Here is a 57,287-nt window from a genome sequence, read left to right on the forward strand (position 1 = left end):
GATCGCCGCAGCCTGCGCCGGAAACTCAGTTTCTGGCGCTTTGTGGTGGCGGGGCTGCTTCTTGTGGCAGCGCTCGCGATCTTTGTCTGGTCGGGCGCTGCGGACGATGTCGGCCGCACTCGTCAGCACGTGGCTCGCGTCACCATTAGTGGTCTGATCCAGGACGACCGGGAGCTTCTCGATCGCCTCCAGAAGATCGCCGACAACGACAGCGTCAAAGCACTGGTCGTCACCATTTCGTCCCCGGGCGGCACCACCTATGGCGGCGAAGTGATCTACAAGGCGATCCGCAAGGTTGCCGCCAAGAAGCCCGTTGTCTCCGATGTGCGCACGCTCGCCGCTTCTGCGGGTTACATGATTGCGCTCGCAGGCGACACGATCGTCGCGGGCGAAAGCTCGATCACCGGCTCCATCGGTGTCATCTTCCAGTATCCGCAGATCAAGGACCTGATGGACAAGCTCGGCGTGTCGCTGGAATCGATCAAGTCGCGGCCGCTGAAGGCGGAGCCGTCGCCCTTCCATCCGGCGAGCGACGAGGCGAAGGCGATGATCCAGTCGATGATCGATGACAGCTATGCCTGGTTTGTCGACCTGGTTGCCGAGCGCCGCAAGCTTCAGCGCCCCGAGGCGCTGCTGCTCGCCGACGGCCGCATTTTCACCGGCCGCCAGGCGCTGAAGGCGAAGCTCGTCGACACGCTTGGCGGCGAGGACGAAATTCGCGCCTTTCTGACGGAGAAAAAGGTATCGAAGGACCTGCCGATCGTCGATTGGGAAGCACCGCGCAAGACCCTGCCTTTTGGCCTCGGCGCGCTGGTCGGCAACTGGATCAAGATGTTGGGATATGACGCTTTTCCGGCAATGAGCGGCCTCGAAAAAATTGCGGGCGACAAGTTGTTTCTTGACGGTCTTGTTTCCGTTTGGCAGGTTGATGGCCAATGAGGAAGGCGACATATACCCAGCCTGAGCCGTGAGGAGTTGGCGGCGTTTTTGCAAGCGTCGTCGATATTCTTGCAGCAATCACAATGCAGACCGAAAAAGCAAAACAAACAAGAATTTGAGGGGGCGACAGTGATCAAGTCAGAACTGGTGCAGATTGTTGCAGCTCGCAATCCGCATCTCTATCACCGCGATGTCGAAAACATCGTCAATGCGGTTCTCGATGAGATCACGGACGCGCTCGCGTCAGGCAACCGGGTCGAACTGCGCGGCTTCGGTGCCTTCTCCGTCAAGAACCGGCCGTCGCGTTCCGGGCGCAACCCGCGCACCGGCGATTCCGTCTTCGTCGAGGAAAAGTGGGTGCCGTTCTTCAAAACCGGCAAGGAATTGCGCGAGCGCCTTAATCCCGGCATGAATGGTGACGACGAAGACTGATCGTCTTTCTCGGTCTCAGCGGCCTGGCGCAATGGACGCCCGTCGTCCCGCGTGGCCAACGGAAACCACGCGGCCGCTCGCAAGCTGGAGCGCTTGAATGTTCAAGAAACTGATCAATATCGTTGTTCTCATTCCGGTTGGCGTGATCCTGATCGTTCTCAGCGTCGCCAATCGCCAGAGCGTGACGCTGGCACTGAACCCTTTCCGTCCGGAAGACAGCGTGCTTTCGGTCAGCGCGCCCTTCTTCGTCTTCCTGTTCCTTGCCGTCATCGTCGGCATGATCCTCGGTGCGGCAGCGACCTGGTTCAGCCAGGGCAAGTACCGTCGCCGTGCGCGCACCGAGGCGAACGAAGCGGTGAAGTGGCATCGCGAAGCCGAGAAGCATCGCAGCCAGGCTGAAAAGCTCGCCACTCAGGCAACGTTGGCTGCCCCTCAGAACTGAACGCTTGACTTGACGCTGCGGAGTGGCGAGCCGTTCAGCTCGCCGCTTCCGCGGTACCGCTGACGGCGGCGCCGAAGTCGGTGAAGAACTGCTGGGCCAGCTTCTTTGCGGTCGAATCGATGAGGCGCGAGCCGAGCTGGGCGAGCTTGCCGCCGATCTCTGCCTTGACGTCGTAACGCAGCACCGTGTCTGCGCCATCCTCCGTCAAGGTGACGTCGGCGCCCCCCTTGGCAAAGCCGGCGATCCCGCCCTTTCCTTCGCCCGAGATCGTGTAGCCCTCTGGTGGATTGAGATTGGAGAGCATGACGTTGCCGGTGAAGGAGGCAGAGACCGGGCCGATCTTGATCTTCACAACCGCTGCAAGCTCGGTCGGCGACGTCATCTCCAGCGACTGACAGCCGGGGATGCACCGTTTCAGGATTTCCGGATCGTTGAGGCCGCGCCACACCGCGTCGCGCCCAGCCGAAATCCGCTCTTCGCCGGTCATGTCCATGCGCTTTCCTCCCATTGCAGTTCCGCGCATCGGCATCGACGCGCCAAGGTCGCTGTAACACACTAGGCCTGCTGCAGAATTTTGTCCCCAAGCCGGTTCCGGCCCAAGGAAATTCGCGGCGGGTTCTCCCGCGCCGATCTTCGCAAAACGGAAACGACTTTGCCAAGTGCATCAGCGATGCTATTTGCACCTTCAATAGATGCCGCGGCTGAAGGCTGCGGCGACAAACCTCATGGCGTCCGCCGGCTCGCGCTCGACACTGCGAAGGGCAGGCGGCACATGCACTAACAAGTCCAGGGATCTCAGCGTGAAGGAAAAGGACCGGCGGTCGAAGAATGCCTCCGTGACGACGGCCAAGGGCCGCGGCGCCGAGGCGCGTGGCGGCGGTCGCCACGAGCAGAAGCGTCCGGCACCGCCGAAGGGCGGCGGCTTCAAGGAACGGCCGGCTCGCCCGGCGGAAGCGCAGGCCGCCGAGACACGCGACAGGCCCGCCAAGCAGGCACCCGTGCAGGAAACACCTGTACGGGCGATCGCCCGGCGAACCGGCGAAAAGCCGGCCGAGCGCGTGCCGCTCATTCTCGAGACCGTGGGCGCTTCCGGCTACCATCTGATCGACAGCGGCGCCGGCGAGAAGCTCGAACAATACGGTCCCTATCGCATCGTGCGTCCCGAGGCGCAGGCGCTCTGGCCGCGCAGCCTGGCGGACGGCGTCTGGGAAAAAGCCGACGCGATTTTCACCGGCGACACCGACGAGGACGGCATGGGCCGCTGGCGCTTTCCGGGCGCCGTGCTCGGCGAAACCTGGCCGATGCAGCTTCTCGGAACCGATTTCCACGGCCGCTTCACCTCGTTCCGCCATGTCGGCGTCTTCCCCGAACAGCTCGCGCACTGGAGCTGGGTCAAGGACCAGGTGCAAGCTGCAGGGCGGCCGCTCAAGGTTCTGAACCTCTTCGGCTATACCGGGGTCGCCTCGCTGATCGCCGCCAGGGCCGGCGCCGAGGTCACCCATGTCGACGCTTCGAAGAAGGCGATCGGCTGGGCACGCGAGAACCAGCAGCTGGCGCGGGCCGACAAGCTGCCGATCCGCTGGATCTGCGACGACGCAATGAAGTTCATCCAGCGCGAAGAGCGCCGCGGCAGCCGCTACGACATCATTCTGACCGACCCGCCGAAGTTCGGCCGTGGTCCGAATGGCGAGGTCTGGCAGCTTTTTGATCACCTGGCGGCGATGCTCGACATCTGCCGCGAGATCCTCTCGCCGGAGGCGCGCGGCCTGGTGCTGACCGCCTATTCCATCCGGGCGAGCTTCTATTCGATCCATGAACTGATGCGCGAGACGATGCGCGGCCGCGGCGGCCGGGTGGAATCGGGCGAGCTCATCATCCGCGAGGGCGGGCTTGACGGACGCGAGCCGGGCAGGGCGCTTTCGACCTCTCTCTTCAGCCGCTGGGTACCGCAATGACGAACGACAGAAGCGAACACGGCGCCGGTCGTGTGGGTCAGGTAAAGGAGGTCACGAGCCTCACCAACCCGATCATCAAGGATATCCGCGCGCTGGCACAGAAGAAGCATCGCGACGAGACGCGGTCCTTCATGGCCGAAGGCCTGAAGCTGGTGATCGACGCGCTCGATCTCGGCTGGAAGATCAAGACGCTGATCTATGCCAAGGCGGCCAAGGGCAAGCCGCATGTGGAGCAGGTGGCGGCGAAGACCTTCGCCAAGGGTGGTCTGGTGCTCGAGGTCAGCGAGAAGGTGCTGACGACGATCACCCGGCGCGACAATCCTCAGATGGTCGTCGGTATCTTCGAGCAGCGCTACCAGGCGCTAAAGGATCTGAAGCCGCAACTGGGAGAAACCTATGTGGCGCTGGACCGGGTGCGCGATCCCGGCAACCTCGGCACGATCATCCGCACGGCCGATGCCGCCGGTGCCTCCGGCATCATTCTCGTCGGCGAGACCACCGACCCGTTTTCGCTTGAAACCGTGCGCGCCACCATGGGCTCGGTCTTCGCGATGCCGGTGGCACGCGCCAGCGTGGACGACTTCATCCGCTGGCAGAAATCCGCCGGCGTGAAGGTGGTTGCCACCCATCTCGCCGGCGCCGTCGATTACCGCACCATCGATTACAAGTCGAAGCCCGTGGTGATCCTTATGGGCAACGAACAGGCGGGTCTGCCGGAGGAGCTTGCCCGTGAGGCAGGTGCGCTCGCACGCATCCCGCAGGCCGGACGCGCCGATTCACTCAACCTTGCGATCGCTACCGGCATCATGCTGTTCGAGGCGCGCCGTCATCTGCTGACGCTGGACGCCCGCGCATGAGCGAGAGGCAGGTTCTGTTTTCGCGGCCGCTGCCGATCGCGGTCTTCATCCTTCTCGCGCTCATCGCCGATCAGTTGATCAAGTATCTGGTCGAGATCTACCTGCCCTTCAATCAGGCGGTCCACGTCGTGCCGATGCTGGCGCTTTACCGTACCTACAACTATGGCGTCGCCTTCTCGATGCTGTCGGGCATGGAAGGCTGGTTCATCGTCGGCATGCGGCTTGCCGTCGTCGCTTTCGTGCTCTGGCTCTGGAAGCGCACGCCGAAGGACCGGTTCTTTGCGCATTTCGGCTACGCGCTGATCATCGCCGGCGCACTCGGCAACCTCGTCGACCGGCTGATCTTCGGCTACGTGATCGACTACATCCTTTTCTATACCGAAACATGGTCCTTCGCCGTCTTCAATCTGGCCGATACCTTCATCACCATCGGCGCCGGAGCCATCATCCTTGACGAACTGCTGCACGCGAAAAAGGCCGATCGTTAAGATTTTACCGGTGCATTGAAGCCATTCGGAACGCTTGTCGTGTTAGCCGGATTGCATGAGCGAACCGTCACGATTGCTGGAGCGGATCGAATCCGGCTTCCGGACAGGAAGCCGGACGGGTGACGCGCCGCCGGTGGCTCCGCTCCCTGTCGAGGTATCGCCTCCGGCTCACGAGCAGGAAGCACCCGTCAAGGGCAAGCGCCATGCGGTCAATCAGGCGTCGCTGGCATTGCTCGGCCTTGTCGCCTCCGGTCTCATTCTCGTCATCGGCATGAGCGCCGGCTTTTACCTGTTTTCCGCAGCGATTGCGGCGGCAGGCTCTGTCGGCGTGTTCCTGCTCGTCGTCGAAGCCATACGGTCGTTCGATGGCAGGCAGGCAGGCGACGAAGCGGACCGGGATCGCGATTGGCATCGCTCCGAGACGTCGGCGTTGCTCTCGACCATTCACGATGCGCTGGGTGACCTCGCGATCATGCGCGGCATGGACGGAAAGATCGTTCATGCCAACGCGGTCTTCCATCAGGTCTGCGGCCACTCCGATGTCCACGGCCTCGATTGCGCGGCGCTTGGCCTGAGCTTCGAGCCAAAGGCTGCGCCCAATCACTATCTGGTCCGGATTGCCGCATCGGACGGCGTGCGCCTTTACGACTGGCACGACGTGATCGCCCGCGATCCGGCAAGTGGCAGGCTCATGCGCCACAGCATCGCGCGCGACGTCACCGAGGAGGCCGCGGCGGCGCGTGAGCGCGAAGCGGCGCGCCGGCGGGCAGAGGAGGCGAGCAAGGCGAAGTCGAGGCTTCTCGCCACAGTCAGCCATGAGATCCGTACGCCGCTTTCCGGCATCCTCGGCGTGAGCCACCTGCTCGGCCAGACCCGGCTGTCGAGCGAGCAGAAGAACTACCTCGCCGGCATGCAGCAGTCCGGCCATGCGCTGGTCCAGCTCGTCGAGGACCTGATCGATTTCTCGTCGCTGTCGGCCGGTCGCTTCCAGTTTCGCCCGACCCGACAGGATCCGCGTGGCGTCATCGAGAGCGTGGTGGAAATGCTCTCCAACCGGGCGCATGAGAAAGGCATCGAGATCGGTGCCACGGTCGCCGTCGATGTGCCCGCTGAGATGGCCTTCGATGCGGCGCGCCTGCGCCAGGTGCTCTTCAACGTGATCGGCAATGCGGTGAAGTTCACCGAGGTCGGCGGCGTCTTTGTCGGCGCCGATACGGTCGACGAATGCGTGCGGATCCGGATCGACGACACCGGTCCGGGCATGTCGCCTGACGACCTGAAGCGCATTTTCGAGGAGTTCGAGCAGGCCGGAAACGACGAACAGCGGGCGAAGGGCACCGGCCTTGGCCTCGCCATCTCCCGCAGGATCATGCAGGCCTGCGGTGGCAGCCTTACGGCCGCAAGCGCGCCGGGACGCGGCAGCCGTTTCGAAATTCGTCTGCCATTTGCCGAGATCGAGGCGGTCGCACCGGAGCGCCGGTCGTGCCTTGCGGGCTCGCATGTCCTGGTGATGGCGCCCGATGGTCCGGCCTCGGCGGCGCTCGCCGCGACGATCGCGACACTCGGCGGGCGGTGCCATCGTGCCACCACGCTTGCCGCGGCCCAGCATGTCCTTGCGGACGTGCTCGCCGGCGGCGCGCCGCTGACGGACGTGATCGTCGACCACCGCCATGCCCAGCAATACAAGCAGCTTCTTTCCCTGCAGCCGTCCGTTGCACGGCTGGAGGTGCGGCGCACCTATCTGATCAATCCGGAGGAGCGCAACAGCCACCCCGTCAACCAGATGGACGGCTACGAGGCATGGCTGATCCGGCCGCTGCGCGAAAAGTCCCTGGTCGAGGTGCTGCTCGGTCGCCTGAAGGGTATCGAGAAACGCGACGCGATCAACGACAACCGGCCCGTTCTGCGAGAGGAGCCTGCGACCACGCCTGTTTACAACAGGGCGAATGGGATCCTGCTGGCCGAAGACGATCCGGTCAACGCGCTGATCGTTCGCACCGTGCTCCAGCGCTCGGGGTATTCGGTCCGCCTTGTCAGCGACTTCGGCGCCGTTGCTGAGGCCCTGCATGCGCCCGGCCAGCGCTCGCTTCCGGAGCTGCTGGTGACCGATCTCAACATGCCGGGTGGCGACGGCCTTTCGCTGCTGCAGCACCTGCGCGCCGATGAGGCCGCGCGATCCGCGCCCCGGCTGCCCGTCATCGTCCTGACGTCGGATGTTCGTGCCGACATGCGCGAAAGGCTGATGGGCGCCGGCGCCGACTTCGTGTTGTCGAAGCCCGCCGATCCGCAGCTGCTGACATCGGAGATCGCCCGCCTGCTGCGCGAACGGTAACTTCGGCAGTGGTAACCGTAACCATCGGGGCGTGGGGGTTGTATGCCGCTTTCATGTCACTATGTTGTTGCAGAAACGTGGTCTAAGCCCGGCAGATAGAATTGATTCGGGATGACGCGGATGGCCATCGAGCTACTGGATTCAGCGAACGTGGTTGACACTTCTCAGGCTTGCATCGGCAAGAAGGCTGCCGCCCCGACGACTGACGTTCTTGGCAGGATCGCCAATCTCGAGACGCGCCTGGCACGGACGGCATCGGAGATCGATGCCGCCCAGGCCGTACGCTACAAGGTTTTCGTCGAAGAGATGAATGCGCAGGTTGGCGCCGAAGCCGACCGCCGCAAGCGCGACATCGACAGCTGGGACGCGATCTGCGATCACCTTCTGGTTCTCGATACCTCGATCGAGGGCGATGCCGAGGATCAGATCGTCGGCACCTATCGCTTGCTCCGCCAGGACGTGGCCGAGCGCTCGGGCGGTTTCTACTCGGCTTCCGAATTTGCCATCGACCAGCTTCTCGCTCGCCATCCGACCAAGCGCTTCATGGAACTCGGCCGTTCCTGCGTGTTGCCGGACTACCGTACCAAGCGGACGGTGGAACTGCTTTGGCAGGGAAACTGGGCCTACGCACTCAAATACGGCATGGACGCCATGTTCGGCTGCGGTTCGTTCCCCGGCGTGGTGCCGGCCGAGCATGCGCTGGCGCTTTCCTTCCTGCATCACAACATCCGCGCCCGTGACGAATGGGCCGTGAGCGCACGTCCGGAACTGCATCGGACCATGGATTTGATGCCGGCCGAGGCGATCAATGCGAAAAAGGCGCTCGGCGCCCTGCCGCCGCTGATCAAGGGCTATATGCGTCTGGGCGCAATGGTCGGCGACGGCGCGGTGGTCGATCATGCATTCCGCACGACGGATGTTTTGATCGTGCTGCCGATCAGCAATATCTCCGGCCGTTATCTCAATTATTACGGCGCAGACGCAGGGCGGTTCGCGACCTCCGTCTCCTGACGGGCGCGTGACTGGATTAACCAAGTCTTAATGACGAGTTTGACTTTCGAGACTGAAAGAGAGACTTGTATTGTCAAGTTATTCTCTAATTTCATCACGAGAGAATAGAGAAAATAACGGAGGAATGGCCGATCATTTCCGGAGGTTGGCCGGCATGGAATTCCAAATCCTCCGTCTTTCATTACCTAAAACGTAGTTCGGTTGCCTGATTATGAGCCCGCTTCTTCTCTCCAGGGGATGCGGGCTCTTCTTTTTATAACTTGTAGCGATTTGTTACTATTTCGGCAGACCTGGCGACTTTGAGTGCCAGGCCTGCGCCAAAATAGTACATCCGTCGGTGTCACATGCCGGCGTTGTAGGCGGCAATCGCCGCCATGTTGACGATGTCGGAATCCTTGGCCGACATCGAGACGATCTGGATCGACTTGTCGAAGCCGACGAGCAGGGGACCAATCACCGTCGAGCCGCCGAGTTCCTGCAGCATCTTGGTCGAGATCGACGCCGAGTGGAACGCCGGCATGACGAGCACGTTGGCGGTGCCGGAGAGGCGGCAGAACGGATATTGCTCCATGACGCGGGCGTTGAGCGCCACGTCCGCCGCCATTTCCCCGTCATATTCGAAGTCGACGCGGCGCTTGTCGAGGATGTTGACCGCTTCGCGCACCCGCTCGGAGCGTTCGCCCGAGGGGTGGCCGAAGGTGGAATAGGCGAGCATCGCCACGCGCGGCACGTAACCGAGCCGTTTGGCGAGGCCGGCTGCCTCCTCGGCGATATCGGCAAGCTCCTCCGAAGAGGGCATGTCGTGCACTGCCGTGTCGGCGACGAGCACGGTGCGGCCGCGGCAGAGCGCGATCGAGACGCCGATGACACGATGGCCCGGCTTCGGATCGATGCAGCGGCGCACGTCCTCGAGGGCGGTCGAATAGTTGCGGGTGAGGCCCGTCACCATCCCGTCGGCGTCACCGAGTGCCACCATGCAGGCGGCGAAGTGGTTGCGGTCGTTGTTGATCAGGCGCTGGGCGTCGCGGAAGAGGAAGCCCTTCCGCTGCAGGCGGGCATAGAGATAGTCCGTATAGGCGCCGACGCGCTTGGAAAGGCGTGCATTGACGATCTGGATGCCGGGGCGGTCTAGGTCGATGCCCTCGCGCTCCGCCGTCTCGCGCATGCGCTCCTCGCGGCCGAGCAGGATGGCGGTGCCGAGCTGCTGGTTGGCATAGGCGATCGCCGAGCGCATGACCTGCACCTCTTCGCCTTCGGCAAAGACAATGCGCTTCGGCTGGCGCCGGACGCGTTCGTAGATACGCTGCAGCGTCGAGGCGATCGGGTCGCGGCGGGCGGAAAGCTGACGGCCATAGGCTTCGAGATCGGTGATCGGCTTCTGCGCGACGCCGCTTTCCATCGCAGCCTTGGCGACCGCCATCGGGATCGACGAGATCAGCCGCGGATCGAAGGGGACCGGGATGATGTATTGCGCGCCGAAGCGTGGACGGTTGCCCTGGTAGGCGGCCGCAACATCATCAGGCACATCTTCCTTGGCAAGGCTTGCCAGCGCTTCAGCCGCCGCGATCTTCATCGCGTCGTTGATCGTCGAGGCGCGCACGTCGAGCGCGCCGCGGAAGATATAGGGGAAACCAAGCACGTTGTTGACCTGGTTCGGATAGTCCGAACGGCCGGTCGCGACGATCGCGTCGTCACGGATGCGGGCGACTTCCTCCGGCGTGATTTCCGGATCCGGGTTGGCCATGGCGAAGATGATCGGCCGCGGTGCCATCGAGCGGACCATGTCTTCCGAAAGCGCACCCTTGGCCGAAAGGCCGAAGACCACGTCTGCGCCCTCGAGCGCTTCTGCGAGGGTGCGGCGGTCGGTCTTGACCGCGTGCGCCGACTTCCACTGGTTCATGCCTTCGGTGCGACCCTCGAAGATCACGCCCTTGGTGTCGCAAAGGATGATGTTTTCCGAATTGAAGCCCATCGACTTGATGAGCTCGATGCAGGCGATGGCAGCAGCACCCGCGCCGTTGCAGACGAGCTTCGTCGTCTTGAAGTCGCGGCCGGTCAAAGCCAGCGCATTGATCAGGCCGGCAGCGGCAATGATCGCGGTGCCGTGCTGGTCGTCGTGGAACACCGGGATGTCCATGACCTCGCGCAGCTTCTGCTCGATGATGAAACAGTCCGGGGCCTTGATGTCCTCGAGGTTGATGCCACCGAAGGACGGCCCCAGGAAGCGCACGCAGTTGATGAACTCGTCGACGTTCTCGGTATCGACTTCGAGGTCGATGGAATCGACGTCGGCGAAGCGCTTGAACAGCACCGCCTTGCCTTCCATGACCGGCTTGGAGGCAAGCGCCCCGAGGTTGCCGAGGCCGAGGATGGCGGTGCCGTTCGAGATGACGGCGACCATGTTGCCGCGCGTCGTGTAGTCATAGGCGGTGCTGGGGTCCTCGGCGATCGCCTTCACCGGCACCGCGACACCCGGCGAATAGGCAAGCGACAGGTCGCGCTGGGTCGCCATGGCCTTGGTGGGGGAAATCTCCAGCTTTCCGGGACGACCCTGCGAGTGAAAATCGAGCGCTTCTTGCGCGGTGACGCTCGTCATTGTGCGATCGGTCTTGTCGGTGGCCGGCATGTTTCCTCTATCCTCCTGTGGGCGAGCCTTGCGGCGCGCCTCTTTATGGTTGTCGTCTACAATTGCTTGGGGATAGTGTGCCATCTCTTTTTTCGGAACAATCATGAATTTCGTGACAGACCAATCGAACCGCGCCGGGGAGGTGTTGTCCGCAGCCGAACTGGCGAGCGAGGAAAGCCGTTCCACGGCCACGCCGATGATGGAACAGTTCATCGAGATCAAGGCGAACAACCCGGATTCGCTGCTGTTCTACCGCATGGGCGACTTCTACGAGCTGTTCTTCCAGGACGCGGTCGAAGCGTCGCGCGCGCTCGGCATCACGCTGACGAAGCGCGGCCAGCACATGGGACAGGAAATCCCGATGTGCGGCGTACCGGTGCATGCCGCCGACGATTATCTGCAGAAGCTGATCGGCCTCGGCTTCCGCGTCGCCGTCTGCGAGCAGGTCGAAGACCCGGCGGAGGCCAAGAAGCGCGGCGGCAAGTCGGTGGTGCGCCGCGACGTCGTGCGCCTGGTGACACCGGGCACGATCACCGAAGAGAAGCTGCTGTCGCCGTCGGAGACCAACTACCTGATGGCGCTGGCGCGCATCAAGAGCGGGTCCGAACCCGCTTACGCGCTTGCCTGGATCGATATCTCCACCGGCATCTTCCGGCTGGCCGAGACCGCCGAAAGCCGGCTGCTCGCCGATATCCTGCGCATCGAGCCGCGCGAACTGATCCTTGCCGATACGGTGTTTCACGATCCGGAATTGAGGCCCGTCTTCGACGTGCTCGGCCGCGTGGCCGTGCCGCAGCCGGCGGTGCTGTTCGACAGCGCGACGGCCGAGGGCCGCATTAGCCGCTATTTCGGCGTCAAGACGCTCGACGGCTTCGGCACATTCTCGCGCGCCGAATTGGCCGCCGCTTCGGCTGCGATCTCCTATGTCGAGAAGACCCAGCTTGCCGAACGTCCGGCGCTCGGCACCCCCGAGCGCGAAAGTGCCGCCTCGACGCTGTTCATCGATCCGGCGACCCGCGCCAACCTTGAACTGGTCAAGACACTCTCCGGCGCGCGCGAGGGCACGCTGCTGAAGGCGCTCGACCGCACGGTGACGAGCGGCGGCGCCCGGCTTCTCGCCGAGCGGCTGATGTCGCCGCTGACCGATCCGGACCGTATCAACCAGCGCCTCGACTCGATCGAGATCCTTGCGGATCAGCCTTCCTTCGCAGGCGACCTGCGCGACGCGCTGCGCCGTGCGCCGGATATGCCGCGCGCCCTGTCGCGACTGGCGCTCGGCCGCGGCGGTCCCCGTGATCTCGGCGCCATCCAGGCCGGCTTGCATGCGTCCGCGTCGATATCGCGCCGGATGGCGGCCGGCACGCTATCGGATGAGCTGAAGGAAGCACGCGCCGCGATCGACGCACTGCCCGCCGGTCTGCTCGGCCTGCTCGATGCCACCCTTGGCGAGGAATTGCCGCTGCTGAAGCGTGACGGCGGTTTCGTATGTGAAGGCGCCAATGCCGAGCTCGACGAAGTCCGGGCGCTACGCGACCAGTCGCGCCGGGTGATCGCCGGGTTGCAGCTGCAATATTCCGAAGAGACCGGCATCAAGTCGCTGAAGATCAAGCACAACAACGTGCTTGGCTATTTCATCGAGGTGACGGCCGGCAATGCCGGGTCGATGACCGATACGGATGCCGGCCGCGCCCGTTTCATCCATCGCCAGACCATGGCCAATGCCATGCGCTTCACCACGACGGAACTGGCCGAACTCGAAAGCAAGATTGCCAACGCCGCCGACCGGGCGCTGTCGATCGAGATCGAAGCCTTTGACGCCATGACGGCCGAGGTCGTTGCGGCTGCGGAGACCCTCAAGGCGGCGGCATTGGCGCTTGCGACCGTCGATGTATCGGTCGGCCTCGCCGTGCTCGCCGAGGAGCAGGCCTATGCCCGCCCCACTGTTGACCGCTCGCGCATGTTCGCGATCGACGGCGGCCGCCATCCGGTGGTCGAGCAGGCGCTGAAGCGCCAGGCAAGCAATGCCTTCGTCGCCAATGGCTGCGATCTCTCGCCGCCCGAGGGCGAGGAGGGCGGCGCGATCTGGCTGCTCACCGGTCCCAACATGGGCGGTAAGTCGACCTTCCTGCGCCAGAATGCGCTGATCGCGATCATGGCGCAGATGGGGACTTTCGTTCCCGCCGCAAGCGCCCATATCGGCATCGTCGACCGGCTCTTCTCCCGTGTCGGCGCCTCCGACGATCTGGCGCGCGGCCGCTCGACCTTCATGGTGGAGATGGTCGAGACGGCGGCGATCCTCAACCAGGCGACCGACCGCTCGCTGGTGATCCTCGACGAGATCGGTCGTGGCACCGCCACATTCGACGGCCTGTCGATCGCCTGGGCGGCGGTCGAGCATCTGCATGAGGCCAATCGCTGCCGCGGCCTCTTTGCCACCCACTTTCATGAGCTGACGGTGCTTTCGGAAAAGCTCGGTCGCCTGTCGAACGCGACCATGCGCGTCAAGGAATGGCACGGCGACGTGATCTTCCTGCATGAGGTGGGGCCTGGTGCCGCCGACCGGTCCTACGGCATCCAGGTCGCTCGCCTTGCCGGCCTGCCGGCCTCGGTGGTGGCGCGTGCCAAGGATGTGCTTGCCAAGCTCGAGGATGCCGACCGCAAGAACCCGGCCAGCCAGTTGATCGATGATCTGCCGTTGTTCCAGGTGGCGATCCGCCGCGAAGAGGTGAAGGCCGCAGGTCCGTCCAAGGTCGAAGAGGCGTTGAAGACGCTGAACCCAGACGACATGACGCCGCGCGAAGCGCTCGACGCGCTCTATGCGCTGAAGAAGGAACTGAGCGCCGTCAAGGCGGGATGAGGAAAAGTGTGTGCGGTTTTCCGCCCGCATCCCGCCAACCGCTGGCTAAGGCGGCGCGCGCCTTTTTCCTGTGCAGCCTTCCGTAAAAAGGGTATACAGCGCCGCGCGCCTTTGCCGGCGCGGCGATTGAAATGCTGTGTGGTCTTTGTTCGGCCTCGGTCGTAAGGATCATGCAGGAGCGCTCGATCGCGAGCGAACCACGCAACCAGTCGGACAGGACGCCCCTCGGCACTACATGGGCAGACACGAAACTTTCTTTCCCGAAATCCTCGATGTCGCAGCGCTCCGGGCAAAATGCGACTTCATCGCCTCGGCCCATGCCGAGCAGCGCGAGCCGATGCGCCAGGCGCTGCTGGCCGCCTTCAAGCAGGCAAACGTCGCCGGCCGGGCCAAGGCGCGCGAACTGTTTTATGCCGACGGAGCCGGCATTCTCTGCGCCGAGCGTATTTCCTGGCTGCAGGATCAGCTGATCACCGTACTGCATGATTTCGTGCTGAACGAGATCTTCGACGCAGCCAATGCGCCGCCGGCCTCGCGCATCGCGGTGGCGGCGGTCGGCGGTTATGGCCGCGGCACGCTGGCGCCGGGCTCGGATATCGACCTTCTGTTCCTGCTGCCGGTCAAGAAGGCCGTCTGGGCGGAACCGGCGATCGAGTTCATGCTCTATATCCTCTGGGATCTGGGCTTCAAGGTCGGCCACGCCACCCGCACCATCGACGAATGCATCCGCCTGTCGCGCGCCGACATGACCATCCGCACCGCCATTCTCGAGACGCGTTACATCTGCGGCTCCGAGACGCTGAGCGCCGAACTTGAAACCCGTTTCGACCACGAGATCGTGCGCAATACCGGCCCGGATTTTATCGCCGCCAAGCTTGCCGAGCGTGACGAGCGCCACCGCAAGGCGGGCGATACGCGCTATCTCGTCGAGCCGAACGTCAAGGAAGGCAAGGGCGGTCTTCGCGACCTGCACACGCTGTTCTGGATCGCCAAATATTTCTACCGCCTCAAGGACACCGCCGACCTCGTGAAGGTCGGGGTATTGTCGCGGCAGGAGTACCAGCTTTTCCAGAAAGCCGAGGACTTCCTCTGGGCGGTGCGCTGCCATATGCACTTCCTCACCGGCAAGGCGGAAGAGCGGCTCTCCTTCGACATCCAACGGGAGATCGCCGAAGCGCTGGGCTACCACGACCATCCGGGCCTTTCCGCCGTCGAGCGCTTCATGAAGCACTTCTTCCTGGTGGCGAAGGACGTCGGCGACCTGACCCGCATTTTCTGCGCCGCACTCGAAGACCAGCAGGCCAAGGATGCCCCCGGCATCTCCGGCATCATCGGCCGCTTCACTCATCGTAGCCGCAAGATCGCCGGCACGCTGGATTTCGTCGACGACGGCGGTCGCATTGCGCTCGCAAGCCCCGATGTCTTCAAGCGCGATCCGGTCAACCTGCTGCGCTTCTTCCACATCGCCGACATCAACGGCCTCGAGTTCCATCCGGCGGCCCTGCGCCAGGTGACGCGATCGCTGAGTTTGATCAAGCCGGCCCTTCGGGAAAACGAGGAGGCGAACCGCCTCTTCCTGTCGATCCTCACTTCGCGCCGCAAGCCGGAACTCATCCTCAGGCGCATGAACGAAGCGGGCGTGCTCGGCCGCTTCATTCCGGATTTCGGCAAGATCGTCTCGATGATGCAGTTCAACATGTATCATCACTATACGGTCGACGAGCACCTGCTGCGCACCGTCGACGTGCTCTCGCGCATCGAGGGCGGCATCGAGGAGGAGGCGCATCCGCTCGTCGCCAAGCTGATGCCGGGGATCGAGGAGCGCGAGGCGCTTTACGTCGCCGTGCTGCTGCACGACATCGCCAAGGGCAGGCCCGAGAATCACTCGACCGCCGGCGCAAAGGTGGCGCGCAAGCTCTGCCCGCGTTTCGGGCTGTCGCCAAAGCAGACCGAACTCGTGGCCTGGTTGATCGAGGAGCATCTGTTGATGTCGATGGTCGCCCAGACGCGCGACCTCAACGACCGCAAGACGATCGTCGACTTCGCCGAGCGGGTGCAGTCGCTCGACCGGCTGAAGATGCTGCTGGTCCTGACGGTCTGCGATATCCGCGCCGTCGGTCCCGGCGTCTGGAACGGCTGGAAGGGGCAGCTGTTGCGCACGCTCTATTACGAGACCGAACTGTTGCTGTCGGGCGGCTTCTCGGAACTGTCGCGCAAGGAGCGCGCCGCGCATGCCGCGATCATGCTTGGCGAGGCGTTGACGGACTGGACGGAGAAGGAACGCGACGATTATGTGCGCCTGCATTATCAGCCCTATCTGCTGACGGTGGCGCTCGAAGATCAGGTGCGCCATGCACGCTTCATCCGTGAAGCGGACGCCGCCGACAAGGCGCTGGCGACGATGGTGCGTACGCACCAGTTCCATGCGATCACCGAAATCACCGTGCTTTCGCCCGACCATCCGCGTCTCCTGACCGTGATCGCCGGCGCCTGCGCTGCCGCCGGTGCCAACATCGTCGATGCCCAGATCTTCACGACGTCTGACGGCCGGGCACTGGATACGATCCTGGTGAACCGCGAGTTTGCCGTCGACGGGGATGAGATGCGGCGAGCGGGCAGTATCGGCAAGCTGATCGAGGACGTGCTTGCCGGCCGCAAACGCCTGCCGGAAGTGATTGCCAGCAGGACGAAGGTGAAAAAACGCACCAAGGCGTTTACCGTGACGCCCGAGGTGACGATCAGCAACACATTGTCGAACAAGTTTACGGTGATCGAGGTCGAGGGCCTCGACCGTCCCGGCCTCTTGTCCGAGATCACTGCGGTGCTTTCCGATCTCTCGCTCGATATCGCCTCGGCGCACATCACCACCTTCGGTGAGAAGGTGATCGACACCTTTTACGTCACCGACCTCGTCGGTCAGAAGGTGACGAGCGAGAACCGTCAGATGAACATTGCCGCCCGCCTCAAGGCCGTCATGGCCGGTGAGGGTGACGAAGCCCGCGACCGCATGCCCTCCGGCATCATCGCTCCGCCACCGGGCGTTTCCTCCGCTCAAAGAACGACAAAAGCCGAAACATGAGTCTGGTCAAGAAATTTGCAACCGTCGGCGGCGCGACGCTTGGAAGCCGCCTGTTCGGCTTCATCCGCGAAACCTTCATGGCCGCTGCCCTCGGCACCGGCCCGGTCGCCGATGCCTTCAACACGGCCTTCCGCCTGCCGAACACCTTCCGCCGGCTGTTTGCCGAGGGGGCCTTCAACTCCGCTTTCGTGCCGCTCTTTGCCAAGGAGATCGAGGCGAACGGCATGGAGGGCGCGCGGCGCTTTTCCGAGGAAGTCTTCGGCGTCCTCTTCACCGTGCTTCTGTTCCTGACGATCGCGATGGAACTGACGATGCCCTTCATCGTCAGCAACCTGATCGCCCCCGGTTTTGCCGACGATCCGGAAAAGCTCGGCAATACCATCGTCTTTGCTGGCATCATGTTCCCCTATCTCGCCTGCATGTCGCTGGCGGCGATGATGGGCGGCATGCTGAACTCGCTGCATCGCTTCTTTGCGGCAGCGATTGCGCCGGTGTTCCTCAATGTCATCCTGATCGCGGTGCTGGCCTACGCCTGGTATGAGGGCCAAGATCCGGTGGCCGTCGGCTATGCGCTGTCCTGGGGGGTCATGGCGGCCGGTCTGGTGCAGCTTGCGATCGTCTGGATCGCCGTGCGCGACGCCGGCATCAAGATCGGCCTCCGCCGGCCGAAGATGACCGCCAGTGTCAGGCGCCTGCTGGTGCTAGCCCTGCCGGCGGCGATCACCGGCGGTATCACCCAGATCAACCTCCTGATCAATACCAATATCGCTTCGGCGAGCGAAGGCGCGGTCTCGTCGCTGGTCTATGCGGACCGCATCTACCAGCTTCCGCTCGGCGTCGTCGGCATCGCGGTGGCAACCGTGCTGCTGCCGGAACTTGCCCGGGCGCTGCGTTCCGGCAATGTCAACGAAGCGTCAAACCTGCAGAACCGCTCGGTCGAGTTCACGCTGTTCCTGACGCTGCCGGCGGCAGCAGCACTTCTGGTCATGTCCGAGCCGATCGTTCGGCTGCTCTTCGAGCGCGGCAAGTTCTCGCCGGAATCGACCGTCATCGTCGGTCACATCCTGGCGATTTACGGTCTCGGCCTGCCGGCTTTCGTCTTGATCAAGGCCTTCATTCCCGGTTTCTTCGCGCGCGAGGATACGCGCACGCCGATGATCTTCGCTGCCATCTCCGTCGTTGTGAACGTCTCGCTGGCGCTCACTCTGTTTCCGCGGCTCGGCGCAAGCGGCATCGCCACGGCCGAGATCGTTGCCGGCTGGGTCAACGCTGTCCTGCTTTTCGCAACACTTGTCTGGCGCGGCCATTGGGGCAGGGACATCCCGTTGCTGACCCGCATTCCGCGCCTCGCCATCGCGGCGGCCGGTATGGCCGCGGCGCTGTATTTCGCGATCGACTGGTTCGCCTTCGAGCTCTCTTCCGCCGCGCCGCTCGTGACGCGGGCAGTAACCCTGCTCGGTCTGGTCTCGGTGGCGATGGTGATCTACTTCGCGCTCGCCTTCGGTCTCGGCGGCGCCAGCCTCGGCATGATCCGCCGCAGCATCAAGCGCAAGGCCAAAGGACCGGCAGAACCCGCTGCAGCACCGGAGGCGAGCGACTGATGCGCCAGACGATCGCACGCATTGCCCTGGTCGTGCCGGACTACGATGCCGGCATCGCCTTCTATTGCGGCAAGCTCGGCTTCGACCTCGTGGAAGACACGAGGCTCGACGATAGCAAGCGCTGGGTCGTCGTCCGTCCCAGGGGCGCGGTCGAGACTTCGCTGCTGCTTGCCAAGGCCGACGGCGAACGCCAGCAGGCGGCGATCGGCAACCAGACCGGCGGCCGCGTCGGCTTCTTCCTCTTCACCGACGATTTCGCTCGCGACCATGCGGCGATGCTGGCCGAAGGCGTCGCCTTTCTGGAAGCGCCGCGCCACGAGCCCTATGGCACGGTGGCGGTCTTCAGCGACCCGTTCGGCAACCATTGGGATCTGCTGCAACCGGCGGAATAGACGAGGCTGCGGCGACCTCTTGATTGCCTACCGCCACCCGTGCATAAGCCATGCCGTTAGCAACATGGGCGTTTCTGCCCTGGGGCCCTCCACCAGCCTATTGAGGACGACATGAACGAATTCAAGCCGCTCGTATTCTCCGGCGTTCAGCCGACGGGCAATCTCCATCTCGGCAACTATCTCGGTGCGATCCGCAAGTTCGTGGCACTGCAGGAAAACAACGACTGCATCTACTGCGTCGTCGACCTGCATTCGATCACGGCCCAGCTCGTGCATGAGGACCTGAAGGGGCAGATCCGCTCGATCGCCGCTGCCTTCATCGCTTCGGGCATCGACCCCAAGAAACATATCGTCTTCAATCAGTCGGCCGTGCCCCAGCATGCCGAACTCGCCTGGATCTTCAATTGCGTCGCCCGCATCGGCTGGATGAGCCGCATGACGCAGTTCAAGGACAAGGCCGGCAAGGACCGCGAGAACGCCTCGCTCGGTCTGCTCGCCTATCCGAGCCTGATGGCGGCCGACATTCTCGTCTATCGCGCCACCCACGTTCCCGTCGGTGACGACCAGAAGCAGCACCTGGAGCTGACGCGCGACATTGCCCAGAAGTTCAATATCGACTTCATGGAGCATATCCGCAGCGCCGGCTACGGTGTCGATATGGTTGTCGGCGAGGAGCCGATCCACGCCTATTTTCCGCCGGTCGAGCCGCTGATCGGCGGCGCGACGCCGCGCGTCATGTCGCTGCGTGATGGCACGAAGAAGATGTCGAAATCCGACCCGTCCGACCTTTCGCGCGTCAACCTGATGGACGACGCCGAGACGATCTCGAAGAAGATCCGCAAGGCCAAGACCGATCCGGATGCGCTACCAAGCGAGGTCGAAGGGCTCAAGGGTCGTCCGGAAGCGGAAAACCTCGTCGGTATCTATGCGGCGCTGTCGGACAAGACCAAGGAGCAGGTGCTCGCCGAGTTTGGCGGGCAGCAGTTCTCGGTCTTCAAGCCGGCTCTGGTCGACCTCGCGGTCGAGGTCCTGTCGCCGATCACCGCCGAAATGCGCCGCCTGATGGGCGACACCGCTCACATTGACGCCATTCTCCGCGATGGCGGCGAGCGGGCGCGGGCGCGGGCGGAAAAGACGATGAGCGAAGTGCGCGAGATCATCGGTTTTCTGCAGTAGTTGACTGAATCCGGGTCCTCGGACCCGGATTCACTTCGGTTCAGGAGTCGAAGCGGACCAAGAGCGGAAGGCTACGGGCACTTTTCCGTGTCCCGCTCCGAAACGCGAAAATCAGACCTTGCGGCGGCCAACCCGGGATGTATTGTTCACCCTATGGTCTCGACCCGACTCTCTCGACTTGAAGGTCACCGCCGCAAATTCATGGCGGTGATAGACGATACCCCGGAATGCGGGCGCGCCGTGCACTATGCGGGCATGCGCGCCAAGAACTCCAATGGCGGTCTCGTCCTGCTCTATGTGATCGCCGATGGCGACTTCCAGCAATGGCTGGGGGTCGAGGAAATCATGCGTGCGGAAGCGCGCGAGGAAGCCGAGGCGACGCTCGCCAAGGTGGCCCAGTCGGTCCGCGAACGGATCGGTATCGAGCCGGAGATCGTCATCCGCGAGGGAACTGCCACGGAGCAGATTCATGCGGCGATCGAGGAGGACCGCGACATCGCCATTCTGGTGCTCGCCGCCGGATCGGCAAAAGAGGGCCCAGGCCCGCTGGTGTCGTCGATCGCGGGCAAGGCAGCCGCCTTCCCGATCCCCGTCACGGTCATCCCCGATGCCCTGACGGACGAGGAGATCGACGCGCTCAGCTGACCTGCGTCGCTTTTCATGGGTCAAGCGGGATGCGGGCGGAAAACCGCTCACACTTTTCCTCATCGCGCTTTATGTACTCTTGCGACCAGAGGGCCATGCCCCTATATTCTTTTGAATAATTCTAAAGAGCTGGGCGACTGTCGCTCCCGGCGAAACGGAGACAGACATGTTCATTCAGACCGAAGCCACGCCGAACCCGGCAACGCTGAAGTTTTTGCCGGGCAAGGTTGTTATGGAAAACGGCACCGCCGAATTCCGCGACGAGGAAGAAGCCCGCGCCGGCTCGCCGCTGGCGGCACGGCTGTTTTCGATTCCGGGCGTCACCGGCGTCTATTTCGGCTACGATTTCATCACCGTCAGCAAGGAAAGCCAGGAGTGGCAGCACCTGAAGCCAGCTATCCTCGGTTCGATCATGGAGCATTTCATGTCGGGCCAGGCGATCATGGCTGGCAGCGGCCGCGCCGAGCAGTCGGATCAGGAAGACGAGTTCTTCGACGAAGGTGACGAGACGATCGTTGCCACGATCAAGGAGCTTCTGGAAACCCGCGTGCGCCCGGCCGTTGCACAGGACGGTGGTGACATCACCTTCCGAGGCTTCAAGGACGGCACCGTTTTCCTCAACATGAAGGGTGCCTGCTCGGGCTGCCCGTCGTCCACGGCGACGCTGAAGCATGGCGTGCAGAACCTGCTGCGCCATTTCGTTCCCGAGGTGCAAGCCGTCGAGGCCGTCTGACACCGGACGCCGTCCGGCGTCTCGCGAAAAAGGGCGGGATGAAGAAAAATGTGCGCGGTTTTCCGCCCGCATCCTGACCTGACCGAGTAGTATCGATTTTGCCGCAAAGCCTGGTCGGCCTTGCGGCTTGTGGCGTCTGAAAGATCCAGCGTTGAAATGATTGTACTTGCGATCGACACGTCCGGCTCCGGCTGCTCCGTTGCCGTCTACGACGGCGAAGCGGCTGTTGTGCTCGGGCGCTCGGGCGCCGATCTCGGCAAAGGTCATGCCGAGCGGCTGATGGAATTCGTTGACGAGGCGCTGGCCGCGGCTGGCCGATCGCTTGCCGATATCGACCGCATCGCGGTCACCGTCGGTCCGGGCTCGTTCACCGGCATTCGCGTCGGCGTGGCGGCCGCTCGCGGCCTGGCGCTGGCGCTCGGCAAGTCTGCGGTCGGCGTCTCGACGCTCGCGGTCTTGGCTGAAGGCATACGTGCTGCAGCGCCCGGCAGGGACATCCTCGTGGCCATCGATGCCAAGCGGGACGAAGTCTATGTCCAGGCTTTCGGCGCGACCGGTGATGCCATAAGTGAGCCCGAAGCGCTCTCTGTCGAGGTGGCGCGCGAACGCTTCTCCGGCTTTGATGGCGTCATCGGCGGCTCCGGCGCGGCTCTCGTTGCCCCGAATGCCCCTGCCAAACCCTCCGAACTCATCGATGTTGCCTTTGTCGCCGCGCTCGGCGCCGCTGCTGATCCAGCCTCGGCCAAGCCGCGACCGCTATATCTCCGAGGCCCCGACGCCAAGCCGCAGGCGGGCTTCGCGATTGCCCGAGCGTAGACCGAGATGAGCTTCACCGATTACTTCACCCGCCGTACCGAGTTCGACATTTTTCCGCTGGAGGAAGCCGACCTTCTCGCGGCGGCAGCGCTGCACCGCCAGCGTTTTGCAAGCCCCTGGACCGACGGCGAAATTCACGCGCTGCTGGTGCAGGACACTGTATTCGGTTTTGTCGCCCGCCAGACGAACGGCTCGTTCCGTCCGGCCTTTGGCGGTTTCGTCCTGTCGCGCGCCGTCGCCGGCGAGGCCGAAATCCTGACGATCGGCGTCGAGCCGCGTTATGCGCGCTCCGGTCTCGGTTGGCGGCTGATGCAGGCGGCGATGCGCGAGGCCCTGGTCAAGGGTTCCGAAGCGCTGTTCCTCGAAGTGGACGAGACCAATCAAGCGGCGATCGGGCTTTACCGTAAGCTCGGCTTCAACAAGGTCGGCGAACGCCGCGCCTATTACCAGGACAAGGCCGGCCAGCGGACTGCCGCGCTTGTCATGCGGCTTGATCTTCGCTAGTCCCAAGCGCGGATTAGCGTGGGATGAGGAAAAGTGTATGCGGTTTTCCGCCCGCATCCCGCTCTAACTTTTCAAGGATGGGCGCGGGAACTCTTTCCGGATGATCAATTGGCTACGGATTGCGATCTTCGCAGCGCTTCTGGCGCTGGTTTCGCTCGTTCTGATGCCGATCCAGATCGTCTGCCTCTGGCTCAACCTGAGCCTTCGCCGCCGGCTGCCGCGATACTGGCATCGGCTCGCCTGCTACCTTCTCGGCATCAAGGTGCGGGTTCACGGCGAGGTCGAGCGGCGGCGGCCGCTGCTCATCTGCGCCAATCACGCCTCCTGGAAGGACATTCTGGTACTGTCCTCGGTCACCGACGTCGTCTTCGTCGCAAAGTCCGAAGTGAAAAGCTGGCCGGTCTTCGGCCACCTCGCACGATTGCAGGCGTCGATCTTCGTCGAGCGCGAGCAGAAGCGCTCGACCGGCAAGCAGGTGAGCGAAATCGGTCAGCGCATGGCGTCGGGCGAGATCGTCGTGCTCTTTCCGGAGGGAACGACGTCGGATGGCAACCGCCTGCTGGAGATCAAGACCTCGCTCTTCGGCGCTGCCGCGTCCGCCGTGCCGCATTCGCCGACCGGGCTCGTGCATGTCCAGCCAGTCGCGATCTCCTATACCGGCATCCATGGTATGCCGATGGGCCGCTTCAACCGGCCGATTGCCGCATGGCCGGGCGACACCGAACTGGTGCCGCATCTGCTCGGCATCCTGCGCGAAGGGGCGATCGAAGTTGACGTCGATTTCGGTGAAGCCATCGACTACGATCGGCACACCAATCGCAAGGAAGTGAGCCGCAAAGTCGAGCAGCGCATCCGGAGCATGCTGTCGGACCGGTTGCGCGGACGGGCCTGACGCCTGCCGGCAAAGGCAGTCGTGCCGAAAATACTTCAACTTCGGGCCGCTTTGCACTAAGTAAGCCGCCATGACCCAGGATACAGCCCTTCTGTCGACAACGCCCGTAACGGGCGACGAGCGCGTGCCGGCCCGCAAGGTCTTCGTCAAGACCTATGGCTGCCAGATGAACGTCTATGATTCCGACCGCATGTCGGATGCCTTGTCGCGTGATGGTTATGTCTCGACCGACGTGCTGGAAGATGCCGACTTCGTGCTCCTCAACACCTGTCATATCCGTGAGAAGGCGGCGGAAAAGGTCTATTCCGAGCTTGGCCGCCTGCGTGACCTGAAGAAGGCGAAGGCCAAGGAAGGCCGCGAGATGGTGATCGGCGTTGCCGGCTGCGTCGCACAGGCCGAAGGCGACGAGATCCTCAGGCGCGCGCCGGCGGTCGATCTGGTGATCGGCCCGACGACCTATCACCGCCTGCCGGAAGCACTGAAACGTGCCCGCGGCGGCGAGCGCGTCGTCCAGACGGACTATGCCGTCGAGGACAAGTTCGAACACCTGCCGGCGCCCGACAGGGCGAAGACCCGCGCCCGCGGCGTCACCGCTTTTCTCACGGTGCAGGAGGGTTGCGACAAGTTCTGCACCTTCTGTGTCGTGCCCTATACGCGCGGCTCGGAAGTTTCCCGCCCGGTTGCGCAGATCGTCTTTGAAGCGGAAAAGCTGGTCGATGGCGGCGTCCGTGAAATCACCCTGCTCGGCCAGAACGTCAACGCCTGGCATGGCGTCGGACCCGATGGCCGCGAATGGGGGCTTGGCGACCTGCTCACGCGTCTCGGCGAGATCGAGGGGCTTGCGCGGCTCCGCTACACGACGAGCCACCCGCGCGACATGGACGACAGCCTGATCGAAGCGCATCGCTCGATGGGCAAGCTGATGCCTTACCTGCACCTGCCCGTGCAGTCCGGCTCCGACCGCATCCTGAAGGCGATGAACCGGAGGCACACAGCGGCCGAATATCTGGCGCTGATCGAGCGTATCCGCGCGGTCCAGCCGGACCTCGCACTGTCGGGCGATTTCATCGTCGGCTTCCCGGGCGAGACCGACGAGGACTTCGAAGACACCATGCGCCTGGTCGAGGCCGTGGGTTATGCACAGGCATTTTCATTCAAATATTCGACACGCCCCGGCACGCCCGGCGCCGAGCTCGGCGACCAGGTTCCCGAGGACGTAAAAGCCAAGCGCTTGGAAAAATTGCAGGCTTTGCTGTTTTCGCAGCAGCGCGCCTTCGCCGAATCCTGCGTCGGCCGCGAAATCGACCTGCTTTTGGAGAAGGCAGGACGCATGCCGGGCCAGCTCGTCGGGCGTTCCCCTTGGCTGCAGCCCGTGAATGTTGATGCAAAAGCATCGCAAATCGGTGACATTATCAAGGTGCGAATCATCAAGGCCGGGCCGAACAGCCTGTTTGCGGAGATGATCGGGTAAGGACCGAACACAAGGAGCCTGAACCGCTTGAACGGACACGAACTGATCTCTTCATCATCGCGCCAGTCGAAAACAACTGCGACAGACGCCAATCACTTCGTGCTCACGTTCGAGAACAACCGGTTCGCCAGCGAACTCTTCGGGCAGTTCGACCAGAATCTGAAGCTCCTCGAAGAGCGGCTCCGGATCGAAGCGCACCCGCGCGGTAATTCCGTTGCGATCTCAGGTGATGTCGTCGCCACCAATCAGGCGCGGCGCGCTCTCGATTTTCTCTATGGACGGTTGCAGAGCGGCGGATCGATCGATACGTCGGATGTGGAAGGCGCGATCCGGATGGCGGTCGCTGCCGACGATCAGCTACAATTACCGACCATGGAGAAAAAAGCCAAATTGACGATGGCGCAGATTTCGACGCGCAAGAAGACGATCGTCGCCCGCACGCCGACGCAGGATGCCTATATCCGCGCGCTCGAGCGTTCCGAGCTCGTCTTCGGTGTCGGTCCGGCTGGTACCGGCAAGACCTATCTCGCGGTTGCCCATGCAGCACAGCTGCTGGAGCGCGGCGCCGTCGACCGTATCGTGCTTTCGCGTCCTGCCGTCGAGGCAGGCGAGCGCCTGGGCTTCCTGCCCGGCGACATGAAGGAGAAGGTCGACCCCTATCTCCGGCCCCTCTACGACGCGCTCTATGACATGATGCCGGGCGACAAGGTCGAACGGGCGATTACCGCCGGCGTCATCGAAATCGCACCGCTCGCCTTCATGCGTGGCCGCACGCTTGCCAATGCCGCCGTCATCCTCGACGAGGCGCAGAACACGACATCGATGCAGATGAAGATGTTCCTGACCCGTCTCGGCGAAAACGGCCGCATGATCGTCACCGGCGATCCGAGCCAGGTCGACCTGCCGCGCGGCGTCAAGTCGGGCCTGGTCGAGGCTCTGCAGATCCTGAGGGGCGTCGAGGGCGTCTCGGTGGTGCGCTTCAAGGATGTCGACGTCGTCCGTCATCCGATGGTGGCGCGTATCGTCAGGGCTTACGAGTCCCACACGGCCGTTCACGACGAAAGCGAGCAGAGCGACCGCTGATCGGCGGTCGTTGCGATCATGACGGCATTGGACATCCAGATCAGCGTGGAAGAAGGCAATTGGCCCGAGGAAGAGGCCTTGCTTGCCTTCTCATCGCCCGTGCTCGAAGCGGCTGCAGCCTATCTCGCGGCCGAAGAGAAGCAGCCGCTGCCGCAGATGCCGCCGGAACTTTCCCTTGTCTTCACCGACGACGCTTCCATGCGGGCGATCAACGCCGAATGGCGCAACCAGGACAAGCCGACCAATGTGCTGTCCTTCCCCGCTTTCCCGGTGAAACCGGGTGCGATGCCGGGACCGATGCTGGGTGACATCATCGTCGCCCGCGAGACGCTCGAGCGCGAAGCCGTGGAACTCGAGAAATCCTTCGATGCGCATCTGACGCATCTTCTCGTGCATGGATTCCTGCATCTTTTCGGTTATGATCATATGGAAGATGACGAAGCCGAAAGAATGGAAAGCCTGGAGACTCGCATTTTGGCGCGTCTTGGCTTATCTGACCCCTACGGGGATCGTACCCCGGATTAACAGTTTGGACCGATGAGCGATTACAAAACACAGCCCGTCGCGCTGGCGACCGAGGAGGCAGACGCCTCCGGAGAGGCGGAGGCGGGCAGTAGTAGCACCGCCACTCGACACGAGGGCACGAAATCCACTTCTACCTTCTGGAGCCGGGCCGCGCGCCTGTTGCGCGGCGCAAGTCCATCGAGCCTGCGCGAGGATCTTGCCGACGCGCTTCAGACCGATGCCGATAGCAACACGGCCTTCTCGCCCGGCGAACGGGCGATGCTCAACAATATCCTGCGCTTCCGCGAGATCAGGGTCGAGGACGTCATGGTCCCGCGTGCCGACATCGAAGCGGTCGACCAGAGCATCACCATCGGCGAGCTGATGGTGATCTTCGAAGAGTCCGGCCGCTCGCGCATGCCGGTCTATAACGAAGGCCTCGATGATCCCCGCGGCATGGTGCACATCCGCGACCTGCTTTCCTATGTCACCAAGCAGGCCCGCAATCGGCGCCGCAACGGCAAGGCGCCGGCTGCCACAGGCGAAAAGACCGAGAAGACGCCCCGATCGCCGAAGGCGAGCTTCGATCTCTCCCGCGTCGATCTCGGCAAGTCGCTGGAAGAGGCGGGCATCGTCCGCCAGCTCCTGTTCGTGCCGCCTTCGATGCTGGCCTCGGACCTGATGCAGCGCATGCAGGCCGCCCGTATCCAGATGGCGCTCGTCATCGACGAGTACGGCGGCACCGACGGTCTCGTTTCGCTCGAAGACATCGTCGAGATGGTCGTTGGCGATATCGAGGACGAGCACGACGATGACGAAGTGATGTTCGCCCGTACCTCGGACGATGTTTTCCTCGCCGACGCTCGCGTCGAGCTGGAAGAGATCGCCGCGGCGATCGGCCCCGATTTTGACGTGCGTGAGCAACTCGAAGACGTCGACACGCTCGGCGGCCTGATCTTCGCCTCGCTCGGCCGTATTCCGGTGCGTGGCGAGGTCGTCCAGGCCATTCCGGGCTTCGAGTTCCAGATCCTCGACGCCGACCCGCGGCGCGTGAAACGCGTTCGCATCATGCGCAAGCGTCCGCCGGCTCGCCGTCGCCCGTTGCGGCCGGAGGGTGAAACCGCTCCGGAGACGGTTACGGTCAATCGTGCCAACGGCGCAGCACCTTCCGAAGCAGCGGCCGACGAGTAATAATCGCTCTGCCCCCGCGCACGTTTCCATGTGCGCGGCGCAGAGTGTGCGTGGCAGACGCCTCCCATCCATCCGCTTGACGTCTCCCGGCTTGAACGCGGTTCTCAAGGACCGGCGGCTCGACCCAAGCCGGAGCACATGCCTTCCGTATCCAAATCCGCCCCTGAAGGGGACAAGCAGCCGGTTTTTTGGAACACTGGCGCCGATTGATTCGGTTGTTGTTTCGCTCCGGCGCCGCGGCTAGCGGCCGGGATCGACTGGAGGCTGCATGGTAAGACTGGCTGGCAGGGTGATGCTTCTCTCCGGTTTCCCGAGGGCATTGCTCGCGTTCCTTGCGGGGCTTCTCGCGGTTCTGGCGCAACCGCCCTTCGGCATCTTCGCCTTTGCTTTCGTCGCTTTCCCGATCCTCGTCTGGCTGCTTGACGGCGCGACCGGAAATCCGGATGGCGGCAGCGTCAGGCGGCTCTGGCCGGCGGCGGCGATCGGCTGGTGGTTCGGCTTCGGCTACTTCCTCGGCGGTCTCTGGTGGCTCGGCAACGCGCTCCTGGTGGAGGCCGACGACTTCGCCTGGGCGTTGCCGCTCGCTGTCGTCGGTCTCCCGGCCTTCCTGGCGCTCTTTTATGCGCTGGCGACGCTGATCGCGCGCCTGTTCTGGTCCGATGGTGTCGGGCGGATCGCAGCACTTGCTCTGGCCTTTGGCCTTTGCGAATGGCTGCGCAGCTTCCTCTTCAGCGGGTTTCCCTGGAATGCCATCGGCTATGCGGCGATGCCGATGCCGCTGATGATGCAGTCTGCAAGCGTCGTCAGTCTTGCGACCATCAACATGCTGGCGGTCTTCGTCTTCGCGGCACCCGCACTCATTGCCACCGGCAGGGGAAGCCGGATTGGTCTCGCGGCCGCACTCATCCTCCTCACGGCGCACGTCGGCTTCGGCTTCTATCGCCTGGCACAGCCAGCCCCCCCTGCGGCCGAGCCGCCGCTGACGGTCCGTCTCGTCCAGCCGGTGATCGATCAGGCGAAAAAGCTCGACGACCGCGAGCGTGCGGCGGTCTTCGAGGAACATCTTTCGCTCACTGCTACCGCGCCCGAAAACGGCGGCAAACGCCCGGACATCGTCGTCTGGCCCGAGACGTCGATCCCCTTCATCCTCACCGACAATCCCGACGCCCTGGCGCGCATCGCCGAGGTGCTCGATGACGATCAGATCCTCATCGCCGGTGCGGTGCGCGCCGAGGACGCGGGCGCCGGCCTGCCGCCGCGCTACTACAACTCGATCTATGTCATCGATGGCCGCGGCCAGATCATTGGTGCCGCCGACAAGGTGCATCTCGTCCCGTTTGGCGAGTATCTGCCGTTCGAGGAGGTGCTGTCGTCCTGGGGCTTGAGTTCCATCGCCGCCTCCATGCCGGGCGGCTTTTCGGCGGCAAAGAGCCGCTCGCTGCTGACCTTGCCCGGCGGCAGGAAGTTCTATCCGCTGGTCTGCTACGAGGCGATCTTCCCCGACGAGATCGACGGGGCCGCGCGCGGAACGGATGCGCTTCTCAACATCACCAATGATGCGTGGTTCGGCGACACGCCCGGTCCGCGCCAGCATTTCCATCAGGCACAACTGCGCGCCATCGAGACCGGAACCCCCCTGATCCGCGCAGCCAACAGCGGTATATCAGCAATTGTTGATGCACGTGGGGTTTTAATGGTAGGATTGTCCTACAATTATAGGGGAGTGGTCGACACACTTCTGCCGGGAAAGATGCCTACGCCTTTGGACGGCGCTATGCGAAGCCGAATCTTCTGGCTGAGTGCACTCTTGCTCCTTCTGGTTGCAGTGTTTTCGCGTGTTGGTTTTAATATTAGGAAGAATTGACCTAAAACCCCTAAAATTGCATAGTGGTCCGCACCATCGTCCTTGTTGTGGCGGCTTTGTCGTATCACCGTGGCGGTCGCCTCGGTGAGCGGTGCTTCATGCCGGGCGGTGGATCAAACGAAACAGCGTGTTTGGGAACGCAGATATGATCGAAAACAAAAAGAAGCCGAACCCGATCGACATTCATGTCGGTAGTCGGATTCGTCTTCGCCGCACGATGCTTGGCATGAGCCAGGAGAAGCTCGGCGAAAGTCTGGGGATCACTTTTCAGCAGATCCAGAAGTATGAGAAGGGCACGAATCGCGTCGGCGCGAGCCGGTTGCAGAACATTTCGGGCATCCTGAATGTTCCGGTTTCCTTCTTCTTCGAAGATGCCCCGGGTGATAGCGGTACCGGTCAGCCCGGCATGGCAGAAGCGTCCAGTTCCAACTACGTTGTCGATTTCCTGTCGTCCTCCGAGGGGCTGCAACTCAACCGCGCTTTCGTCAAGATCACCGATCCGAAGGTTCGCCGCCGGCTTGTCGATCTGGTCAAGGCTCTCGCTGCGGAAGCAGAAAGCGAATAGTTCCAACGTTCCCCGTCGGGACTTGAAAACAAAGCGGCCTTTGTGCCGCTTTTTTCATGCGCGCTTTTCTCCGGGCGCGCCAAAGTGATTGGCCCTGATGGTGATATAAAGATATATTTATGTCGTTGTGCGCTTGTTTTTCGGGCGCAAAACCACTAACACCATGCCAGCGCTTTTTCTTCATTGAGGGGACTTCCCGCATGCGTGCAAACTACCTGTTCACGAGTGAATCTGTAGCCGAAGGTCATCCGGACAAGGTGTGTGACCGTATCTCCGACGAGATCGTGGATCTGGTCTACCGCGAAGCGGCCAAGACCGGTGTCGACCCGTGGGGCGTTCGCATCGCCTGCGAAACCCTGGCGACCACCAACCGCGTCGTCATCGCCGGCGAAGTGCGCCTGCCGCCGAGCCTTCTGAAGAAGGACAAGGACGGCAACGACGTCATCAACCCCTCGAAGTTCAAGTCCGCCGCCCGCAAGGCGATCCGCGAGATCGGCTATGAGCAGGACGGCTTCCACTGGAAGACGGCCAAGATCGACGTGCTTCTGCACTTCCAGTCCGCCCACATCGCTCAGGGCGTCGACAGCGCTGCCGACATGCAGGGCGAAGAGGGTGCCGGCGACCAGGGCATCATGTTCGGCTACGCCTGCCGCGAGACCGCCGAACTTATGCCGGCGCCGATCTACTACTCGCACCGCATCCTCAATCTGCTCGCCGCCGCCCGCAAGAAGGGCGAAGGCGAAGTCGCCAAGCTCGGTCCGGACGCCAAGAGCCAGGTCACCGTGCGCTACGTCGATGGCAAGCCGGCGGAAGTCACCTCGATCGTTCTGTCGACGCAGCATCTCGATGACACCTGGGATTCGGCCAAGGTTCGCTCGGTTGTCGAGCCCTATATCCGCGAAGCGCTCGATGATCTGAAGATCGCCGACGATTGCACCTGGTACATCAACCCGACTGGCAAGTTCGTCATCGGTGGCCCGGACGGCGACGCCGGCCTCACCGGCCGCAAGATCATCGTCGACACCTATGGTGGTGCTGCGCCCCATGGCGGCGGCGCCTTCTCGGGCAAGGACACGACCAAGGTCGACCGTTCGGCTGCCTATGCCGCGCGCTACCTGGCAAAGAACGTCGTAGCCGCCGGTCTTGCCGATCGTTGCACGATCCAGCTCTCCTACGCCATCGGCGTTGCCCAGCCGCTGTCGATCTATGTCGACCTGCACGGTACCGGCAAGGTCTCGGAAGACCAGGTCGAGCAGGCCATCCGCAAGACGATGGACCTGTCGCCGTCTGGCATTCGCCGTCACCTCGACCTCAACAAGCCGATCTACGCCAAGACGTCTGCCTACGGCCACTTCGGCCGCAAGGCTGGCCGCGACGGTTCCTTCTCCTGGGAGAAGCTCGATCTGGTGAAGCCGCTGAAGGCGGCGATCGAGCAGAGCGGTGCCGTCAACGGCCGGGCAGCCGCGTAATCCTGCGATTGGCGTGGCGTGTAACGCCGCGCATTGAAGATAGCGCAGCGGCCTGCTATCAGGCGCTTGCGAAATTCAGGGCGGGCGCTCCGGCAAGGAGCGCCCGCTTCGTTCATTTTGATTTTGGGTCGGCTTGATCCGGGATCAGCGTGACCAAGGGACAAACGACATGACCGAACCGCGCCGTGCCAGAGCAACCGAGGCCTTTTTCGGCCGCCGCAAGGGCAAGCCGCTGCGCGAGCGGCAGGCGGCGCATCTGGAAACCGTGCTGCCGACGCTGAAGCTCGATCTGTCGAGCCCGGCTCCGGCGGAACTGAAGACGTTGTTTCCTCAGGGCGTCGATCGCATCCGGCTGGAAATCGGCTTCGGCGGCGGCGAACATCTGATCCACCGCGCCGCCGAGACGCCTTCGACAGGCTTTATCGGCGTCGAACCCTTCGTCAATTCCATGGCCAAGCTCGTCGGCCACATCGAGGCTCGCGGTGTCAGCAACATCCGCCTTTATGACGACGACGCCACCCAGGTTCTCGACTGGCTGCCGGCCGCTTCCGTCGACCAGATCGACCTGCTCTATCCGGACCCGTGGCCGAAGCGCAAACACTGGAAGCGCCGCTTCGTCTCCAAGGTCAATCTCGACCGCTTTGCGCGCGTGCTGAAGCCGGGCGGGCTTTTCTGCTTCGCCTCGGATATCGACACCTATGTCAATTGGACGCTGTTGCATTGCCGCGATCACGCGGCCTTCGAATGGACGGCGGAGAAGGCAGCCGACTGGCTGACGCCGTACGAGGGGTGGCCGAGCACACGCTACGAGGCCAAGGCACGCCGGGAAGGCCGGAGCTCCGCCTATCTCACTTTCCGCCGAGCCTAGCAATTCCAGGAAAAGTGCGAAGCGGTTTTCCGCCCGGAATTGCGGCACTCCAAAATCAATTCCAGGAAAAGTGCGAAGCGGTTTTCCGTCCGGAATTGTGTCGCTTCACAGTCAATTCCAGGAAAAGTGCGAAGCGGTTTTCCGTCTGGAATTGCGTCGTTCAATGCAGAGCGGCGGCTTCAATTCAGTCCCATAGATCTACCGTCAGCGACGGCAGCCTGATCAATGCAGGGTGACCGTCTTCAGGTCATCCTCGGCGGCCTTGAAGAAGGTGCTGGAACGATTGTCGGTCAGGAGGATCGGCGTGCCGTCGGCGCCGAACAGGGCCCAGAGATCGATGCCCGGTCCCATCTCGGGTGCTTCCGGGAAGCAGCGCGAGACTTCTTCCGAACGCATTTTCCGGATGTAGCCGATTTCGCCTTCGCCGAGATGTGCGAGGTCGTTCTTCGACAGTGACGAGCTGACAGCTTTCAGTCCCATGGTGATACTCCGTGGTCGCCGGCCAGGGGAAAATCCCGCCGGTTATCCTACTCTGGGACTGAAATGTTAATTTTCTTTACCATACGCACCGGTTCGGGGCGGACGAGGTCGACGGAGAGCAAGCCGTTGCGCAGCTCGGCGCCGAGAACTTTCATGCCATCGGCGAGAACGAAGGTGCGTTGAAACTGGCGCGCAGCGATACCGCGGTGCAGGTACTCGCGATCGCCGTTGTCGACCTGGCGGCCGCGGATGACGAGCTGATTCTCTTCGGTGGTCACTTCGAGGTCTTCTTCAGAAAACCCGGCCACGGCAAGCGTGATTCTGAGCCGCTCGGGTGCGTCAACGGCGGCATCGCCGCGGATTCGCTCGATGTTGTAGGGCGGGTATCCGTCATTGCCCTTGGCGATGCGCTCAAGGGTCTTTTCCATTGTGTCGAAACCCAGCAGAAGCGGGCTCGTAAAGGGCGTAATTCGGCTCATTCTTCAAGTCCTTGCGAGATCAAGCGACCGATGTTCGGACCTGCCCAGCAGCATCCTTGCCGCAATATGGTAGCTGTGCGCAATGAGTGCAAGCCGCTTGCCTCGGACGTGCACGCAAATCATAGTCCGCTCTCGCAGAATCCAAGAGTGGGACGAGGAGGGCGCATGCGACGCTACCCGTATCCGCTCCGGTGCATTGAAATCGATCGCGCCTGGCTTTGGGTCGGGTCGACCCAGCCAAACGTGATCCAGGGAGGACGAGAGAGTGCCCGTGCCCAGAAAGATAATCATAGACACCGATCCCGGGCAGGACGATGCCGCCGCCATCATGCTCGCTTTCGGCAGTCCGGAAGAGATCGACCTGCTCGGCATCACCACGGTCGCCGGCAACGTGCCGCTGACCTTGACGGCCCGCAATGCGCGCATTCTCTGCGAGCTCTGCGACCGGCCGAAGGTTCGGGTTTTTTCCGGCGCCGACAAGCCGATCGCCCGTCCGCTGGTCACCGCCGAGCACGTGCACGGCAAGACCGGCCTCGACGGACCGACGCTCGATGAGCCCAGGATGAAACTCGAGGAGCAGCACGCGGTCGACTTCATCGTCGAAACACTCCGCAACGAGGCAGAGGGCTCGGTGACGCTCTGCACGCTGGGACCGCTCACCAACATCGCGCTCGCGCTCCAGAAGGCGCCTGAGATTGCGCCGCGGGTGAAGGAACTGGTGATGATGGGCGGCGGCTTCTTCGAAGGCGGCAACATCACGCCGGCGGCCGAGTTCAACATCTATGTCGATCCGGAAGCCGCCGATATCGTCTTCCGCTCGGGCATTCCGATCGTGATGATGCCGCTCGACGTCACCCATCGCGTGCTCACCCACAAGGCGCGGGTGCAGAAGATCCGCGACATCGGCAGCCGCCCGGCGATCGCCATGGCCGAGATGCTCGAATTCTTCGAACGCTTCGACATCGAGAAATACGGCACCGATGGCGGCCCGCTGCACGACCCGACGGTCATCGCCTATCTGCTGCGCCCCGAGCTTTTCACCGGTCGGGATTGCAACGTCGAGATCGAAACCAAGTCGCCGCTGACGGCGGGCATGACGGTTGTCGACTGGTGGCAGGTCACCGGCCGGCCGCACAATGCCAAGGTCATGCGCTTCGTCGACGACCAGGGCTTTTTCGATTTGTTGACCGAGCGCCTGTCGCGCATCTGAGCCTACGCTCGATCATCATGCTTCAAACAAAAACGGCGCCCCGAGAGGCGCCGTTTCTTTTCTCGATCTGTTGATCAGAACTCTTCCCAATTGTCCTGGGCAAGCGCGTTGGCGCCCGAGGTCTGGGTGAGCACCCGCTGCGTTGAAGCCGAGTAGCTGCTTCGTGCCGGGCTTGCTGCCGGAGCCGGCCGCGCCTCGCGGGCAGGTGCCGGTGCCGGGCGTTCGGCCGCACGCATGCGTTCGGCGGTGCCACGCAGCATCTCCGACGAGGTAGGCTGGGCCGACGTCGAGGACTGGGCGACGCGGAAGCGGGCAACCAGGGCGTTGAGCGTGCGGGCCTCTTCGTTGAGCGCCATGCCGGCGGCCGTCGTCTCCTCGACCATGGCGGCGTTCTGCTGGGTCACCTGGTCCATCTGGTTGACGGCCGAGTTGATCTCCTTGAGGCCGACGGCCTGCTCGGAGGCCGAGCTCGAGATCTGGCGGATGAGGCCGTTGATCTGCACCACCTGCTCGGCGATCTTTTCGAGCGCGCCGCCCGCCTTGCCGACGAGGTCGACACCTTCGCGCACCTGGCCGGCCGAAGTGTTGATCAGCGTCTTGATCTCCTTGGCGGCATTGGCGGAGCGCTGGGCAAGCTCGCGTACTTCCTGGGCGACGACGGCAAAACCCTTGCCGGCTTCGCCCGCGCGGGCCGCTTCGACGCCGGCGTTGAGCGCCAGAAGGTTGGTCTGGAAGGCGATTTCGTCGATGACGCCGATGATGCGGCTGACCTCGTGCGACGACTGCTCGATGCCCTTCATCGCGGCGATGGCCTTCTGTACCACTTCGCCCGACTGTCCGGCATCGCTGCTGGCCACTTCCACCGACTTCGCGGCGACCTTGGCGTTTTCGGCGCTGGCGTTGACCTGCGAGGTCAGCTCGTCGAGGGCTGCTGCCGTTTCTTCGAGGCTCGCCGCCTGCTGTTCGGTGCGGTGCGACAGGTCGTTGGCGGCGCTGCTGATTTCGCTCGTGCCGTTGCCGATGTTGACGACCGAATGGTTGACGGTGCGGATCGTCGCTTCGAGGCTTTCCATCGTCGCGTTGAAGTCGCGCTTGAGCTGGGCATATTCGCCCGGGAACTCGTCGGTGATGCGGAAGGCGAGATCGCCGGACGAGAGATGGGACAGGCCCTTGCCGAGGCGGGCGACGATGTCGCGCTGCAAGGCGCTGCTCTCGGCACGCTCGGTTTCCGACCGGCCGCGTTCGCGCTCGGCCTGTTCGCGCTCATGGCGGGCTTCGCCTTCCAGGCGCTTGGTGTCGGCAAGCTGGTGGCGGAAGCCCTCGAGTGCCTTGGCGACTTCGCCGGTTTCGTCGGAGCGATCCTGGCCGGCGATCGCCTTGGTATAGTCGCCGTGGCTGAGTCCTTTGACGTCGTTCACGAGGGCGGCGAGAGGCTTCTGCACGAAGCCGCGGACGGCGAGATAGAGACCGAGCAGAACGGCGCCGAGCACGACCAGGCCGCCGACGATCATCATGTAGGTCTGGTCCTTGACCGGGGCATTGATCGCGGCGCGCGGCACGTCGACGAGCACGACCCAGCTGGTGTTCACGCCCGAAAGCGCGAAGGGATAGACGAGGCGGTCGAAGGGTTCGTTGCCGTCATAGGAAAGGTTGGAAATGACGCCAGGCTTGCCGGAATCAAGCGCATTCTTGACGATGTCGTTGCCTTCGCCGTCATAGGCTTTGAGCAGCAGTTCCGGGATCGGCGCGACGAGCCACTTGCCGCTCTGCGACAGCAGGTAGACGCGGCCGGTTTCGAACGGCTTCAACTTCGCCAGACCCTCGGCCAGCGAGGCGAGTGAAATGTCGACGCCGGAGACGCCGATCAGCTTGCCGCTTGACATAACGGGATAGGCGATCGAGCTCATCGCGGTCGGAATGTCGGTACCCTCGGCAGTATAGGGCTGGGTGATCGCGCCCTTGCCGCTCTTTGCCGCGAGCGCATACCACTCCGCCGGATAATCGGCCTTGAAGGTGGAGTACTGGATTTCGTTGTTCCGGGTCTTCGACCAGTAGGGCGTGAAGATGCCGAGCTCGTTGCCGCCCAGTTCCTTATTGTTGACAACATCTTCCTGGCGGCCGTCGAAGGCCTTGGGCTCTTCCGCGAACCAGCTGCCGAAGGCGAAGGGGTTCTGCTCGAGGTTCGCCCTCAGGATATTGATCACCCCGGTGCGCTCCATCGACTTTTCCGCATGTGCCCGGCCGAGAACGCCGGCCATCGAGCGGGCAGCGCTCGCAAGCTCGCCGACGTCGCCGGCGATGTCGGAGGCGATCGCGCGGGCTTCACCGTTTGCCTGTTCAAGGACCAGCGTTTCGACGCGATCCTGGGTCTGGGAGATGAGAACGAAATTCGAGGCGAGCAGGACAAGTGCAATCGTGCCGCCTGTCACCGCGATCAGTTTGGTCGCCAGCGATTTGGCTTGGAACTTGAACATGAAATCCTCACGTGCTGGGAGGTCCGCCGGCTCTCGCCTGCGGTGGACGCATTTCGCAATGGGGGTGAACTCCATCATGGAGCGTCAGATGCCGACCGGCATGTTGGAGGCAACCGGATCGCTTCGACCGGCCTTCTCAGGCTCCTGAATAGACTGGAGATTCTTAAAATAGGCCCAACGCGGACGCTGTTTTACCTGTTGCTTTGATAAAATTGCGCGCGGAGTTTTATCTCCGCGACATCGGCTGTCCGGATTGCGCAAGCGGAGATTTTGAGACGGTTGGAAACGCGCGGCGGCAGAGAGCCGGCAAGAAAAATGCGGGCGATCTCCGCCCGCACCAGATGCCCTTTGGCCTATCACGGGTCGGTCCGACCCAAGGTTGTCGCGATCTAGATACGCGACGCCACTTCCGAGGAAAGCGGGATCGAGGGCTGGGCGCCGCTCTTCAGGCAGGCGAGCGAGCCGGCGACGGCTGCACGGCGCAGCGCATCGGGAAAGGCAATGCCGGCGTCGAGGCTGGCGGCAAGATAGCCGCAGAAGGTGTCGCCGGCGCCGACGGTATCGACCGGTTCGATCTTCAGGCCCTTGGCACGCTGGATCTCGCCTTCGTGCACGGCGACGACGCCTTCGGCGCCGAGCGTGACGATGACCGTCTGGCCGGTCTCGGCGTGAAGCGCCTTCATCGCGTCTTCGCGTTCCGCGCTGCTGATGCCGCTCCTGCCGGCAAGCAGCTCGAATTCGGTCTCATTGGCAATGACGATATCGGCCATGCGCCCGAGGCGAGCCGCATCCGCGGTCAACGGCGCGATGTTGATGACAGACCGGACGCCCTTCTGCTTGGCTATATTGAGCGCCTTCTCGACGGAGGCTGCCGGAATTTCGAGCTGCAGCATCAGCGTGTCGCCGGGCTTCATGCCGTCGACGGCTTTCACCGCATCGGCCTCATTGACAGTCGCATTGGCACTGGCGACGACGACGATGACGTTTTCGCCGTCACCGCCGACCAAGATATGCGCGGTGCCGGTTGGCTCTTCCACCGTCTTGGTCAGGGAGAGGTCGGTGCCAGCACCCTTCAGCAGTTCCAGCGCGCCATCGGCAAAACTGTCCTTGCCCACAGCACCAGCCATCTTAACTGTCGCTCCGGCACGTCGCGCGGCAAGCGCCTGGTTTGCGCCCTTGCCGCCGGCGGCGGTCGAAAAACCAGTTCCGGCAACGGTCTCGCCCGGCTTCGGAAGGCGTGCGGTCGTGGCGATCAGGTCCATGTTGATGGACCCAAAAACAGTGATCATGTGAAAATTTCCCGTCGGATTGCAAAGTGGGCCGGAGAGTGCCCGACAGCCTCAGTCCTCGTCAACCACCCGCAGGCGCAATTGCCCGACGCGGTTGTCGACGGCGGCACGCGGATCGCTTGCTTCTTGCGTCCCGCCTTCGGCTTGAAGTTCGAGCGCCTCGATCTTGGCGCCGCGCCGCGTGAGCTTGCTGGACGAAATCAGAATATCCTCGACGTCCTTCTGGCTCATGGCGAAATGGCCCTGAAGCTTGCGCACGCGCTCGTCGAGACGGCTGAGGTCCTCCATCAGCCTGGCTACTTCACCCTGGATCAGATGCGCCTGCTCGCGCATGCGCGCATCCTTGAGGATCGCCTGGATCACCTGGATCGACAAGAGCAGCAGCGACGGCGAGACGATGACGATCCGCTGGCGATGCGCCTTCTGCACGATCGCTTCGAAATGCTCGTGGATTTCGGCGAAGATCGATTCCGATGGCACGAAGAGGAAGGCGGTGTCCTGTGTCTCTCCGGGGATCAGGTATTTGCTGGCGATATCGCGCACATGGGTTTCCATGTCGCGGCGGAAGAGTTGCGCGATCTGTTGGCGGCGTTCCGCATTCGGGGCATCCCGCATCGCGTTCCAGGCTTCCAGCGGAAATTTCGCGTCGATGACGAGCGCCGGCTGGCCGTTCGGCATGCGGATGGTGCAATCGGGTCGTGCGCCGTTCGACAGCGTCGTCTGAAATTCAAAGGCGCCCATCGGCAGCCCATCGGCGATGATCGCCTCCATGCGTGACTGGCCGAAGGCGCCGCGCGTCTGCTTGTTTGAAAGGATCGCCTGCAACCCGGCCATGTCCTTGGCCAGCGACTGGATGTTGTTCTGGGCATTGTCGATGACCGCCAGGCGCTCCTGCAGCCGCCTGAGGTTTTCGTGCGTCGCCTTGGTCTGTTCGGTGATCGATGCGCCGATGCGGTGGGTCATGCCGTCGATGCGCTGGCTGAGCGTCTGGTTGAGCTCCGCCTGCCGCGCGCCGAAAACCTCGGCCATGGCGGCGACCCGCCCTTGCATCTCCGTCTGGGCCGCAAGCAGCATCGCCATCTGTTCCTGCCGTTCTTCGTCGCGAGTGTCCCGCCGCCGCGAAAACGCCATCAGAAGAGCAACGACGACGACAAGGCCGGCGGCAATCGCGAGATGGCCGAGAGTGATCGGCAAGGGACCGACGAAAAACAGCGGTTGGGCGAAGGAAAGGGGTGCAGGTTCCATGCGCTAAACCTAACAGATTCTTTGGTTATGGGTAGATCAAAACAAGAACATTCACATCGTGCGGTTAACGCGGGCCGATGCGGGAAGGGCGGCTGAGGGTGGCAAGGCAATTTTCTTGCACGCTGATGGAAAGATCGGCTATGGGAGCAGCATGACGATCAAGCCGCTTATCATCCTTCCCGATCCTGTGCTCCGCCAGGTTTCCACGCCGATCGAAACCATCGACGCGGACATCCGCCGTCTGGCCGACGATATGCTCGAAACCATGTATGACGCGCCCGGCATCGGCCTTGCCGCGATCCAGATCGGCGTTGCCAAACGCATGCTGGTGCTCGATGTTTCGAAAGAAGGCGACGACAAGACCCCGCTCGTTTTCATCAATCCCGAGATCGTTGCTTCGTCCGATGAGCGCTCGGTCTACGAGGAAGGCTGCCTGTCGATCCCAGACTTTTACGCCGAGGTCGAGCGCCCCGCGGCGATCACCGTCAAGCATCTCGACCGTGACGGCAAGGAACAGATGATCGAGGCCGATGGCCTGCTCGCCACCTGCCTGCAGCATGAGATCGATCACCTGAACGGCGTGCTGTTCATCGATCACATCTCCAAGCTCAAGCGCGACATGGTGATCCGCAAGTTCACCAAGGCCGCCAAGACGCGCGGTGCGAAGGCGATCTGACGTCGACCACGCAAGCGGTCGCGAACAGATCGCGCGAAGGGCACGATTTGAGGGCGGGAACCCATTGAACAATTCCAGGAAAAGCGTGAAACGGTTTTCCGCCTGGAATTGTCCTGTTTCAGAGAATGAGATCATTTCGCCGTTTCCCCGCATGAAGTGATCTGAAAGGACGGAGTTACCGCCTTGTCACTTCGCATCATCTTCATGGGTACGCCGGAATTTTCGGTGCCGACGCTGGCGGCGCTTGCCGAGGCTGGTCACCAGATCGTTGCCGCCTATACACAGCCTCCGCGACCGGGCGGCCGCCGCGGGCTCGACCTGCAGAAGTCGCCGGTCCATCAGGCGGCCGAGCTGCTCGGCATCCCCGTGCTGACGCCGGTCAACTTCAAGGACGAGCCGGATCGCCAGACCTTCCGCGACTTCGACGCCGATGTCGCCGTCGTCGTCGCCTATGGCCTGCTTCTGCCCGAGGCGATCCTCACCGGCACCAAATACGGCTGCTACAACGGCCATGCTTCGCTGCTGCCGCGCTGGCGGGGTGCTGCCCCCATCCAGCGCGCCATCATGGCCGGCGATCATGAGACCGGCATGATGGTGATGAAGATGGACAAGGGGCTCGATACCGGCCCCGTCGCCCTCACCAAGGCCGTCCAGATCGGTGAGACGATGACGGCGGGCGAATTGCACGACCGGCTGATGCAGGTCGGTGCGACGCTGATGAAAGAGGCGATGGCCAAGCTTGCGGCCGGCGATCTGCCGCTGACCGCGCAGCCCGACGAGGGCGTCGTCTATGCGGCGAAGATCAGCAAGGCGGAAACCCGCATCGACTTTGCCCGCAGCGCTCGCGAGGTGCATGATCATATTCGCGGCCTGTCGCCATTCCCGGGTGCGTGGTTCGAGCTCGAAATCGCCGGCAAGCCGGAACGTATCAAGGTTCTGAATTCCGAGCCGGCATCGGGTGCCGGCGAGCCCGGCACGGTACTTGACGACAATCTCACGATTGCCTGCGCCGAGGGTGCGGTCCGGCCCACGCGCCTGCAGCGCGCCGGCGGCAAGGCGCTCGGCGCCGCCGACTTCCTGCGCGGAACGCCGGTCGCGTCCGGCACGAGGGTCGGCTGATGCCGCGGTTCAAGCTGACCGTCGAATATGACGGCTCCGACTATGTCGGCTGGCAGCGGCAGGACAACGGCCAATCCGTGCAAGGGGCCATCGAAAAGGCGGTGCTGTCCTTGACCGGCGAGACCGTTTCGATCCGCGGCGCCGGCCGTACCGACTCCGGCGTGCACGCCAGTGGCCAGGTCATGCATGTCGATCTGACGCGCCCGTGGAAGCCCTATACGCTGCGCAACGCGCTGAACGCGCATCTGGGGCTTGCGGGTGAGCGTGTGGCGATCCTCGAAGCCGAGGAAGTGTCGCCGGAGTTCGACGCTCGTTTCTCGGCGCTGCGCCGGCACTATCTCTACCGCATCATCTCCCGGCCGGCGCCTCTGGCGCTGGAAGCCAGGCGCGCCTGGTGGGTGCCGAAGCCGCTCGACCACGCGGCGATGCACGAAGGCGCGCAACGTCTCGTCGGCCATCACGATTTTACGACCTTCCGCTCGGCCCATTGCCAGGCAACGAGCCCGGTGCGCACCCTCGATCGGCTGGATGTCGCGCTCGTCGCCGGTGTCATCGAAATCCGCGCCACGGCCCAGAGTTTCCTGCACAATCAGATCCGGTCTTTTGCCGGTTCGTTGAAGCTGGTGGGCGAGGGGAAGTGGACGCCGGACGACCTGCAGGCCGCACTCGAAGCGCGTGACCGCAAGGCTTGCGGCCCCGTGGCTCCGCCCGATGGGCTTTATTTCCTGCAAGTGGATTATTGACGGTCGGTCGATCCCGGGCTCCAAAGCGTGTCTCGATCTTTCAGATTCGCTCGCGCTATGAGTCCTTCAAATTCCGCATGTCGTTATCGCAAAACCGCTGCGCACTTTTGCGCGACATGCGCTAGCCCGGGATCAGGCCGAAGAAGCGCTGCAGGAGATCGCCGATCATCATCGACGGCAGCAGGAAGAGCGCCGTCAGCGCCGAGGCAAGCAGGGTCTGGTTGCCGGTAATCATGCGCAGGAGCCGGAAAAGCACCGCGACGCTGACGACGAGCAGCGCCAGCCAGATCAGGCTCGTCAGGCCCTGGCTTCCCGGAATGATCAGGCGGATGGCGGCGGGAATGGCCATCGCATAGGAAAGCGGGACCGAGAGCCAGTTGGTGGTGACGACGATGGGCACCACCGCGCCGGCAAAGCCGAGCGGGCGCGATAGAACAGCGATCAGCACCAGCGGCAGCAGCCAACTGACGAGATCGACGACCAAGAGCTTGAAGATGAAGCCGATGCCGATCACCGTGCCTTCAGGCATGGCCGACAGGTAGTAGAACCGCCAGGATGCCCAGGTGACGGCGATCGCCGGCAGGCACCAGAGCATAGAGGTGAAGGAGCGCCAGAGGCCGCTCTCACTGAAATCGAGCCAGCGGAATCCCTCCTCTTTGCCCTGCGCCAAGAGCCAGAGGCCCTTGATATAGGCAAGCACCTCATCAAGCAGCGGCATGGCCGAACCAGCTGAAGATGAAGGTTTCGTAGATGTTCGTCAGCGTCTCGAGGTCGGCGACGGCAACGCGCTCGTCGACCATGTGCATGGTCTGGCCGACCAGGCCGAACTCGACCACAGGGCAGTAGTCCTTGATGAAACGCGCATCCGAAGTGCCGCCCGTGGTCGACAGCTTCGGCTGGCGGCCGGTGACCGCTTCGACAGCGCCGGAAAGCGAATCGATCAGCGCATTGTTGCGCGTCAGGAACACGTGGCTCGGGCGTTCGGCCCAGGTGATCTCGTAGCGGACGGGCGCGCGGTCGGGCCTGAGGCTGCCGCTTGCAGCCGCCCGGTCGAGCCGGGCGATGATCTCGGCCATCAGGCTTTCCGCCGTCCAGGTGTCGTTGAAGCGGATGTTGAAGGCGGCACTCGCCTTGGCCGGAATGACGTTGACGGCGCCATTGCCGACATCGATCGTCGTCACCTCAAGGTTCGATGCCTGGAAACTCTCGGTGCCGTTGTCGAAGGGCGGATCCATCAGCGCCTGGGTCAGTTGCAGGATGCCGCGCACCGGATTGTCGGCAAGGTGCGGATAGGCGGCATGGCCCTGCACGCCATTGACGGTGATGCGGCCGGAGAGCGAGCCGCGCCGGCCGATCTTGATCATGTCGCCGAGATGGTCCGGATTGGTCGGTTCGCCGACGAGGCAGGCGTCCCAGCGCTCGCCCTTGTCGGCCGCCCATTGCAAGAGCTTGGTGGTGCCATTGATTGCCGGCCCCTCTTCGTCACCGGTGATGAGGAAGGAAACCGAGCCTTTCGGGAGCCCATGTTTTTCGATGTGGCGGGCGATCGCCGCCACGAAGCAGGCGATGCCGCCCTTCATGTCGACGGCGCCGCGGCCGTACATCTCATCACCGGCGATGTCGGCCGAGAACGGGCCGTGGCTCCATGCGGCTTCGTCGCCGACGGGCACGACGTCGGTGTGGCCGGCGAACATCAGGTGCGGGCCTTCCGTTCCGAGCCGGGCATAGAGGTTCTCGATATCGGGCGTGCCGACGTCCTTCGCCACCACGCGATCGACCGCAAAGCCGAGCGGCTTCAGCATCGCCTCAAGGGCGGAAAGCGCTCCGCCTTCGGCCGGGGTGACAGAGGGGCAGCGAATGAGGGTGGCGAGATTGGCGATCGGATCGGTGGGGGTCATCTAACGCTATGCCGTCTGCTTGGCCGCTGAGGCCAATGGAATGGAGGCTGCTGGTTTATCCGATCGCCAGCGAACTGTCACGCGGGATGGGGAACTGTCACGCGGGGATGCAATGCGGCGCCGCGCCTGGGCGGAGGCGCGACGCCGCAGCGTCAGCGGGCCGGGATGGATCCGGCCCGCGTGAAGAGTGTAACGGGTAAAAAGGCCCTATTCTCCGGGTGCGAGATGCGGCGCTTCGATATGGGCTCCGGCGTGCTTCAGAGGCCGCTCGCCGGTAAGCTTGCGGATCAGCACGTAGAAGACCGGCGTCATGAAGATGCCGAAGGCGGTGACGCCGATCATGCCGGCAAAGACCGCGACACCCATGGCCGAGCGCATTTCCGCACCGGCCCCCGTGGACGTGACCAGCGGCACGACGCCCATGATGAAGGCCATCGAGGTCATCAGGATCGGACGAAGACGCAGCCGGCTCGCCTCGATCGCGGCCTTGACCGGGGTGCTGCCCGACAGTTCGAGTTCGCGGGCGAACTCGACGATCAGGATGGCGTTCTTCGCCGAAAGGCCGACCAGCACGATCAGGCCGATCTGGGTGAAGACGTTGTTGTCGCCTCCCGTCAGCCAGACGCCCACCAGTGCCGCCATGATGCCCATTGGTACGATCAGGATGATCGAGATCGGTAGCGTCAAGCTTTCATACTGGGCCGCAAGCACGAGATAGACCAGCAGCAGTGCCAGCGGGAAGACCAGGATACCGGAATTGCCGGCCAGGATCTGCTGGTAGGTGAGATCGGTCCACTCGTAGCCGATGCCGGGCGGCAGGGTTTCGGCGGCGATCTTCTCGATGGCTGCCTGCGCCTGGCCGGACGAGAACCCCGGAGCCGGGCCGCCGTTGATGTCGGCCGACAGGAAGCCGTTATAGCGGATCGCCCGTTCGGCGCCGACGGTCTGCTCGACCTTCAACAGTGCCGACAGCGGGATCATCTCGCCGGTCTGCGAACGCACCTTCAGCTTGCCGATGTCGTCGGCATGGCTGCGGTAGTTGGCATCCGCCTGGATGCGCACGCTGTAGGTGCGGCCGAAGGCGTTGAAGTCGTTGACATAGAGCGAACCCAGGTAGATCTGCAGCGTCTCGAACACGTCGGTGACCGCCACGCCGAGCTGACGTGCCTTCACCCGATCGAGGTCGGCATAAAGCTGCGGCACGTTGATCTGGAAGCTGGAATAGAGCCCGGCCAGCTCAGGCGTCTGGTAGGCCTTGGCAAGGAACGCCTTGGTCGCCTCGTCGAGCGCCTGGTAGCCGAGGCCATTCTTGTCCTCGAGCTGCAGCTTGAAACCGCCTGTTGTGCCGAGGCCCTGCACGGGCGGCGGCGGGAACATGGCGATGAAGGCATCCTGGATCGCGCCGAATTCCTGGTTGAGCTGCATGGCGATCGCACCGCCGGACAGTTCGGGCGTCTTGCGTTCCTCGAAGGGTTTCAGGGCGACGAAGACGATGCCGGAGTTCGACGAGTTGGTGAAGCCGTTGATCGACAGGCCCGGGAAGGCGATGGCGTTCTTGACGCCCGGATGCTTGAGCGCAATCTCGCTCATGCGCTTGATCACGTCTTCCGAGCGGTCGAGCGTTGCTCCATCAGGAAGCTGGGCGAAGCCGATCAGGTACTGCTTGTCCTGAGCCGGCACGAAGCCGCCGGGGATGGCGCGGAACAGCGTGAAGGTGACGCCGAGCAGCAGGACATAGACGATCATGATCAGCGACTTGCGCGTCAGGATGCGGCCGACGCCGCGGCCATAGGCCTCCGAACTTGCCCCGAAGAAGCGGTTGAAGCCGCGGAAGAACCAGCCGAAGGCCTTGTCCATCGCCCGCGTCAGCCAATCCTTCGGCGCGTGATGGTCTTTCAGGAGAAGGGCGGCCAGCGCCGGCGACAGCGTCAGCGAGTTAAGGGCAGAGATGACAGTCGAGATCGCGATCGTCAGCGCGAACTGGCGATAGAACTGACCGGTGAGGCCGGTGATGAAGGCGAGCGGCACGAAGACGGCGACGAGCACCAGCGCAATCGCGATGATCGGGCCGGAGACTTCCTGCATGGCGCGATAGGTCGCCTGAACCGGCGACAGGCCCTGCTCGATGTTGCGTTCGACGTTCTCCACCACCACGATCGCGTCGTCGACGACGATGCCGATCGCAAGCACCAGGCCGAAGAGGCTGAGCGCGTTGATCGAGAAGCCGAAGACATACATCACCGCGAAGGTGCCGACGATCGAGACCGGCACGGCGACGAGCGGGATGATCGAGGCGCGCCAGGTCTGCAGGAAGATGATGACGACAAGTACCACGAGCGCGATCGCTTCGAGCAGGGTATGGATAACCGACTCGATCGAGGCGCGCACGAATTGGGTCGTATCGTAGACGATCTCGTAGTCGACGCCTTCGGGCATGGTGAGCTTCAGCTCGGCCATGGCCTTGTGCACGTTTTCGGAGATCTGGATCGCGTTCGAGCCCGGGGCCTGGAAAATGCCCATGCCGACCGCTGGCTTGTTGTCGAGCAGCGAGCGCAGCGAGTAGTCGGCAGCGCCCATCTCGACGCGGGCGACGTCGCCAAGGCGGGTCACTTCGCCCTCGGCGCCGGATTTGACGACGATGTTGGCGAAATCCTCAGGCGTCTGCAGACGGCCTTGAGCGTTGACGGAAAGCTGCAGGTCGAGGCCGGGCACGGAGGGCGAGGCGCCGATGACGCCGGCGGCCGCCTGGACGTTCTGACCGCGCACCGCATTGGCGATGTCGCTTGCGGCAAGACCGCGCTCGGCGGCCTTCTGCGGGTCGATCCAGACGCGCATCGAATAGTCGCCGCCGCCGAAGATCTGCACCTGGCCGACGCCGTCGATGCGGGCCAGCCGATCCTTGACGTTCAGCACACCGTAGTTGCGCAGATAGTTGATGTCATATTGCCCGTTCGGCGAGATCAGGTGCACGACCAGCGTCAGGTCTGGCGAGCTCTTGACGGTGGTGACGCCGAGGCGGCGCACTTCCTCAGGCAACCGCGGCTCGGCCTGCGAGACGCGGTTCTGCACGAGCTGCTGGGCCTGATCGGGATCGGTGCCGAGTTCGAAGGTGACCGTCAGAGTCATCAGGCCGTCGGCGGTCGCCTGGCTCTGCATGTAGAGCATGCCTTCGACGCCGTTGATCTGTTCTTCGAGCGGTGTCGCCACCGTCTCGGCGATAACGGCTGGGTTGGCGCCCGGATACTGCGCGCGCACGACGATCTGCGGCGGCACGACTTCGGGATATTCGGAGATCGGCAGACCGGTCATGCCGATCAGGCCGGCCACGAAGATCAGGACCGAAAGAACGCCCGCGAAGACCGGGCGGTCGACGAAGAAGCGTGAGAAATTCATGGTATCCCCCTTGGGACGAGTTCGCGCAGACGGCGGGTGTCCCGCGGCGAAAGGTGTCGCCGCGCGGCGCTGTCTGCTGAGTGATGCCTAGGCCGGCCGCCTCTTCACACCAGGCGAAGAGGCACCTGGATTACTTGGCGATCGAGGCAGTCGTTTCCTCGACGTGCTGCGGCGCCACGACAACGCCGGGGCGAACCCGCTGCAGGCCGTTGACGACGATGTTCTCGCCAGACTTCAGGCCGCTTTCGACGATCCGCAGACCATCGGAATTCGGCCCGAGTTTCACCTGGCGATACTCGACCTTGTTGTCGGTACCGACGACGAAGACGAACTTCTTGTCCTGGTCGGAGCCGATGGCGCGGTCGCTGATCACGAGCTTTTCCTCGGGGTCCGGTTCGCCGATGCGGATGCGGACGAACTGGCCAGAGATCAGCCTGCCGTCGGCGTTTTCGAGCGCTGCACGCACCCGGATCGTGCCGGTTGCCGCATCCACCTCGTTGTTGATGAGCTGGATATGGCCCGTGATCGGCGTGCCCTCGTCGGCGGCGGTGCCGACCTGGACCGGAAGGCGCTCGATCGCGTCGCCGCCGGCCGAGGCGGCAAGCTTGGCGAGTGCGGTCGTGACCACCTCTTCGCTGGCGTTGAAGCTCGCATAGATCGGATCGACCGAGACGAGTGTGGTCAGCACCGGCGAGGCGGAGCCTGCGGCGACCAGGTTGCCGGCGGTGACGTCGAGCCGGCCGACGCGGCCGGAAATCGGCGCCCGCACCTCCGTATATTGCAGGTCGAGTTCGGCGGTGCGCAACGCCGCCTTGGCCGAGCGCACTTCGGCTTGAGCTTCGTCATAGGCGCTGGAGCGCTGGTCGACGCTGCTCTGCGGCACGGCGCTGGTGGTCACCAGCTTGCGGCCGCGCTCGAGTTCGATCTTGGCAAGCGCGACGCGCGCTTCGGCTGCCTCGACCTGGGCCTTCGCCCGTTCGACGGCCGCGGCATAGGGCTCGGGATCGATCGTTACCAAGAGATCGCCCTGCTTGACGAGCGCGCCTTCGCGGAAATGCGCCTTGAGAATGGCGCCGCCGACGCGCGGGCGAACCTCGACCCGCTCGATCGCTTCGAGCCGGCCGGAGAATTCCTCCCAGGTGGTGATACGCTTGGACTGCGCCCGCGACACCGAGACCGGCACGGCCGGAGGTGGCGCCGCGGCGGTCTCGGTTGCGGCGTCGGCCTCGAAATGCTGCGGCAGGCCGAGCATGACGGCACCACCGCCGGCGACAGACAAAAGGATACTCAGGCCGGCGCCCCAGAGGGCCCGACGGGTCACTATCGATGTCATCTTTTCTCTCCTTGCCGGTTGGGAGCCGGCGCGTTGCTTTCGATGTCAGACAAGGTGAAGGGGCTGGGTGACCGCCGCTCTCGTCTAACGCACCGTCATTTCCGCCGGCTTCGCCCCCGTCTTCTGGAAGAATCGGGAGAAGATGCCGGTAATTTCTTCCTGCTGTGCCGCCCAGTTTTCCTTGGCGACCGTATTCTGCGGCAGCCATCCGGCTCGTCCCGGCAGGACGTGAGATTCAACTGATACGCCCGCCTGACGCAGGCGTTTGGCATAGGCTTCGGTTTCGTCGCGCATCGGACACTCCTCGCTGGTGAGGATCAGCGAAGGCACGAGGCCGGCGAGCCGCGTGCAGTGGGCCGGCGCGGCGTAAGGATGCGTGAAGCCGCCGCTTTGCCCGAGGTAGCGCTGCCAGCCGTCGGCGATCGATTGCGCCGAGGACTGCGGACAGTATTGCCGGAACGATTCCGTCGCGAGACACGGGTCGAGCATCGGCGACAAAAGAATCTGGCCCTTGAGGTCGGTCAGATACTGGTCACGCGCCATCAGCGCGGCGCCGGCGGCAACATTGCCGCCCGCCTCTTCGCCGGCCACGAACAGCGACGATTTCTTGTGCGCGAACTGCGGGCAGCGCGAGCGCATCGACGACAGCATGGCGTAGGCGACATCAAGCGCCGCGGGAAACGGATTGAGGCAAGCTGTGGAATATTCCGGCGAGATCACCACGGCGCCAGCCGCCGCAAGCGCCTCGGCGACGCGCTCACCGGCGGCGATCGTTCCGCCCATGAAGGAGCCGCCATGCAGGTGCAGCACGACCGGCGGCGGATTGAGCAAAGCTTCGCCGCGGTAGACGCGTGCCGTGCAGCAGCCTTGGCCGGTCTGCATCGTCTCCACTTTGAACAGTTCGCCCATCTCTCTTGCCTTCGGCCCGAGCTCAACCCACATGTGGCGACAACACGCCACGGTAGGAGAATAACATTGTCTTCTGTCTGGAATAGTCTTTTCAAACTGACTACACTATTCGTATTCTCGAACAATTATGGCTCTTGAAAATGGACCAGCTCACGGCCATGCGTGCGTTCCTCCGGGTCGTCGAAACCGGGAACTTTACCCGCGCCTCCGCTTCGCTGAATATGCCCAAGGCGACCCTCACCAATCTCATTCAGGGGTTGGAAGCGCATCTGCGCACAAAACTTTTGAACCGCACCACCCGCCGGGTGCTGGTGACGCCGGATGGCGCGCTCTACTACGAGCGGGCCGCTCGGTTGCTGACCGATCTCGATGAACTCGACGGCAGCCTGTCGAGCGCCCAAACCCTGCCGAAGGGGCGCCTGCGGGTGGAGATGGCGAGTGCGATTGCCAACCTGATCGTCATTCCGGCCCTGCCGGAGTTCCACAAGCGCTATCCCGATATCCAGATCGACCTCGGCGTCTCGGACAGGACGGTCGACTACGTGGCGGAGAATGTCGATTGCGCCATCCGTGTCGGCACGCTTACGGACCAGTCGCTGATCGCGCGCCGCATCACCGAGATGAGCTTCATCGCCTGTGCCGCGCCCGTTTATCTCGATCGCCATGCCACGCCGCAGCATCCGTCCGATCTTTCGAAGAACTGCTATGTCGTCGGCTACTTCAGACCGCAGACCGGACAGCAGATGCCGTTCTACTTCAAGCGCGGCAACGAGGAGATCGAGGTCAACGGCCGCTACACGGTGGCAGCCAATGAATCGACCACCTATCTCGCCGCCGCCCGTGCCGGCCTCGGCGTCATCCAGGCGCCGCGCTTCATGGTGCGCGACGATCTCATATCGGGGGCCATGCGTCAGGTTCTGGAGGATTGGGAGGTCGAATCCATGCCGATCTACCTCGTCTACCCGCCGAACCGGCATCTGAGCAGCCGCCTGCGCGTCTTTGCAGACTGGGTGGTCAAGGTAGTCGCCCAATCGCAGCTCGATGCCGCCTGAGCTTCACTAGCGGCGCTCGGCGTCATAACGCTCGCGGGCCGCGTCGAGTGTCCCGAAATGCGTTTCCGCCCAACGGTCGAGCACCAGCAGGGTGTCACTGAGCGAACGACCGATCGGGCTCAAGCTGTATTCCACATGCGGCGGCACGGTCTTCTTGTCCTTGCGGACAACCAGGCCGTTGCGCTCCAGCTCCTTCAGCGTCTGCGTCAGCATCTTCTGCGAGATGTCGCCGAGCCGGCGCATCAGCGCGGCATTGCGCATCGGTCCGCCTTCGAGCGCCGAGATAATGAGCATCGGCCACTTGCCGGCGATCAGTTCCAGCGCGTGGCGTGACGAACAGGTCGGATCGAAGACGTCGGGGACGGACGTCGCGGGCGCTGGCTTGTCGTGATTTTCCATAGTTACCAAAAGGTGCGTAATTGTTATTTGGTGCCTACTCTACCAGATTGTGAACCATGTGAGAATTCCAATGGAGACGAACATGGCATGGATCATTCTGATAGCGGCGAGCCTCGTCGAGATCGTCATGGGGCTGGCGCTGAAATACGCCGAGGGCTGGACGAAACTGATGCCGAGCGCGATCGGCATCGCGGCAGCTCTCGGCAGCGTCTATCTCCTGACGATCGCGATGCGAGACCTGCCGGCAGGCACAGCCTATGCCGCCTGGACCGGCATCGGCTCGGTCGGCATCACTGTGCTCGGCATCGTGCTCTTCGGCGACCCGGTCTCCTGGATGCGCATCACCTGCATCGCGATGATCATCGTCGCCGTCGCCGGCCTTCGCTTCCTGGAAGCCTGAGACCACATCGTTCGCAACCCTGCTCACGAAAAAAGCGCCGCGATCCGATCGCGGCGCTTTTTAATTGACTGAGAACTCTGCCGGTGTCGGCTTAGCCCTGGCGGTTCTTGGCGTTGCCCTTGGGCTTGGTTTTGGGCTTGAAGCCGCCGTCCTTGCTGGCGTCCGGCTTGCCCTTCTTCTTGTTGTTCCAGGGCTTGTCGGCACCCTTGGCCGGCGGCCGGTCCTCGGTATGGGTCGGTCCATCGGAATAGGCGGCCTTCTTTTCGAACTTCCGCTTCGGCTTGAAGTCGCCGCGATCATCGCTCCGCACAGCATCGTCGGAATAGGGGCGCTTCTTGGCAAAGCCCGGCTTGTCCTTGGAGAAGTTTGGTTTGTCCTTGGAGTAGCTCGGCTTTTCCTGACGCTGCTGCGAGAGGTCAGGCGCGCCGGCGAGCGGCTTCACGCGGATGCCTTTCTCCAGCATCTTGTCCTTGCCGATGGCCGACAGGAACCGTTCGGCACCCTCGGAGGTCATCTCGACGAAGGTTTCCTCCTGCTGCATGCGGATCGCGCCGATGTCGCGCTTCGTCAGCTTGCCGTGGCGGCAGAGCATCGGGATCAGCCAGCGCGGCTCGGCGCTCTGCTTGCGGCCGACCGATAGCGAGAACCAGCTGCCGTCGCTGAAATCCGCGCGATCGGCGCCGAAGTCCTCGCGGGGTCCGGCGCGCTCGTCCCGGCGCGGTTTGGCGCGATTGTCGCCGACGGCAACCTCGATCAGGTCCTCCGGGGCGGACCGTCCCGAACGGAATTGGCGCACAAAGGCGGCGGCCATCTGTTCGGCGCCGTGACGTTCGATGAGCGCCGCGACGATCGCCTCCTCGTCCTCGCGGATCGGCTCGGCAAAGCTCGTGTCGGCAAGCAGGCGCTCGTCGTCACGCTGGCTGACCTCGTCGGCCGACGGTGGCCGCGCCCATGTCGCGGTGATCCGTCCGCCGTCGAGCAGGCGCTCGGCCTTGCGGCGCTGGTTGACCGGCACGATCAGCGCGCTCACCCCCTTCTGGCCGGCGCGGCCGGTACGGCCGCTGCGGTGCAGCAGCGTTTCCGAGTTGGTCGGCAGGTCGGCGTGGATGACCAGTTCGAGGCCCGGCAGGTCAATGCCGCGGGCGGCGACGTCGGTGGCGATGCAGACGCGGGCGCGGCCGTCGCGCATGGCCTGCAGCGCGTGGGTGCGCTCGTTCTGGCTGAGCTCGCCCGAGAGCGCCACCACCGAGAAGCCGCGGTTGTTGAAACGGGCGGTCAGGTGGTTGACCGCGGCGCGGGTCGAACAGAAGACGATCGCGTTTCTGGCCTCGTAGTAGCGCAGCACGTTGATGATCGCGTTCTCGCGATCGTTCGGCGCCACCGTCAGGGCGCGATATTCGATGTCGACATGCTGCTTCTGTTCGGAAGCGGTGCTGATGCGCACGGCGTCGCGCTGGTAGTTCTTGGCGAGCGTGGCGATCGATTTCGGCACGGTTGCCGAGAACATCAGCGTGCGGCGGTCATCGGGGGATTCCTCGAGAATGAATTCGAGGTCCTCGCGGAAGCCGAGGTCGAGCATCTCGTCGGCCTCGTCGAGCACGATGGCGCGCAGCGAGGAAATGTCGAGCGAGTTGCGGCGGATATGGTCGCAAAGACGTCCGGGCGTGCCGACGACGATGTGAGCGCCGCGTTCCAGCGCCCGCTTCTCGGTACGCATGTCCATGCCGCCAACACAGGAAGCGATGGTCGCGCCGGTTTGTTCGTAGAGCCATTCGAGCTCGCGCTTCACCTGCAGCGCCAATTCGCGCGTCGGGGCGATCGCCAGCGCCAGCGGTGCGCCGGCCGGGCCGAAGCGGCGCTCGTCACCCAGCAGGGTCGGTGCGAGCGCAAGGCCGAAGGCGACCGTCTTGCCGGAACCGGTTTGCGCCGAGACCAGCGCGTCCCTGTCGGCGAGCTCCGGGTCGCGCATCGCCTTTTGAACCGGCGTCAATTCGTTGTAACCGCGTTTTGCCAACGCCTCGGCGATCGCAGGCGCGATCCCTTCGAATTCAGTCATATCGTATCTTTCGGATTTCGGTCGTCATGCCCAGGACGAACGGATCGTCATTGGCGCGAATTGCCGTGGCCAGCACGTCGCGGGCCTGTCATGGCGCGCTACATACGCGCTCGCACGGTTCTTGTACAGGGGCGAAGGGTCCAGAGCGGGATGAGGAAAGGTGTGCACGGCTTTCCGCCCGCATCCCGCTCCAACTTACAGGAAACGATCCTTTTGTGATTTTGGGTCGATCCGATCCAAAATCATCGTGTCTAGAGTCCCGGTTGGTCGCTGCGCGCGCCGAATTCGTTGGGTCCCGGCTCACCCGGCCACAGGCAAAGCGCGATGAAGACCACCGGGCTGAGGACGGGAATGAACAGACAGAGCGAGAGCGGTCCGGGATAGCCGATATCGTGCAGGCGCTTGATCGCCAGCATGGCGATCGAGGGCAGGGAGACGATCGCCGAGATGGCGAACGCCAGCGTCCAGAGGGCCAGCGCCGTCTCGTGTTCTTCGTTGGCAACCATCCTGGCGACGATGAAGCCGCCGATGAGGAACCAGAACAGCCAGGACAGGAAGAAGGGCAGGCGGCCGATGCGACCGGAGGGGCTGAAGAACAGCCAGGTCATGCTCGGCTGCGGCCCCTCCGGTGTCATCGCATCAGTCCCGCAGCAGCTCGTTGATGCCGGTCTTCGAGCGGGTCTTCTCGTCGACGCGCTTGACGATGACGGCGCAATAGAGGTTCGGTGCCGGCTGGCCGTTGCCCATGGTCGAGCCGGAAGGCATCGAGCCTGCGACGACGACGGAATAGGGCGGCACTTCGCCATAGGTGATTTCGCCGGTGGCGCGGTCGACGATCTTGGTCGACTTGCCGATGAAGACGCCCATGCCGAGGACCGAGCCCTCGCGCACGATGCAGCCTTCTACGACTTCCGAGCGGGCGCCGATGAAGCAATTGTCCTCGATGATCGTCGGGCCGGCCTGCATCGGCTCCAGTACGCCGCCGATGCCGACGCCGCCAGAGAGATGCACGTGCTTGCCGATCTGGGCGCAGGAGCCGACGGTTGCCCAGGTATCGACCATCGTGCCTTCGCCGACATAGGCGCCGAGGTTGACGAAGGACGGCATCAGGATCGCGTTGGGGGCGATATAGGCCGAGCGGCGCACGACACAGTTCGGTACGGCGCGGAAGCCGGCCTTCTCGAATTCGTTGACGCTCCAGCCGTCGAACTTCGACGGCACCTTGTCCCACCAGACGGACTGGCCCGGGCCACCCTTGACGATTTCCATCGGGTTGAGGCGGAAGGAAAGCAGCACCGCCTTCTTCAGCCATTGATTGACCGTCCACACGCCATCCTCGCCGCGCTGGGCAACGCGGACCTTGCCGCCGTCGAGCAGGTTCAGTGCCGTCTCCACGGCATCGCGCACTGCGCCGCGCGTTCCGGTGTTAACGGAATCGCGGTCTTCAAAGGCGGTCTCGATCGTCTGCGACAGGGAGGTGAGGTCGTGGTTCGTCATCGGAATTCCTTAAAGTTCGGCGGTTATCCTGCGAAAGCTCTACTGCATAATTCCTCAAATCGGAATCGATTTAAGGACAAAAATACGCAGCAGATCTAGGTGCTGCAGCGATCTTGACACGTCTTGGCGGACGTGTGGCGCTGTAGAAGCCGGTCCTGAAAAGTTGAAGGGCTTTTCAGGCCGATGCGCTTGCCCGGGGTTGGCAAATCCGGGCGATTCCTGCACTACAGCGCCGCGCACCCGTTCGGGACGCGCAAGGGGCGCGCAGCGCAGTGGTGCGCTTGCAACCTTCATGACCGAGGATTGAGGATAGGACGCGTCTGGCCGAGATGCCGATTGTCCGGAACGCGACGAGAAAGACGACACGATGGCACGCATGAAGAAGCGCGCACTGCGCCGCAAGGACGGGGTCTGGGATCCACTGGCCGACAGCTCGCAGAGCCGGCAGCGAGCGCAGACGGTCCCGATCACGCCGCAATCGGCATCGCCCTCCTATCGCCTCGCCTATATCGACGACGATTTCCTTTGCCGCGAGGAACTGCGCCCGGTCCGTCTGCAGCTCGAACTCATGAAGACCGAGATGATGCTGGAAGAACGCGGCATCAATTCCACCATAGTGATGTTCGGCGGTGCCCGCATTCCCGAGCCCGGCGGTGATGCCTGGGCGGCAAAGAACGAGACCCAGCGCAAGAACCTCGAGGCGGCCTCGGTCTATTACGAGGAAGCGCGCAAGTTCGCGCGGCTCTGCTCCGAGCATTCGGCCAAGCTGCACCACAAGGAATATGTGGTCGTCACCGGCGGCGGACCTGGCGTGATGGAGGCGGGCAACCGCGGCGCCCACGATGTCGGTGCACCGTCGATCGGCCTCAACATCGTGCTGCCGCATGAGCAGGCGCCGAACCGCTTCGTGACGCCGGAACTGTCGTTCAACTTCCACTACTTCGCCATCCGCAAGATGCACTTCCTCTTGCGTGCCAAGGCCGTCACCGTCTTCCCCGGTGGCTTCGGCACGCTCGACGAGCTCTTTGAAACGATGACGCTGATGCAGACCGGACGTCTGGCGCTGGTGCCGCTCATTCTCTTCGGCGAAAAGTTCTGGCGTTCGATCGTCAACTTCGAGGCGCTTGCCGAGTTTGGCACGATCGCACCCAATGACATCGATCTGGTACACTTTGTCGAAACGGCGGACGAAGCCTGGGAGATCATTGCCCGCTTCTACGAAACCGTCGATCCGAAGTCGGTGCCGATGGCGAACGGGCGGCGCTAGGCGCGGCGTTCAATAATGCACATAGCCCCTTGCGCGGGTTGCAAGGGGCTATGGGTCAGGCAGGAGCCTCTCCACCGGGCGGTGGAAAGAGGGGGATGCTCCCGTCAGATCTTCTTGGTGAAGTCGGCTGCGTCGATGACACCGTCACCGTTCTTGTCTCGCCGCTTGAACATGGTCTCGGCGGCGCTCGAAACTTCGCTCGCGCTGAGCGAGCCATTGCCATCGGTGTCGATGCGTTTGAAGGCCTTCGGCCTGAGACCCGGCAGCATCGTTGGGCGAACTTCCTTGACCTTGGCAAGGGCCGCTTCGCGCTCGGTGCCAGTCTTGTCCTTGGCCTCTTTCCAGGCCTTGCGTGCCTCGCGGAAGGCTTCGCGTTTGGCCTTCATCTCATCGGCGCTGATCTGGCCATCGCCATTGGTGTCGAAGGTTTTGAAGTTGTCGGAGATCCGCGCCTGGAACTCGGCGAGCGAAACCTTCTGGTCCTTGTCGGTGTCGAGCCGCTGGATCATGCGCTCGCCCCGTTGCTCGGGCGTCATCTTTTCGCGCGCGGCAAAAGAGGGGCCGGCCATGCCGGTG

General features: G+C 63.4%; 50 protein-coding genes (2 of these 50 running past the window's edge). 33 read left to right on the forward strand and 17 right to left on the reverse strand.

The window, feature by feature from the left end:
• From sppA to ACTJKM_RS16590, 3 genes are all read left to right on the forward strand, one after another.
• A protein-coding gene (sppA, locus tag ACTJKM_RS16580; RefSeq protein WP_057247997.1) for a signal peptide peptidase SppA crosses the window boundary here: on the forward strand, positions 1-939 show its 3' portion. 21 nt of this gene lie to the left of the window's left edge; 939 of the gene's 960 nt are visible here — the last part of the coding sequence; its start codon lies beyond the left edge, outside the window; it ends in the stop codon at positions 937-939.
• 129 nt (positions 940-1,068) lie between these two features.
• Positions 1,069-1,371 (forward strand): integration host factor subunit beta, encoded by a 303-nt coding sequence (locus ACTJKM_RS16585; RefSeq protein WP_057247998.1) that lies wholly within the window; start codon positions 1,069-1,071, stop codon positions 1,369-1,371.
• A 97-nt stretch (positions 1,372-1,468) separates the two neighbouring features.
• Positions 1,469-1,813, forward strand: a complete 345-nt coding sequence (locus tag ACTJKM_RS16590; RefSeq protein ID WP_058323665.1) for a hypothetical protein — start codon at positions 1,469-1,471, stop codon at positions 1,811-1,813.
• Between the two features lie 34 nt (positions 1,814-1,847).
• Here the strand turns inward: ACTJKM_RS16590 and ACTJKM_RS16595 are convergent, their stop codons facing one another.
• The gene (locus ACTJKM_RS16595) at positions 1,848-2,306 is read right to left on the reverse strand and encodes an SRPBCC family protein (RefSeq protein ID WP_058329099.1); all 459 of its coding nucleotides are present in this window, start codon (positions 2,304-2,306) and stop codon (positions 1,848-1,850) included.
• Between the two features lie 307 nt (positions 2,307-2,613).
• Here ACTJKM_RS16595 and ACTJKM_RS16600 point away from each other — a divergent pair, with 307 nt between their 5' ends.
• The 5 genes from ACTJKM_RS16600 to ACTJKM_RS16620 all read left to right on the forward strand — a co-directional run bounded on the left by ACTJKM_RS16600 (position 2,614) and on the right by ACTJKM_RS16620 (position 8,456).
• Positions 2,614-3,768 (forward strand): class I SAM-dependent rRNA methyltransferase, encoded by a 1,155-nt coding sequence (locus ACTJKM_RS16600; protein ID WP_058329134.1) that lies wholly within the window; start codon positions 2,614-2,616, stop codon positions 3,766-3,768.
• On the forward strand, positions 3,765-4,625 hold the full coding sequence (locus ACTJKM_RS16605; protein WP_057248001.1) for a TrmH family RNA methyltransferase: 861 nt from the start codon (positions 3,765-3,767) through the stop codon (positions 4,623-4,625). The genes ACTJKM_RS16600 and ACTJKM_RS16605 overlap by 4 nt, the downstream gene beginning before the upstream one ends.
• Positions 4,622-5,113: a signal peptidase II gene (gene lspA, locus ACTJKM_RS16610; RefSeq protein WP_057248002.1), complete on the forward strand. Its 492-nt coding sequence runs from the start codon at positions 4,622-4,624 to the stop codon at positions 5,111-5,113. The genes ACTJKM_RS16605 and lspA overlap by 4 nt, the downstream gene beginning before the upstream one ends.
• Before the next feature lie 55 nt (positions 5,114-5,168).
• Positions 5,169-7,445 carry a hybrid sensor histidine kinase/response regulator gene (locus ACTJKM_RS16615; protein WP_057248003.1) on the forward strand — a complete coding sequence of 759 codons (2,277 nt, stop codon included), beginning with the start codon at positions 5,169-5,171 and terminating at the stop codon, positions 7,443-7,445.
• Between the two features lie 120 nt (positions 7,446-7,565).
• The gene (locus tag ACTJKM_RS16620) at positions 7,566-8,456 is read left to right on the forward strand and encodes a GNAT family N-acetyltransferase (protein WP_057248004.1); all 891 of its coding nucleotides are present in this window, start codon (positions 7,566-7,568) and stop codon (positions 8,454-8,456) included.
• A 340-nt stretch (positions 8,457-8,796) separates the two neighbouring features.
• Here the strand turns inward: ACTJKM_RS16620 and ACTJKM_RS16625 are convergent, their stop codons facing one another.
• Positions 8,797-11,082, reverse strand: a complete 2,286-nt coding sequence (locus ACTJKM_RS16625; RefSeq protein WP_057248005.1) for an NADP-dependent malic enzyme — start codon at positions 11,080-11,082, stop codon at positions 8,797-8,799.
• A 103-nt stretch (positions 11,083-11,185) separates the two neighbouring features.
• Between ACTJKM_RS16625 and mutS the strand changes: the two genes are divergently transcribed.
• The 18 genes from mutS (at position 11,186) to trmB (ending at position 32,792) form a co-directional block, all read left to right on the forward strand.
• Positions 11,186-13,939 carry a DNA mismatch repair protein MutS gene (gene mutS / locus ACTJKM_RS16630; RefSeq protein WP_058329098.1) on the forward strand — a complete coding sequence of 918 codons (2,754 nt, stop codon included), beginning with the start codon at positions 11,186-11,188 and terminating at the stop codon, positions 13,937-13,939.
• Positions 13,940-14,174: 235 nt separating this feature from the next.
• A complete protein-coding gene (locus ACTJKM_RS16635) occupies positions 14,175-17,018 on the forward strand; it encodes a [protein-PII] uridylyltransferase (protein ID WP_058329097.1) in 2,844 nt (947 codons plus the stop codon).
• Positions 17,015-18,619, forward strand: a complete 1,605-nt coding sequence (gene murJ / locus ACTJKM_RS16640; RefSeq protein ID WP_058329096.1) for a murein biosynthesis integral membrane protein MurJ — start codon at positions 17,015-17,017, stop codon at positions 18,617-18,619. The genes ACTJKM_RS16635 and murJ overlap by 4 nt, the downstream gene beginning before the upstream one ends.
• Complete coding sequence (locus tag ACTJKM_RS16645; RefSeq protein ID WP_058329095.1) at positions 18,619-19,011, forward strand: VOC family protein; 393 nt, start codon at positions 18,619-18,621, stop codon at positions 19,009-19,011. The genes murJ and ACTJKM_RS16645 overlap by 1 nt, the downstream gene beginning before the upstream one ends.
• A gap of 111 nt (positions 19,012-19,122) precedes the next feature.
• Positions 19,123-20,187, forward strand: coding sequence for a tryptophan--tRNA ligase (gene trpS, locus ACTJKM_RS16650; protein ID WP_057248010.1), 1,065 nt, complete (start codon positions 19,123-19,125; stop codon positions 20,185-20,187).
• Between the two features lie 153 nt (positions 20,188-20,340).
• Positions 20,341-20,832: a universal stress protein gene (locus ACTJKM_RS16655; RefSeq protein WP_057248011.1), complete on the forward strand. Its 492-nt coding sequence runs from the start codon at positions 20,341-20,343 to the stop codon at positions 20,830-20,832.
• A 166-nt stretch (positions 20,833-20,998) separates the two neighbouring features.
• The gene (locus ACTJKM_RS16660; protein WP_057248012.1) at positions 20,999-21,565 is read left to right on the forward strand and encodes a NifU family protein; all 567 of its coding nucleotides are present in this window, start codon (positions 20,999-21,001) and stop codon (positions 21,563-21,565) included.
• A gap of 156 nt (positions 21,566-21,721) precedes the next feature.
• Positions 21,722-22,381 (forward strand): tRNA (adenosine(37)-N6)-threonylcarbamoyltransferase complex dimerization subunit type 1 TsaB, encoded by a 660-nt coding sequence (gene tsaB / locus ACTJKM_RS16665; protein ID WP_058323655.1) that lies wholly within the window; start codon positions 21,722-21,724, stop codon positions 22,379-22,381.
• A 6-nt stretch (positions 22,382-22,387) separates the two neighbouring features.
• Positions 22,388-22,885, forward strand: coding sequence for a GNAT family N-acetyltransferase (locus tag ACTJKM_RS16670; RefSeq protein WP_058323654.1), 498 nt, complete (start codon positions 22,388-22,390; stop codon positions 22,883-22,885).
• A 100-nt stretch (positions 22,886-22,985) separates the two neighbouring features.
• On the forward strand, positions 22,986-23,777 hold the full coding sequence (locus tag ACTJKM_RS16675; protein WP_058323653.1) for a lysophospholipid acyltransferase family protein: 792 nt from the start codon (positions 22,986-22,988) through the stop codon (positions 23,775-23,777).
• Between the two features lie 70 nt (positions 23,778-23,847).
• Positions 23,848-25,248: a tRNA (N6-isopentenyl adenosine(37)-C2)-methylthiotransferase MiaB gene (gene miaB, locus ACTJKM_RS16680; protein ID WP_440660648.1), complete on the forward strand. Its 1,401-nt coding sequence runs from the start codon at positions 23,848-23,850 to the stop codon at positions 25,246-25,248.
• A 27-nt stretch (positions 25,249-25,275) separates the two neighbouring features.
• On the forward strand, positions 25,276-26,331 hold the full coding sequence (locus ACTJKM_RS16685) for a PhoH family protein (protein WP_057248017.1): 1,056 nt from the start codon (positions 25,276-25,278) through the stop codon (positions 26,329-26,331).
• An 18-nt stretch (positions 26,332-26,349) separates the two neighbouring features.
• Entirely contained in the window at positions 26,350-26,856 is a 507-nt protein-coding gene (ybeY, locus tag ACTJKM_RS16690; protein ID WP_440660649.1) for an rRNA maturation RNase YbeY, read from the forward strand.
• Positions 26,857-26,868: 12 nt separating this feature from the next.
• A complete protein-coding gene (locus tag ACTJKM_RS16695; RefSeq protein ID WP_058329093.1) occupies positions 26,869-28,026 on the forward strand; it encodes a hemolysin family protein in 1,158 nt (385 codons plus the stop codon).
• Between the two features lie 268 nt (positions 28,027-28,294).
• Positions 28,295-29,890: an apolipoprotein N-acyltransferase gene (gene lnt, locus ACTJKM_RS16700; protein WP_440660651.1), complete on the forward strand. Its 1,596-nt coding sequence runs from the start codon at positions 28,295-28,297 to the stop codon at positions 29,888-29,890.
• A 145-nt stretch (positions 29,891-30,035) separates the two neighbouring features.
• On the forward strand, positions 30,036-30,455 hold the full coding sequence (locus tag ACTJKM_RS16705) for a helix-turn-helix domain-containing protein (protein WP_057248021.1): 420 nt from the start codon (positions 30,036-30,038) through the stop codon (positions 30,453-30,455).
• 200 nt (positions 30,456-30,655) lie between these two features.
• On the forward strand, positions 30,656-31,924 hold the full coding sequence (metK, locus tag ACTJKM_RS16710) for a methionine adenosyltransferase (protein WP_057248022.1): 1,269 nt from the start codon (positions 30,656-30,658) through the stop codon (positions 31,922-31,924).
• 169 nt (positions 31,925-32,093) lie between these two features.
• Positions 32,094-32,792: a tRNA (guanine(46)-N(7))-methyltransferase TrmB gene (trmB, locus tag ACTJKM_RS16715; protein WP_057248023.1), complete on the forward strand. Its 699-nt coding sequence runs from the start codon at positions 32,094-32,096 to the stop codon at positions 32,790-32,792.
• Positions 32,793-33,014: 222 nt separating this feature from the next.
• On the opposite strand, the gene ACTJKM_RS16720 is transcribed toward trmB, so the two are convergent.
• Complete coding sequence (locus ACTJKM_RS16720; RefSeq protein ID WP_057248024.1) at positions 33,015-33,272, reverse strand: DUF1150 family protein; 258 nt, start codon at positions 33,270-33,272, stop codon at positions 33,015-33,017.
• A gap of 47 nt (positions 33,273-33,319) precedes the next feature.
• Positions 33,320-33,751, reverse strand: a complete 432-nt coding sequence (locus ACTJKM_RS16725) for an Hsp20 family protein (RefSeq protein ID WP_057248025.1) — start codon at positions 33,749-33,751, stop codon at positions 33,320-33,322.
• Between the two features lie 265 nt (positions 33,752-34,016).
• Here ACTJKM_RS16725 and ACTJKM_RS16730 point away from each other — a divergent pair, with 265 nt between their 5' ends.
• On the forward strand, positions 34,017-34,961 hold the full coding sequence (locus tag ACTJKM_RS16730) for a nucleoside hydrolase (protein WP_057248026.1): 945 nt from the start codon (positions 34,017-34,019) through the stop codon (positions 34,959-34,961).
• Positions 34,962-35,035: 74 nt separating this feature from the next.
• On the opposite strand, the gene ACTJKM_RS16735 is transcribed toward ACTJKM_RS16730, so the two are convergent.
• The 3 genes from ACTJKM_RS16735 to ACTJKM_RS16745 form a co-directional block, all read right to left on the reverse strand.
• Positions 35,036-37,435 (reverse strand): methyl-accepting chemotaxis protein, encoded by a 2,400-nt coding sequence (locus ACTJKM_RS16735; protein WP_058329091.1) that lies wholly within the window; start codon positions 37,433-37,435, stop codon positions 35,036-35,038.
• Between the two features lie 389 nt (positions 37,436-37,824).
• On the reverse strand, positions 37,825-38,724 hold the full coding sequence (locus tag ACTJKM_RS16740; RefSeq protein WP_058329090.1) for a ribokinase: 900 nt from the start codon (positions 38,722-38,724) through the stop codon (positions 37,825-37,827).
• A 51-nt stretch (positions 38,725-38,775) separates the two neighbouring features.
• On the reverse strand, positions 38,776-39,969 hold the full coding sequence (locus tag ACTJKM_RS16745) for a DNA recombination protein RmuC (protein WP_440660653.1): 1,194 nt from the start codon (positions 39,967-39,969) through the stop codon (positions 38,776-38,778).
• Positions 39,970-40,120: 151 nt separating this feature from the next.
• Here ACTJKM_RS16745 and def point away from each other — a divergent pair, with 151 nt between their 5' ends.
• The 3 genes from def to truA all read left to right on the forward strand — a co-directional run bounded on the left by def (position 40,121) and on the right by truA (position 42,507).
• Positions 40,121-40,645, forward strand: a complete 525-nt coding sequence (def, locus tag ACTJKM_RS16750) for a peptide deformylase (protein WP_058329133.1) — start codon at positions 40,121-40,123, stop codon at positions 40,643-40,645.
• Positions 40,646-40,828: 183 nt separating this feature from the next.
• Entirely contained in the window at positions 40,829-41,764 is a 936-nt protein-coding gene (fmt, locus tag ACTJKM_RS16755; RefSeq protein WP_440660654.1) for a methionyl-tRNA formyltransferase, read from the forward strand.
• Entirely contained in the window at positions 41,764-42,507 is a 744-nt protein-coding gene (truA, locus tag ACTJKM_RS16760) for a tRNA pseudouridine(38-40) synthase TruA (protein WP_112994126.1), read from the forward strand. Before fmt ends, truA begins: the two co-directional genes overlap by 1 nt.
• Before the next feature lie 121 nt (positions 42,508-42,628).
• Here the strand turns inward: truA and ACTJKM_RS16765 are convergent, their stop codons facing one another.
• From ACTJKM_RS16765 to ACTJKM_RS16785, 5 genes are all read right to left on the reverse strand, one after another.
• Positions 42,629-43,225: a hypothetical protein gene (locus ACTJKM_RS16765; protein ID WP_112994125.1), complete on the reverse strand. Its 597-nt coding sequence runs from the start codon at positions 43,223-43,225 to the stop codon at positions 42,629-42,631.
• Positions 43,212-44,405, reverse strand: a complete 1,194-nt coding sequence (gene dapE / locus ACTJKM_RS16770) for a succinyl-diaminopimelate desuccinylase (protein ID WP_112994124.1) — start codon at positions 44,403-44,405, stop codon at positions 43,212-43,214. The genes ACTJKM_RS16765 and dapE overlap by 14 nt, the downstream gene beginning before the upstream one ends.
• 207 nt (positions 44,406-44,612) lie before the next feature.
• Complete coding sequence (locus ACTJKM_RS16775; protein WP_112994123.1) at positions 44,613-47,798, reverse strand: multidrug efflux RND transporter permease subunit; 3,186 nt, start codon at positions 47,796-47,798, stop codon at positions 44,613-44,615.
• A 130-nt stretch (positions 47,799-47,928) separates the two neighbouring features.
• A complete protein-coding gene (locus ACTJKM_RS16780; protein WP_440660656.1) occupies positions 47,929-49,131 on the reverse strand; it encodes an efflux RND transporter periplasmic adaptor subunit in 1,203 nt (400 codons plus the stop codon).
• A gap of 84 nt (positions 49,132-49,215) precedes the next feature.
• A complete protein-coding gene (locus ACTJKM_RS16785) occupies positions 49,216-50,040 on the reverse strand; it encodes an alpha/beta hydrolase fold domain-containing protein (RefSeq protein ID WP_112994122.1) in 825 nt (274 codons plus the stop codon).
• A 140-nt stretch (positions 50,041-50,180) separates the two neighbouring features.
• On the opposite strand from ACTJKM_RS16785, the gene ACTJKM_RS16790 reads away from it, so the two are divergent.
• Complete coding sequence (locus ACTJKM_RS16790) at positions 50,181-51,092, forward strand: LysR family transcriptional regulator (protein WP_112994121.1); 912 nt, start codon at positions 50,181-50,183, stop codon at positions 51,090-51,092.
• Positions 51,093-51,098: 6 nt separating this feature from the next.
• On the opposite strand, the gene ACTJKM_RS16795 is transcribed toward ACTJKM_RS16790, so the two are convergent.
• Positions 51,099-51,491, reverse strand: coding sequence for a winged helix-turn-helix transcriptional regulator (locus tag ACTJKM_RS16795; RefSeq protein ID WP_112994120.1), 393 nt, complete (start codon positions 51,489-51,491; stop codon positions 51,099-51,101).
• An 82-nt stretch (positions 51,492-51,573) separates the two neighbouring features.
• On the opposite strand from ACTJKM_RS16795, the gene ACTJKM_RS16800 reads away from it, so the two are divergent.
• On the forward strand, positions 51,574-51,891 hold the full coding sequence (locus ACTJKM_RS16800) for a DMT family transporter (RefSeq protein WP_058323709.1): 318 nt from the start codon (positions 51,574-51,576) through the stop codon (positions 51,889-51,891).
• 91 nt (positions 51,892-51,982) lie between these two features.
• Here ACTJKM_RS16800 and ACTJKM_RS16805 read toward each other — a convergent pair whose 3' ends face one another.
• The 3 genes from ACTJKM_RS16805 to dapD all read right to left on the reverse strand — a co-directional run bounded on the left by ACTJKM_RS16805 (position 51,983) and on the right by dapD (position 55,444).
• Positions 51,983-53,947: a DEAD/DEAH box helicase gene (locus ACTJKM_RS16805; RefSeq protein WP_112994119.1), complete on the reverse strand. Its 1,965-nt coding sequence runs from the start codon at positions 53,945-53,947 to the stop codon at positions 51,983-51,985.
• A 251-nt stretch (positions 53,948-54,198) separates the two neighbouring features.
• Positions 54,199-54,582 carry a DUF805 domain-containing protein gene (locus ACTJKM_RS16810; protein ID WP_058329084.1) on the reverse strand — a complete coding sequence of 128 codons (384 nt, stop codon included), beginning with the start codon at positions 54,580-54,582 and terminating at the stop codon, positions 54,199-54,201.
• Between the two features lie 4 nt (positions 54,583-54,586).
• Positions 54,587-55,444 carry a 2,3,4,5-tetrahydropyridine-2,6-dicarboxylate N-succinyltransferase gene (gene dapD, locus ACTJKM_RS16815; RefSeq protein WP_058329083.1) on the reverse strand — a complete coding sequence of 286 codons (858 nt, stop codon included), beginning with the start codon at positions 55,442-55,444 and terminating at the stop codon, positions 54,587-54,589.
• Between the two features lie 367 nt (positions 55,445-55,811).
• Here dapD and ACTJKM_RS16820 point away from each other — a divergent pair, with 367 nt between their 5' ends.
• Complete coding sequence (locus ACTJKM_RS16820; protein WP_057248043.1) at positions 55,812-56,711, forward strand: LOG family protein; 900 nt, start codon at positions 55,812-55,814, stop codon at positions 56,709-56,711.
• Between the two features lie 104 nt (positions 56,712-56,815).
• Here ACTJKM_RS16820 and ACTJKM_RS16825 read toward each other — a convergent pair whose 3' ends face one another.
• A protein-coding gene (locus tag ACTJKM_RS16825; protein ID WP_162261268.1) for an EF-hand domain-containing protein crosses the window boundary here: on the reverse strand, positions 56,816-57,287 show its 3' portion. The gene runs 50 nt beyond the window's last position; only the last 472 of its 522 coding nucleotides appear in the window; its start codon lies beyond the right edge, outside the window — the gene reads right to left on this strand; the stop codon is at positions 56,816-56,818.

The sequence above is a fragment of the Ensifer sp. 22460 genome (assembly GCF_052044935.1).
GTDB lineage: Bacteria > Pseudomonadota > Alphaproteobacteria > Rhizobiales > Rhizobiaceae > Ensifer.

Bases quoted from the DNA above. Each gene is read 5' to 3' on its own strand.
- trmB (WP_057248023.1), top strand. From the start codon at position 32,094: ATGACCGAACCGCGCCGTGCCAGAGCAACCGAGGCCTTTTTCGGCCGC.
- ACTJKM_RS16625 (WP_057248005.1), bottom strand. From the start codon at position 11,082: ATGCCGGCCACCGACAAGACCGATCGCACAATGACGAGCGTCACCGCG.
- miaB (WP_440660648.1), top strand. From the start codon at position 23,848: ATGACCCAGGATACAGCCCTTCTGTCGACAACGCCCGTAACGGGCGAC.
- ACTJKM_RS16765 (WP_112994125.1), bottom strand. From the start codon at position 43,225: ATGCCGCTGCTTGATGAGGTGCTTGCCTATATCAAGGGCCTCTGGCTC.
- ACTJKM_RS16810 (WP_058329084.1), bottom strand. From the start codon at position 54,582: ATGACACCGGAGGGGCCGCAGCCGAGCATGACCTGGCTGTTCTTCAGC.
- ACTJKM_RS16745 (WP_440660653.1), bottom strand. From the start codon at position 39,969: ATGGAACCTGCACCCCTTTCCTTCGCCCAACCGCTGTTTTTCGTCGGT.
- truA (WP_112994126.1), top strand. From the start codon at position 41,764: ATGCCGCGGTTCAAGCTGACCGTCGAATATGACGGCTCCGACTATGTC.
- metK (WP_057248022.1), top strand. From the start codon at position 30,656: ATGCGTGCAAACTACCTGTTCACGAGTGAATCTGTAGCCGAAGGTCAT.
- ACTJKM_RS16735 (WP_058329091.1), bottom strand. From the start codon at position 37,435: ATGTTCAAGTTCCAAGCCAAATCGCTGGCGACCAAACTGATCGCGGTG.
- lnt (WP_440660651.1), top strand. From the start codon at position 28,295: ATGGTAAGACTGGCTGGCAGGGTGATGCTTCTCTCCGGTTTCCCGAGG.
- ACTJKM_RS16615 (WP_057248003.1), top strand. From the start codon at position 5,169: ATGAGCGAACCGTCACGATTGCTGGAGCGGATCGAATCCGGCTTCCGG.
- ACTJKM_RS16790 (WP_112994121.1), top strand. From the start codon at position 50,181: ATGGACCAGCTCACGGCCATGCGTGCGTTCCTCCGGGTCGTCGAAACC.
- ACTJKM_RS16620 (WP_057248004.1), top strand. From the start codon at position 7,566: ATGGCCATCGAGCTACTGGATTCAGCGAACGTGGTTGACACTTCTCAG.
- ACTJKM_RS16785 (WP_112994122.1), bottom strand. From the start codon at position 50,040: ATGGGCGAACTGTTCAAAGTGGAGACGATGCAGACCGGCCAAGGCTGC.
- ACTJKM_RS16780 (WP_440660656.1), bottom strand. From the start codon at position 49,131: ATGACATCGATAGTGACCCGTCGGGCCCTCTGGGGCGCCGGCCTGAGT.
- ACTJKM_RS16635 (WP_058329097.1), top strand. From the start codon at position 14,175: ATGGGCAGACACGAAACTTTCTTTCCCGAAATCCTCGATGTCGCAGCG.
- ACTJKM_RS16740 (WP_058329090.1), bottom strand. From the start codon at position 38,724: ATGATCACTGTTTTTGGGTCCATCAACATGGACCTGATCGCCACGACC.
- dapE (WP_112994124.1), bottom strand. From the start codon at position 44,405: ATGACCCCCACCGATCCGATCGCCAATCTCGCCACCCTCATTCGCTGC.
- ACTJKM_RS16800 (WP_058323709.1), top strand. From the start codon at position 51,574: ATGGCATGGATCATTCTGATAGCGGCGAGCCTCGTCGAGATCGTCATG.
- def (WP_058329133.1), top strand. From the start codon at position 40,121: ATGACGATCAAGCCGCTTATCATCCTTCCCGATCCTGTGCTCCGCCAG.
- ACTJKM_RS16675 (WP_058323653.1), top strand. From the start codon at position 22,986: ATGATCAATTGGCTACGGATTGCGATCTTCGCAGCGCTTCTGGCGCTG.
- murJ (WP_058329096.1), top strand. From the start codon at position 17,015: ATGAGTCTGGTCAAGAAATTTGCAACCGTCGGCGGCGCGACGCTTGGA.
- ACTJKM_RS16775 (WP_112994123.1), bottom strand. From the start codon at position 47,798: ATGAATTTCTCACGCTTCTTCGTCGACCGCCCGGTCTTCGCGGGCGTT.
- mutS (WP_058329098.1), top strand. From the start codon at position 11,186: ATGAATTTCGTGACAGACCAATCGAACCGCGCCGGGGAGGTGTTGTCC.
- ACTJKM_RS16605 (WP_057248001.1), top strand. From the start codon at position 3,765: ATGACGAACGACAGAAGCGAACACGGCGCCGGTCGTGTGGGTCAGGTA.
- tsaB (WP_058323655.1), top strand. From the start codon at position 21,722: ATGATTGTACTTGCGATCGACACGTCCGGCTCCGGCTGCTCCGTTGCC.
- ACTJKM_RS16725 (WP_057248025.1), bottom strand. From the start codon at position 33,751: ATGAGCCGAATTACGCCCTTTACGAGCCCGCTTCTGCTGGGTTTCGAC.
- dapD (WP_058329083.1), bottom strand. From the start codon at position 55,444: ATGACGAACCACGACCTCACCTCCCTGTCGCAGACGATCGAGACCGCC.
- ACTJKM_RS16805 (WP_112994119.1), bottom strand. From the start codon at position 53,947: ATGACTGAATTCGAAGGGATCGCGCCTGCGATCGCCGAGGCGTTGGCA.
- ACTJKM_RS16655 (WP_057248011.1), top strand. From the start codon at position 20,341: ATGGTCTCGACCCGACTCTCTCGACTTGAAGGTCACCGCCGCAAATTC.
- ACTJKM_RS16670 (WP_058323654.1), top strand. From the start codon at position 22,388: ATGAGCTTCACCGATTACTTCACCCGCCGTACCGAGTTCGACATTTTT.
- ACTJKM_RS16645 (WP_058329095.1), top strand. From the start codon at position 18,619: ATGCGCCAGACGATCGCACGCATTGCCCTGGTCGTGCCGGACTACGAT.
- ACTJKM_RS16660 (WP_057248012.1), top strand. From the start codon at position 20,999: ATGTTCATTCAGACCGAAGCCACGCCGAACCCGGCAACGCTGAAGTTT.
- ACTJKM_RS16795 (WP_112994120.1), bottom strand. From the start codon at position 51,491: ATGGAAAATCACGACAAGCCAGCGCCCGCGACGTCCGTCCCCGACGTC.
- ACTJKM_RS16720 (WP_057248024.1), bottom strand. From the start codon at position 33,272: ATGGGACTGAAAGCTGTCAGCTCGTCACTGTCGAAGAACGACCTCGCA.
- lspA (WP_057248002.1), top strand. From the start codon at position 4,622: ATGAGCGAGAGGCAGGTTCTGTTTTCGCGGCCGCTGCCGATCGCGGTC.
- ACTJKM_RS16820 (WP_057248043.1), top strand. From the start codon at position 55,812: ATGGCACGCATGAAGAAGCGCGCACTGCGCCGCAAGGACGGGGTCTGG.
- ACTJKM_RS16595 (WP_058329099.1), bottom strand. From the start codon at position 2,306: ATGGACATGACCGGCGAAGAGCGGATTTCGGCTGGGCGCGACGCGGTG.
- ACTJKM_RS16590 (WP_058323665.1), top strand. From the start codon at position 1,469: ATGTTCAAGAAACTGATCAATATCGTTGTTCTCATTCCGGTTGGCGTG.
- trpS (WP_057248010.1), top strand. From the start codon at position 19,123: ATGAACGAATTCAAGCCGCTCGTATTCTCCGGCGTTCAGCCGACGGGC.
- ACTJKM_RS16705 (WP_057248021.1), top strand. From the start codon at position 30,036: ATGATCGAAAACAAAAAGAAGCCGAACCCGATCGACATTCATGTCGGT.
- ybeY (WP_440660649.1), top strand. From the start codon at position 26,350: ATGACGGCATTGGACATCCAGATCAGCGTGGAAGAAGGCAATTGGCCC.
- ACTJKM_RS16695 (WP_058329093.1), top strand. From the start codon at position 26,869: ATGAGCGATTACAAAACACAGCCCGTCGCGCTGGCGACCGAGGAGGCA.